The following is a 57671-nucleotide window of genomic DNA, read 5'->3' as shown; positions in this document are numbered from 1 at the left end:
GGCGGCCTTGGCGGCGGCGGGGCTGAGCACGCTCTGCACTCCGTAGGAGTCGGGCGAGCCCGGCACCTGGTAGGCGGGGAAGGACTTCAGCTCGCCCGGGACCGGCTTGTTCTGCTCGGCGGCGCGGTCGGCGGCCTTCGGGTCGGTGATCAGCTTGATGCCGACGGCGCCGTTCCTGTCGACCTGGGGCTTGTGGAAGCTGACGAGCTTTCCGTCGGCGAGGGCCTTGGTGGCGCCCGGGTCGTCGATGCCGAGGACCTTCAGGAGCGGGGCGTCGGCGATGAGGAGACCGCCGTCGACGTAGATGCCGTTGCCGCCGTCCGAGAGGCAGCGCCAGTCCTTGGCGAGCGCGCGCCGCTGCTCCTTGCTGTACTTCTCCGCGGGGTCGGAGCCGTCGGGGGTGCTGACCCACAGCGGGCACTCGTTGGCCGGCGGGGTGACGACCTCGAAGCGGCCACAGCCCTCGCCCTCGTCGTACGGGGCGCAGCCGGGCTTGCCGACGGCGATCCGGAACACGTCGGCGCGGACGTCGACGGGCAGCGTCCGCTGCACGGCGTCGCGGACCTCGGGGACGTCCCGGCCGCCCTCCTCGGTGACGAGCGCGGCGACGGCCCCGTACGGCAGGCCGGCCTGGTACTCGGCCTGACTCTGGGCGTCGCTGCTCGCGGCGTACGTCGAGACGGCGACGGTGCCCGCGACGGCGGCCAGGACGGCGGCGACAGCGGGTGCCGTACGGCCCCGGTTGCGGACGGCGTCCCGCAGGGCGAGGCGCGGCGAGAGCGGCAGCCAGCGGCCGGCCCTGCCGAACAGGCCGACCAGGGCGGGCGTCAGGGCGACCACACCCAGCTCGGCGATGGCCGAGCCACCCGCGACCAGGACGAACTGGTCGGAGACGACCGAGCCGTACAGGGCGATGACCGCGCCGAGCAGGACGGCGCCGAGGCCGATCAACGGCAGCACGCGGCTGCTGCGGCGCACACCGCGACGGCCGGTGAGGGAGGCCAGGACGGTCTGCCGGGAGGCGGTGACGGCCGGGACGATCGCGGCGAGCAGGCCTGTGAGGACGGCGAGCGCGGCGATGGCGAGCAGTTCCAGCGGTCTGACGGTGAAGCCGCCGAACCGCTGTCCCATGTAGTCCTCGAGGAGCGGCCGGAGGGCGAAGGTCAGGATCAGGGCGAGGACCATGCCGACCAGGGCCGCCACGACGCCGATGACGAGGCCGCCGCTCAGCACGATGGCCCGGATGTGGCTGCGGGCACCGCCGTTGGCGCCGACCAGGCCCAGCTGGCGGCGGGAACGGCGGGCGCCGACGGCGAAGGCGGGACCGGCGAGCAGGCAGATCTCCAGCATCGCCAGGCCGACGACCGTGCCCACGGCGGCGAGCGCGGCGGCGTCGGTGCCCCCGCTCTCGTAGTTGGCCCAGCCTTCCTTCTGGAAGAGCGGCACCTCGGAGTCGGCGGGCGGGTCGAGGGCCACGGCGCGCGAGGTGACCAGGACGCCCTTGGCGTTGATCGCCTGGACCGTGTTCCACGTGAAACCACCGGACTTCTTCACCAGGTAGGTGGTGGAGTCCTCGGGCTTCGGCAGTCCGGCCTTCTCGACCGCCTCGGCGTACGGCGCGAGGAAGGCCCCCGGCAGGGCGTTGACCTGCTGTGCCTTGAGGTCGCTGGGCAGCTCGTACGAGCCGCTGATCACATAGGTGCGGTCGAAGCCGCGGGCGGTGAGGGTGGAGCCGACGGACAGCCCGCTGCTCTCCAGGAACCGGGTGGTGGCGGCGATCTCGTCGTTCTTCTCGGGGAAGCGGCCCTCCTGCAGCCGCATGATGCCCCGGGCGACGGGATCGGCGGCGGCCAGCTCACGGACCTCGGCCTGGAGCAGACCGTGCCTGGTGGTCAGCTTGGCGCTGCCCCTGCTGTCGGTCAGTACCGTCGAACCGGCCGGGATGGCCTTGGTGACATCGGTCGGTCCGTCGGGCCAGGACGTGCCCGGCGAGTCGTAGTCCCCGGCCGGGGTGTGCTGCTCGCCCTCAGGGTCCTGCAGGATGGCCACGCCGGCCGTTCCGGCGTCGGAGAAGCGAGCGTCGGCGGCACCCAGGGTGCGCTCCATCCGCTGCGCGGGGGTGAGTTCGGCGCTGCGCAGGGTCAGGTCCAGGGCGCTCACGCCCAGGATCGGCAGCGCGATCATGGCGAGGACGAGGAAGCTGCGGCCCTTGGAGCGCCAGGCGTCACGGCGGGCGATGCGGACCGCGGCCCGCCAGGAGTGGAACCAGGTCGTCACCGCTGGGCCGCCCGGCCGGTCAGGAGCGAGTCGGCGTCGCTGCGTACGGTCTGGTCGACGACGGCGCCGTCCCGCAGGAAGACGACCCGGTCGGCCCAGGCGGCGAACCGTGGCTCGTGGGTGACCATGATGCCGGCGGCTCCGGCGTCGCAGCGGGAGCGCAGCAGGGCCAGCACGGACTCGCCGGTCTCGGAGTCGAGGGCGCCGGTGGGCTCGTCGGCGAGGACGAGCCGGCGGTCGCCGACGAGGGCGCGGGCGATGGCCACGCGCTGCTGCTGGCCGCCGGACATCTCGTCGGGGAACCGGTCGGCGACATGGCCGAGGTCCATCTCGGCGAGGGCGGCGAGGGCCTCGGTGCGGGCCTTGCGGGCCGATATGCCGTCCAGTTCGCGGGGCAGGGCCACGTTCTCGGCGGCGGTGAGGGCCGGGATGAGGTTGTAGTCCTGGAAGACGTAGCCGATGCTGCGGCGGCGCAGGGCGGCGAGCCCCTTGACGCCGAGGGCGGTGATGTCGGTGCCCTCGACGAAGACCTGCCCGGAGGTGGGGTTGTCGAGGCCGCCGGCGATGGTGAGCAGGGTGGACTTGCCGGAGCCCGACGGGCCCATGACGGCGACGAGTTCACCGGGGTGGACGTCGAGGTCGATGCCGCGCAGGGCGTGCACCTCGGTGGCGCCGGAGCCGTGGACTCGGGTCAGGTTCTGCAGACGCAGCACGGGCTGCTGTTGTGTGGACATGGTTCCCCCTCGGGCGTACGTCGGCGAACGGCCGGACGTCGGTGCGACGGACGGTCGTTGGCAGCGCCGTGCGTACGGTATGGGTCTGGTCGGGTGGTTCGGAGTCTTCGGGTGGGTCGGGTGGACCCGGTGGGGCGGATGGACCCGGTGGGGCGGGTGGTCGGGTGGGGCGGGTGGTCGGGTGGACCCGGTGGACTCGGTCGGCCCTGTGGATCCGGTCGGCCCTGTGGACCCGGTCGTTGGGGTGGACCCGGTCGTTCGGGTGGTCAGGGCCGGTCGTGAAGGGTGGACGTCACGGGCGGTGGTGTGCGGCCTCCTCTGCCTCGGCCCCCGCCCGCGCTCCCATCCCCGCCGCTCCCGCTGCCGCCGCCGCTCCCGGCGAGGCCGGCTCCGGCCCCGCCGCCGGGGCGGTCGACGAGAGACGGATCAGCCGGGACTCGCAGTGGTCGAGCCAGCGCGCCTCGGCCTCGGTCTGGAAGATCAGCTGCTCCAGGACGAGGAGCCAGGCGATGTCGTCCCGCTCCCGGGCCCCGTTCCTCTCCACGGTGGTGAGGGCCTGCGCCTTCAGCCGGGTGTAGTCCTGCATGGCCTTCACGGTGTGCCGGCGCTGGGACTGGATGACGTCACGGATGTCGACCCCGGGCGCCCCGACGGCCATGGCCAGCTTGATGGCCAGCTCGTCACGGGCCGGGCTGGTGCGGTCGACGGGGTTCTCGAACCAGCTGCGCAGTTCGACGCGACCGCTGTCGGTGATCGCGTAGAGCGAGTGGCCGGCCTCGTCCTCGCCGTCCTGTACGACCATGCCGTCGCGTTCGAGCCGGCTGAGCGTCGTGTAGACCTGACCCACGTTGAGCGGCCAGGTGGAGCCGGTGCGGGACTCGAACTCCGTACGGAGCTGTGAACCGTAGCGCGGGCCGCGTTCGAGGAGGGCGAGAAGCCCGTGGCGGATGGACATACTGAGTATGTATACCGAGTAAGTCCGGGTGGACAAGCGTCCTGAGGTGGACCCCGGAGGTCCGACTCAAGGGGGACCCGGGCCGTCGCGAGCCGCTCGGCGGCCGCGCGTCCGCACCCCGGGGAAGCCGATGCCGAGGCCCACCGGAGCCGGTCCCACGCCCAGTGCGAGCAAGGGAATCCGCCGGTCGGCGAGGTCGAGGAGGGTCCCGGTGCCGATCCGGTGAGTGGCCGCCGGCAGCTGCGCGGGCCGGCTCTCGGCGGCCGGGGCGTCCGCCTCGGGTACCACCTCGACCCCCTCGTCCGACTCCTCGGCGGGCTCCGCCTCTGTTGCCGTTTTAGTACGAGCGGGCTCCACGGGGCTCCACCGGGCTCCTGGAGGACGGCGAGCCGAAGGGGTCGGCCGGACCGCTCCCGGCCTTCCCCCTCCGACCGCCCCGCGAGGGAGGCGGAGTCGCTGGGCGCGGGCGCGTCGGGCGGCCCCGTTGGCTCGGAACCGCCGGACGGGCGGGTCCGGCGGATCCGGCGGATCCGCAGGAGGGCGACACCGACGGGGCGGACGGGCGATCGGCAGGCGGGCGATCGGCAGGCGGGTGGGTGCTACGGCCGTGGCCGCGGAACCGTTCGGAACAGGGCGTGAACGGGCGGTGCGGCGGAGGTCGTCGCCGTGGCCGGGCACGAGGGGGCCGGCGGGCGCGGGACGGACGGGATGGTGGGTGGCCCGGAGGGTCTCCGGAAAGGGAGTTCTCCTACACGGCCGACGACGTCGCCAGCGGCCTTCTCTCGTTCGTCGGCAAGGGCCAAGGGGTCCTCAACCCGCAGCAGGACGCTTGATGCGGGCCACTGCATCCATGAAGGCGCCATGTGTGCAGCCGCGACGGCCCCACGCGGCTGCCGTTCGAGGCGGAGCCACTCCCGGTCGCTGTGGGCCAGCCGGAAGCCCTGCTCTCTCCCCCCATCCCTGCTTCGTGCCCATAGCATGCCCTTCAGAGCCGACAACCACGGTCAACAACGGTGCAACCAGCCCCTCACACCTGCCCCCTGACAACGAATTTCCCAGATCAGAGGCCCTACCTCTACGCAGGCGCCATCGCTTCCCAAGCTGAGAGCGCGAGTTCGAGGATCGGGCGCGTAGAGGGCACGGCTCCTGGACGGTAGCCGTGCGCGCAACGCATCCAGTCTCGGAAGACCGGCTTGAGCTGCGGATTCGTGGGGCGGTCCGATACTTCTCCGCGTCAGGTGACCTCAGCCTGCTGTCCTCCGCAGGTCTGAACCTCGTGTGTGCACAGCGGCGGTGACGCCGACCGAAGTCCCGGGTCGGCCAACCGGTTCAGCAAGGTCATCCGTCTTCAACCGGTGCTAGTATCCGCCCGCTTGTTCGGGGGGATGGGGCCCTCCGTCGGGGAGGGGAAGCAAGTGACTCGTCGTTCCTTCGTGCGTGGCTGCCTGGTCACGGTCATCGGGTTGGCGCTCTCTGTGTCCGCCGTGCCACTGGTGGCGCCCGCGCACGCGGATACCGCGACGGAGATCATCGTTCCGGCCACCATGCGCGCGACTCCGCGCACGGCGTATCTGCAGAGCGCGGGGGCCACCGGCTTCCTTGAGTACCGTTCCACCGCCGAGGGTTACGGCCTCTGGTGGACCGGCTACGACGGCAGCCGAAAGCCGGTCGCAGGTGGCGAGCGACTCGAACCGCGCACCGCGGGGTCATACGGCACCGCTTCGGACGTCGTCGCCCTGCGCCCGTCCCAGACCAGTGGTGGGAACGTCCTGCTCCGGGACATGGGAACCGGTACGACGGAGACGGTGACCATCCCGGCGGGCCAGAGGTACATGCAGACGTACGGACGCACTGTCCTGACCAGCACGTCGACAGGTGGGGAACGGACCGGGCTGTTCCTGCTGCGCGACGAGAACGGCAGCACGGTGCAGAGACCTGTGACCGGACTCCCGGACGGAGCGGTCTTCCCCTTCTTCACCAGGGGTTCGGCCTCCGGCATCCTCGTCAACTACTACGGGTACGACGGCCCGGACCGGGTCCTCCGGTACGCCTGGGTGGATGCGGAGACCGGTGTCGCCACGATACTGCCGCCGCTGCTGGCGAACACGGGCACCGTGGTGGGATCCGACTACCTGGCCGGCTGGTTCGGCACGTCCAAGGTGCGGGTGTACGCCCAGGGTGCCTGGGATGCGCCCACGCACGAGGTCGCGTTCCCCCGCACTTCGGGGAACGTGGTCCTCGGTGTCGTCGGTGACGCACTCGTCGTCGCGCGGCGCGACGGTTCATCGGTCTGGAGCGTTTCGGCGCTGCCCTTCGACGGCTCCGCGGAGCTGCCCCTGCTCAAGCGCGCCGATCCCACCGCCGTCGTGAGCCCCGACGGCGGCCTGGTCCTCGCCGGTGGCGAGTCCTCATCGGACTACGGCGTCGCCAAGGTCGAGGCGGGGGCCGACGGTCTGCCCCGGGCCCGCCGGATCGTGGACCTCCCCCCTGTGCCCTTGGGGATCGAGTCGCTGGATCTGAGCGGCGGTGAGCTGATGACGTACGAGTCCGGCGACCAGGCGACGCGCCTGTACAGCCGCTCGCTGAGCACGGCGGACGCCCTGACGGCGGGCACCCGCACGGACCGGGGAGCGGCCCCGATGTGCGGGATCATGGCCGGGGACCATGGGGACTGTCCCGACCTGATGGGTACGGGCGACGGCCGGGCGGTCATCCGGAACAGGGCCGGGGAGGTTTCCGTCCTGGATCGGGGTCAGTCCCTCCCCGGCACCGTGATGGCCTCGGGCCTCCAGGACAACCATGGCCTCGTGGACGTCGCGGGCCGGTATGCGGCCTGGCGCGGGCCCACGCCCTCGGGAGACGGCCTGACGGTGGCGGATCTCGACACACGCAAGGTCGTGCTCACCCGCACGGGCGCGGCCGGTGCGGCCCCCTCCGCCCTGTGGGGGGAAGCGCTGTGGACGTTGAACAGGGACGACGGCACGGTCACGGCCAGGGAGATGCGTTCGGGCGACACGATCACGTCGTTCCGGCTGGTCGGCAGCGGCTGCCGTTTGGGCGACCTCCAGGTGGTGGGACGCTGGGTGTACTGGTCCGGCTCGTGCTCCTCTCCCCAGGGCAGCGTGCCGAAGGCCACCGTGTACGACATCCGCAAGAAGACGCTCATCGCCGTGCCCACCGGTGGAGAGACGCGCCTGGGCGACGGCTTCCTGGTCACGCGTGACTCCACGTCCGGAGCGCTGACCCTCACGGACGTCACGAGCGGCTCCGCGGTGAGCCGGACCCTGGCGGCCAAGTCCGGTAAGTGGGACGTCGATCCGTACAACGGCCTGGTCGGCTACGTGAACCCGGCCTCGCAGGACGTCCACGTTCTGCGCAGTGGTGTCCCCGCCACGGACATCGCGGTCCTGGGAGCGAGGACAGAACCTTCGGTCGACCTGGTGGCATCGTCGTCCTCGTGGGACGGCACATGGTGGCTGTCGAAGCCGGCCGCGTCGTGGACGCTGGCGCTCAGGAACAAGGCGACCGGGGCCACCGTGCGCACGCTGTCCGGTGGAGCCGCGCACGACGCGGTCCGTACGTCCTGGAACGGCAGGACGTCTACGGGCGCGTTCGTGCCCAACGGCACGTACAGCTGGACGCTGACGGTGGCCCCGGCCGACAAGCACGGTGCGTCGGCGACGGCGTCCGGCACGCTGAAGCTGACCGGTGGCGCCGCGGTGCGACGCGACCATGTCGGGTCCGACGGCATCGGTGACCTCCTCACGCTCACCTCGAAGGGCGCGCTCTCCCTGCATCGCGGTGACGGCGCCGGGAAGTTCTCGACGAAGACCTCGGCCTCGGACTGGCCGGCCTCGATCACGATGGTGCCGTTCGGAGACCTGAACGGTGACCGCTGCAACGACGTGCTCGTACGGTTCGCCGGCGGTGCGCTGCGGGCGTACCGCCCCGGGTGCGGCAAAGCCCTGACGACCTCCACGCCGTACACCACGCTGGGAGCGTCGGGCTGGAACCAGTACGACGTGCTGACCTCACCGGGCGACATCACCGGGGACGGCCGGGCGGATCTGATCGCCCGCCGCGCGTCCACCGGTGACGTCTACCTGTACAAGGCCACCACCGGCGGAAAGCTCTCGGCCCGGGTGAAGCTCTTCTCCAAGTGGTCCGGCTACAAGAAGATCGTCGGTGTCGGCGATCTCAACGGTGACGGGTACGGAGACCTGCTGGCACAGGACAGGTCGAACAAGCTGTGGCGGTACGCGGGCACGGCGACCGGTGGCTTCAGGGCGCGGGTCAAGGTGGCCGACAACTGGGGTGCCTCCTACAACGTCGTGGTGGGCGCCGGCGACATCACCGGGGACGGGGAGGCGGACCTCGTCTCCCGCGACACCTCCGGCAAGCTGTGGCGCAACAACGGCGACGGCAGGGGATCCTTCGGCTCTCGCACCGGGATCGGTGGTGGGTGGCAGGGTTACAAGGCCCTGTACTGACCGCTCGTGACAGGTCGCGTCCGAGGGAGTGCCAAGCCCCTGACCACAGCGTCCGCGAGCTCACCGAGTTCGGTGCTCGTCACCCGTAGGCGACGGCCGTTCAAGTCGGCCTCGCCGTAGAGGACTTGGCACTGGGGATCGCGTCCTGGCGGTCGGCGGTCGGGTCGGAACCCGCAGTGCCATCCACCGCCCAGCTCCGGTCATGGACATGCTGTTAGGCTCCCCCTCACGCGCGTGGGGGGGGAGCGGCCGGGGGGCCGGGGAAAATGTCAGGGCGTTGCCGTACGCCCCCGCCATGCCTTCTTGCCTTTCAGGAGGAACGGTGGCCCGATTCGGCCGACGCCGACGCCGACACAGACACAGACCGGCTCTTGGCTCACGCCCACCACGCCTCGGCCCGCCGGTGGCACGTAGAGCGGCCGTCCTCGCGACGGCGCTGGCTCTGAGCCTTCCGCTCGCCGCACTGCCGTCGTCGGCGGAAGCCCTCCCGCAGCCTCCTGCTGCGGGAGAGGTCGTGCTGCCCGCCGCCCCGCGTGCCGTCCCCAGGGCCACGCAGATCCTCAACGCGGGGACCAGCGGCTTCCTTTGGGCCCAGGAGGGCGACGACCGGCTCCTGTGGACGGATTACACCACCGGCACCACGACTTCGCTTCAACAGTTGCTGAACGTCCCGGTGCAGTACGACATCGACAGCGGCGGCTTCCGTGAGGCCGCGTCCTTCCAGCCCGGCTACTACGGGGACGGTTCTGACACCGTCGCCCTCTACTCGAAGGAGGAAGCGCAGGTCACCCTCGTCCAGGCCACGGGCGCATCGGGCGGTTCCACGGTGGTGCCGGTGCCCGAGTACCACGCCTACCAGGGGACCTTCGGCAGCACCGTCCTCACCAGCACCAGCGGCGTCAACGGAGGCCTGGGCGCCTACCAGCTGTGGCGCGTCGAGGACGGGGGCGGGACCGGGCAGACGCCCGTGACCGGGTTGCCGGACCGTGCGGGCAACTTCGTCGTCGAGGACGGTGACGCCCGGTCCGTCCTCCTCAGCTACGACACCGCCGAGGACGACTGGAGCCACTGGGGCATCGTCGACCTCGCCACCGGCGTTTTCACCACCTTGCCCGACCGCATCGACCCGGAGAACGGCTGGGAGGTGACCGGCTTCCAGCTGGGCACCGACTCGGTGCTGCGGCTGCGCAGCGGGCGCGGCAAGGCAGACCTGTACGACCGCGACGACCTGTCCACGGCGCCCCGTACCTTCGACACGGGCGCCCTGAGTCACCAGGCCGCGTACGGGATCGTCGGCGACGAACTGCTCGGCCTCGAACCGGTGTCCCCCGGTGACAACAAGTACCGGGGCCAGCCGCTGTGGGCCCTCACGTCCGACGGCACGGAGACCGACCTGACCAAGGTCATGGACCCGGCCGGCCACGGGATCGTCCAGGCGCCGGACGGCTCCGTCCTGGTGGCGGGCGCCGGGCAGTACGTCGAGCGGGGCGACCTCGACTGGGGCGTGTACCGGATCGCCCGGGCCGCCGACGGTTCGGTCGCCCGCAGCCGTCTGACCACCGTGCAGCCGATGCCCGCGCAGATCCACGGCCTCTCGCTCGGCAGCGGCATTCTCAGCAGAGCCGACAACAGCACGTCGTACGAGCCGAACACGATCCTCGGTGCCTACCGCAGCACCTGGTTCAGTACGAGCGGCACCCCGACCGTCACCAAGGCCACCGTGGACGGTCTGATCAACGGGTCGGACGGCGACTGCTCCGCCGACACCCCGCACTGCATACGGATGTTCGCCGACGGCACCGGCCGCCACGGTCGCCGCAACGCCACCGAGTCCGGCCTGACCATGCTGCGCTCCAACGGCGCCACTGCCTGGGGCCCGACCCTCGACACGGGTGACGACGCTCCGCGGCTCAACAACCTCTCCGGGCGGTACGCGGTCGTCAACAGCGCATCCTCCGGCTACCAGTACATCGGCGAGTTCGCGGACGGTTCGGCCGGCAGGGTACTGCTCAAGCGCGACCGGGTCGCCGCGGCCGTCTGGGGCAACACCCTGTGGAGCGGCGCGGCTACCGGCGGCAAGGTCACGGCCACCCGGCTCCCGTCCGGCACCGCCGTGGAGTCCTTCACCACACGCGACGGCTGCACGCCGACCAGCCTCCAGGCCGTAGGCCGCTGGGTGTACTGGACCTGCGAGGAAAGTCTGGGAGACAGCCAGGGCGCGGGTGTCTACGACCGTATAGCCAAGCGCACCACCACCGCCCCGGCGGGCAGGGTCCTCCTCGGTGACGGCTACCTCGTCGAGCGCGTCGCCGGCACATGGTCGGGCAGTGGGCTGACGCTCATCGACCTGCATGACGGGCTGCCGTCCAGCGGCAGTCACACGGACCTGCCGAGCCGCAAGCTCGCCGACTGGACCGACATCGGCCGCGACAACCTCAACGCGGGCACGTCCTGGACCGTGGACCGCTTCGGCGGGGGCGCCGCCTACGCCGACCGGGAGCAGCGCGTCCACCTGGTGCCCACCGGCGTTCCGGCATCCGCGCTCTCGGCCATCGACTCCACGGTCACCCCCAGGGCCGCGAGTTGGTCCGGCACCTGGTGGCTGTCGAAGCCCGCCACATCCTGGAAGGTGGTCGTCCGCCACAAGGCGTCCGGCACCACTGTGCGTACCGTGTCCGGCTCCGCCGCCCGCGGTCTGCTGACGGCCGCCTGGGACGGGAAGGACTCCGCCGGCCGCCTCGTCACCAACGGCACCTACACCTGGACGCTGACCGCCCAGCCCGCCGACGGCCAGGGCACCGCCCTCGCCCTCTCCGGCACCATCGGCGTGACCGCCGGAGCGGCGGCCCCGCACGACTACGCGGGCAACGACGGCATCGGCGACATCCTCACCCTCAATTCCTCGGGCACCCTCACCGTCCAGCGCGGCACCGGCACGGGCTCACTGGGCAGCAAGGTCTCTGGTAGCGGCTGGCCGACCACAGCGAGGTTCGTGCCGCTCGGCAACCTCGGCGGCGACCGCTGCAACGACGTCCTGGTCCGGCTGAGCAGCGGCGCCCTGCGCGCCTACCGCCCGGCCTGTGGCAAGGCGCTGACGCCCTCGACGCCGTACACGACACTCGCCACCTCCGGCTGGAACCAGTACGACCTGCTGACCTCGCCGGGTGACGTGAGCCGTGACGGGCGCCCGGACCTGATCGCCCGCAACGCCTCGACCGGCGCCGTCTACCTGTACAAGGGCACCAGCACGGGCAAGCTGTCGGCGCGCGTGAAGCTGTACGGCAACTGGAAGGCGTACAAGAAGGTCGTCGGGGCCGGTGATCTGAACGGCGACGGCGTCGGCGACCTGCTTGTGCAGGACAAGTCGAACAACCTGTACCGGTACGACGGCACCGGCGGCGGTACTTTCAAGGCCCGCGTGAAGCTGTTCTCGAACTGGGGCGCTTCCTACAACACGGTCGTCGCAGCCGGTGACATCACCGGCGACGGCAGGACGGACCTCGTCTCGCGCGACACCAGCGGCAACCTGTTCCGCCACGGTGGTGACAGCAAGGGATCGTTCGGCGGCCGTGTGAAGATCGCGACGGGCTGGCAGGGGTACAAGGCCGTCGTATAAGGAGCATTGCCCCCGTGGCGTGCGCTGACAGGCACAGGACCGGGCCTGTCGGCGCACGGCCCGGCAGTTCGCCGCTCGGTGAACCGCCGGGCCTCGGCCTGCAGGGCGGGTCGCAGGCTGAGAGCGCGAGTTCGATTCTCGTCACCCCTCGCAATCTGGTCGCGCTTCTTCCGACTGATGCCAGGCCGGGTGGGACACCTTCAAGGGCACCCCGTGCACGTGTTCGTACGACAGGACGAGGAACGCGCTCACTCACTCCGCCGGGCCGGCGGGCGGGGCGGCGTCACGCAGGGGCGCCGAGTGGCGGGTGGTCGAGCACGCGGGGCTTGTACTCGACCAGTTGGATGCGGCCGTCGAAGGTGCGGTGCTCGGTCATCTCCAGGGCGACGTCCGGATAGCCGTCGTAGATGCGTTCCGCGCCCGTGGCTCCGGTGATCACCGGGAACATCACGACCCGGAAGCGGTCGACGAGTCCGGCTCGTAGCAGGGAGCGGCTCAGGCTGAGGCTGCCGATCGTACTGAGGAGCCCCGAGCCGCTCGACTTCATGGCACGGACCGCCTCGACGGCGTCGTCGCGGACGAGCGTGGAGTTGGCCCACTTCAGCGGCTCCTCCAGTGAGGAGGAGAACACCACCTTGGACGCTCGAGTGAGCCCGTCGACGGACGCCTCTTCCTCGGGCCGGAACTCGTCCTGGCCACTCGGGACCTCGCCTGCGGCGAAGCCCGACATCAGGCGGTAGGTGTTCGCTCCCATCAGATAGGTGACCTCGGGCTGCTCACCGAGCCACGCGAGGTACTCCGGGCCTTCGAGGCCCCAGAAGCCGGGCCATCCCTCGCCCGATGCGCAGCCGTCGAGGGAGGTGATGAAGTCGACGAGAAGCTCCGACATGGCAGTGTCCTTTCCTGGGGTGTCATGAGCTTGGACCGGCCGGGAGCCGCAAACTCATCGGCCACGCTGTGGAGTGACGAGAAACGCCGTGGCGCCGCAGCCGATCAGGTCGCGGCGGCGCCGCCGTGCCGGCGCGCACCGCGACGCGCATTGGCCGTCGCCCCGTTCAGCGCCCGCATCCTGCTCGATGACATCCGCGCGGCCCAGGGGCCCATCCCGTCCAACCCTTGGATCGACCCGCGCCACCCCGGGGCGGGCACGTGCTTCCGCAATGCCACATCCAAGAACGCCTTCACGCCGGGCGCCGCGAGCACATGCGGAGCCGCACGGGCGCGGCTCCGCTTCCTTCCCCCACTCCGTGTCCTCTGTGTGCCCTCCACGTGCCCTCAAGAGCGGAGAACCACGGTCATCAGCGATCAGGAGCGCCTCACCCCGGTGCACGCCTTCCGCGGCGCTCGTCACGGTGGCTGCACGCGCTGTGCCAATCTGCGGCCCCAGGTCTGACTCGGCCCTTCGATGTAACGGTAGGTCAACAGGCACACGGGCAGCAGCACGGCGAAGAAGGCCATTTCGAGTGCGAGACTGTCCTGCCGCCGTCGGCCGATCGTGCTGTCGATCACTGCCAGCAGAACGGGATGCACCATATAGACCGAGTAGCTGATCGCGCCCAGTCCGGTCAGCGCGCACGGCAGGCGTCGGCGACGCGACGCCAGTCCGGCGCCGAAGGTGAGTACGGCCAACAGGAACGCGACGATCCAGCCGCGGCGCGTGAAATGGTCACCGTCGCCGTACCGGTACGCGCTCCCCACGGCACAGGTGACCACCACGACGGCAGTGGCCGCCGCATACCGCCAGGTGCTCTGCCCGTTCTCGGCACGGTAGACAGCGGTGCCGAGGAACATCACGGCGAGGATCACCATGCCCTCCCACAGTGGGACGGTTCCGTTGAGCAGAACCAGGACGAGTGCCTGCACGCCGCCCAGCACACCCCCGATGCCCCGGAGTACGGATGACCTGGCGCTCGCACAGCAGATGGCGACTCCCATGGCGATGGAGGCGAACGCGATCAGCGGGCCGGTGCCTACCAGGCCGGACAGGGCAGAGGGCGGCAGTGCCACCCCTGCTGTCACGCTCGCGGCGGCGAGCATGGCCAGGACGACAGCGATCGCCGCGGACCGCTGGTGGAGGCGGACCGTGAAAAGAGCGACGACCAGCAGGTAGAAGGACATCTCGTAGGAGAGCGTCCACAGGATGAGCAGGAGATTGGGTGTCCCCAGCAGCTCCTGGAGCATGGTGGCGTGGGCGACAGCGACGGCAGCGGCACTCTGCTGACCGAAGCCCGGCATCTCCGCGATGCCGGAGAGGTTGACGGCAAGGAGCGCGGTGACGACAGCCGCCCACAACGGGTACACACGGAAGATCCGACCGATCCAGAACGTGCGGACGCAGCCCCGGCGCTCCAGCGACGCGGGGATGATGTAGCCGCTCACCAGGAAGAACACCATGATGCCGTAGCGGCTGGTGTTGAACTGCGGCATCAACTCCCTCCGGAAATCCGCCATGAAGGTGTACGACGAGTGGTCGAACACCACGACGAGTGCGGCGATGCCACGCAACGCGTCCAGCCAACCCAACCGTGACGAACCGGCCATCGCGACGACTTTACGTAATCGTGATTTTACGGAGAGTGAGCGTGTCGGTGATGGCGCGGGGAGGGAGGGTGGGAAGTGCATGCGCAGACAGAGTCCTCTTCGGTGAGGTGTTGGTCGGGCGTGCCGTGGGGCGGTGCCGACGTGGCTCGCATCGGGTGAGGGGAACGGGAACGCCGAGTCTTCGATCCTGCTGGCGCGCTCGCAGGTCGCCTACCGCCGACGGCCCGCACCCGCAGAGCGGTCCCCCGCACCGCTCACATCAACGAGTTCAGCGGCTGGAGCATTGTTCGGAAGTACCGTTCTGGCGACCGAACAATGGCGGGTGAGCTGTTCGGGGGTCATGGAGGTGCATGGATCGGCTGTCCGCTCCGATGCGGGGGCAGCCGGAGGGGGAGGGTATGGCAGGCCGTCGTGAGGTGCCGGTTGATCCGGCGTCGGGTCCGGTGCAGCGGTTTGCGTCCGAGTTGCGCAAGCTGCGGGCGGAAGCCGGCGGGATCACTTACCGGGCTCTGGCCCGGCGGGCGGGCTACTCGGTGACCACGCTGTCGCAGGCGGCGGCCGGCGAGCAACTGCCGACGCTGGCCGTGGCCCTGGCCTATGTGGGGGCGTGCGGCGGAGACCTGGCGAAATGGGAGGCCCGGTGGAAGGAGGCGGTGGAGGAGTCCGCCGGTGACGGCCCTCGGGGCGACGACGGATCACCCACGCCGTACCGGGGTCTGGCACGGTTCGAAAGCGGTGACAGCGGCCTGTTCTTCGGCCGGGAACAGCTCACCGCCGACCTGATCGACCTGCTACGCCGCCGACGATTCGCGGCGGTCTTCGGCCCCTCCGGCAGCGGCAAGTCCTCGCTGCTGCGGGCCGGCCTCATACCCGTCCTCCGGCAGACTCAGGAGAGGGGCCTGCGTCCGGCCACGATCCGGATCCTGACCCCGGGCGAACGCCCCGCCCGCACCCACGCCCCCCTCCTCACACCGGCGGCTCCCGGCGATGGCAGCGCCGGAGCGGACACGCTCGTGATCGTCGACCAGTTCGAGGAGGTCTTCGCCCTCTGCCACGATGCCGCCGAGCGGGCCTCCTTCATCGACCTGCTGCTGGCCGCCCGGCAGCCCGAGAACCGCTTACGAGTGCTGCTGGCGGTGCGCGGCGACTTCTACGGCCGCTGCGCCGAACACCGCGACCTGTCCGACGCACTGCGCGACGCCAGCCTGCTGGCCGGGGCGATGAGTCCGGCGGAACTGCGCGACGCCGTCGTCAAACCGGCCACGGCCGCCGGACTTACGGTGGAACGCGCCCTTACGGCCCGGCTGGTCAAGGAGGTCGCCGACGCGCCGGGCGGACTGCCCCTGCTGTCCCACGCGTTGCTGGAGACCTGGCGCCGCCGCCGCGGCAAGACACTGACCATGGCGGGCTACGAGGCGGCCGGATGCCTGGACAGCGCGATCGCCAACACCGCCGAGAAGGTCTACGGCCGGTTCTCCGAAGATCAGGCGGGTGCCGCCCGCCGTGTGTTCCTGCGCCTGATCGCCCCCGGTGACGGCGCCTCCGACACCCGCCGTCCCGTCGAACGCGCGGAACTGAGCGGCACCGGCAGGGAGAAGACTGCCCGGGTGCTGGAGGCACTCGTCCGGGCGCGGCTGCTCACCCTGGACGGCGACACGGTCGAGATGGCTCACGAGGCCCTGATCACGGGCTGGCCCAGGCTGCGCGGGTGGATCGAGGAGGACCGCGAACGGCTGCGGGTGCACCGGAACCTGACTGAGGCGGCCCATGCCTGGCAGGAACTGAACCGTGAGGAGGGCGCCTTGTACCGGGGAAGCCGGCTCGCCGCCGCCCGGGAACACTTCGGCGACACACCGCGTGAGGACCTGACCGACCTGGAGCACGCCTTCCTCGACGCCAGCCACGGTCACGAACAGAAGGGCCGGCGCCGGTACCGGCTGGTACTCACCGCGGTCACCGCTGCCCTGTGCCTCGCACTCGTCGCCGCCGGCCTCGCCGTGGGGCTGTGGCAGAGCGCGGTCACCGCCCAGCACCTGGCCCAGTCCCGGCAGTTGGCCGCCCAGTCCAGCGCACTGCTGGATGCCGAACCGGACCTCGCCGCGCTGCTGGCCGTCCACGCCTACCGCACCAGCCCGACCCGCGAAGCCACCGCGGCCCTGTATGCCGCTGCGGCGCTTCCGCTGCGCAAGCGCCTGATCAGCGGCACCAAACCCGTGCAGTCCATCGCCCTCAGTCCGGACGGACGCACCCTCGCCGCTCAGAGCGGGGACGGCAAGGTACGGATCTGGGACCTGCCGGAAGGCCGACTCCGACACACAGTCACCGGCCACGACATCAGCGAGGCCGTCGCGTTCAGCCCCGACGGACGCATCCTCGCTGTCACCACCGCTGGTGGGACCGGCGGGACCGTGGCCCTGTGGGATCCGGTCACCGGAAGGAAACTCAGAACCTTCATCGTGCCCGACGGCGCGGTACGCGGGCTGGACTTCAGCCCGGACGGTCGTACCGTTGCTGTCTCCTCACCGGCGGCTGTACGGGTGTGGGATGTCGCCACCGGCCTCAAGCGGCACAGCGTCACCGGCCTCGTCGACCCTCAGGCGGTCGCCTTCGGCCCTGACGGACGCACCGTCGCCGCTGTTGTGAACCGCAGCGGAACTCTGCGGGTGTGGGACGTGGTCACCGGCCGCATCCGGAACGCCCACGGCAGCCAGATCAGGGGCGATACGGTGGTTTTCAGCCCTGACGGCCGGATGTACGCCGTTGTCGCCGCCGACGGTTCGGTGCGACTACGGGAAGTGGCCACCGGCACCGTCCGGCACACCATCAGGCAGGATGCCGACAGTTTGAATGGGATGGGCTTCGCTCCTGATGGGCGGACCCTCGCCATCCCGGGCCCTGGGGACACGGTGCGGCTGTGGGACACCGCCTCCGGCACAACGCGGGCCACCGTGACCGCCGGTCATCATGGACGCGGGGCCATGGACGTGGCCCTCAGCGCGGACGGCCGCACCCTGGTCACCAGCAGCAGCTCTGATCCCGCCGTCCGCGTCCACCGCCCGACTGTTGATCATCCGCGGACCACTCTGTCAGGCCACGCCGGCACCTACGTCGCCGACATCGGTTTCAGTCCTGACGGACGTACGGTGGCCACGGTCCGCCAAGGGGCACCCGGGCATGGGTCGGTACAGCTTTGGGATGCCAGGACCGGCGATCGCGAAGCCGCCCTGGCACTGGACAGCGATCGGGCACTCCGGGGCCGGCAGTCACCCGTCTCTGTTCACCGCCTCGGGGCCGTGGGGTTCAGCCCGACCGGGCGCGCCCTGGTTGCCCGTGTCGGCAGGAACAGGGTGGTTGAGGTCCGGGATGTCGCCTCGGGCCGCCTTCGCCAGAGCCGTGCCCTGGGCGTCATCGACACAGCGGTCTTCAGCCCTGACGGGACGCGACTCGCCACCGTCGGCAGACGGGGGTCGGTGCGGATCTGGCACCTTACGACCGGCGCGTTGCGCACCGCCCGTACCGGCCACGGCCGACCCGTAAGAGCGGCAGCGTTCGCCCCGGACGGCCGCACCCTTGCCGTCGTTCACATCGAGGCCGGTGGCGAACAGGTCACGCTGCTCGACGCCGCGACCGGCCGCACACAGCGCACCATCAAGCCGCGGACCGGGAGCCTTCTGTCCCTCGCGTTCAGCCCGGACGGGCACACCCTGGCCACAGCAAGCGGCAGTAACGGCTTGGTGAGGACCTGGGATGTGCGCACCGGTCAGCTCCAGGACAGCTTCAGTGCCGGCGGTGAGGTGGCGTCGCTGGCCTTCAGCTCCGATGGACGCACGCTGACCGCAGGCAGCACAAGAGGAGTCCAGCTGTGGGACCTCGCCACCAGCCAGCTCAGAATCACCTTGCGAACCAGGTCGCCCGCAGCAGCGGTGTTCAGCCCGGACGGACGTACTCTGGCCATCAGCACAGGCGCCTCCGTCGGGCTGTGGAACGTCGACCTGCCCGACCCGTCCCGAGCGATCCGGAACATCTGCCAGGCCGTCGACACGACACTCACCGACCTGGAACGGTCCCGTTATCTGCACGGCCGGTCCGCCGAAACCGGCTGCCGGCCAGCCGTGCGATAGGACCTCAAATGCATCACATCCCAACGCATCCGGTGTGTGCACGCGCGACGAGACTGCCGAGCTGACAGCCCAGCGAGCCCTCCCGAGGCATCGGCTTTCGCGCTCACGCAATATCCCGCCGATACGCGGTGTCGTGGAGGAGGTGCATGCGCAGGTCAGAGGCGTAGAGCCCGCAGAGGCGCCGTCGCTTCCCGAGCGCCACGCCGACCTGGTCCGACCCGCCGCCTCATGGCCGCCGCCGTCGCTATCCCATGACCGCGCGAGCCGTGTCGAGGAACGTCAGCCGGTTGCCTTCCAGGTAGTCGCGGACGCTCTCGCCGTCGGGCAGGCCTTCCCACACGGTCCGGTTGAGGTCGAGGAAGTAGGCGCGGGCCGAGTCGTGTACGGGCAGGGGGAACTGGACGCGGATGAGTCGTTCCGCGACCCACAGTCTGTTCATCACGTCCTGGGTCGTCAGGTACCAGTCGTGGGTGTCGTCCCACTCGTCGGGGCGGCTGAACGCGGCGCGTTCGGCTTCGGCGCCCACCTCGATGAACCGCTCCAGCAACGCCAGCCGTTCCGCGCGCCTGGCCTCCGACAAGGTGATCCGCTGTCGTTGCTGTTCTGCGCGTTCCGCCGAGAGCTGGGTTCTGTGCTGGACGAGGTAGGACAACAGTCCGCCGAGGACGACACCGCCCATGGATATCAGTGACACCCAGACCTGACCTGACATGGCGGTCATCGTTTCATGCCCGTCCTCGGCGGTCTGAAGATCGCGATCGCGGTGGACGCCGCCCTCGTGCTTCTCGGCACCCTCACCAGCGCGCTGTTCCCGCGCGCCCGGTCGAGTGCGCGGTGACGGCGGGCGGTACGAGCCGCCGGACGGGCCTGCCACGGATCTCGCAGCACGATGAGAGTGACCACGCCGGCCGGCCGACCGCCCGGGGCTCAGCGGACGTGCCGCGCCGGCTTGGTGGCGTGGTTGAGCAGATGCTCCAGCGGTCCGCGGCGGAAGAAGCGGGACCAGGCCGCCGCGAGAACGGTGGCTCCGGCGATGAAGCAGAGCAGCAGCGCGGTGGAGGCGGACTGCGGCGGGGTGGCCGCTTCTCCGGGGAGGGCGAGGATCACCAGGATGTGGCCCACGTAGAGGGTCAGGGACATGGTGCCGACGGCGATGACCGGAGCCGCCACGCGGCGCAGCCACCACAGCCGGTCCAGGGCCACCGTCAGACCCACGAGCACGGTGATCGCGATCCCCAGGCTGCCGATGAGGTCGAACGTGGAGCCGGTGTGCGGCTCGGCCGCCAGCAGCCCCCACGCGTCGGGACCCCACAGCCCCCCGCCGACCGCCGCGTCGAAGGAGCCCGTTGCCGTACCGGGGTCCTTCATGGCCTCGGGGTCCTTCACGGCGGGCATCCCGGCCATGATCTTCTGCGCACCGCCGGTCAGCCGGAGCAGCAGCCACGAGACGCCGTATCCGAACGCGATCAGCGCGCAACCGACCGCGGCCAGTCGCCGCCGTACCGCGCCGGAAGCGAGGTCCAGCCGGCCCAGCGTCATGCCGGTGACCACGAACGTCATCCAGGTGATCGCCGGGTAGAGGCCGGTGAGCAGGAGATCGAGCACACCGACGCCGGAGAGGCGCGCGAGGGGGTCGTACGTGTCGACGGTGCGCACGATCGACTCGGTGAGCAGCGCCCGGATCACATACGTCACCTGCGGCGTGACGACCGCGAGCGTCACCGCGACGATCGCGAGCGTCCTGGCCCGCAGCCGCAGCAGGGGCAGGGCCAGCAGGAAGTACAGGGCGTAGAAGTTGAGGATTCCGGCGCCGCCGAAGTTGGTCGTCGCCAACGCGCTGCCCAGCAGCAGCAGGATCACGGCCCGGATCACGATCCGGGCCCTCGCCTGCCTGCCGGCCAGTCCGGTCTTCGGCTCCGGACGGCCCGCGATCAGCATCAGCGAGAACCCGGCGAGGGTGGCGAACAGCGCCGACGCCCGGCCGCTCGACAGTTCCAGGAACCAGTCACCGACGCCGCCCCCGGGCGTGGGCGCGGGACCGACGTGCACGGCGAACATTCCGAACACCGCCAGTGCACGGGCGAGGTCCACCCCGACCAGCCGCGCCATCGGCGCGGGGCGTTCCGTCGCGGTGGCGGGCCCGGGTAAGGGGGGTGAGGGCCGGCGAGGGGTCTTCTTGGCGCTTTCGATCTCGGTCACCGGGACAACCCTGCCGAGGCGGGGGACGGCCGGCCATCCGCCGGGCTTCGGGTGATGCCCCGCCGGTCGGCCGACCGGCCCCCGCCGATCGGAGGGGCCGGTTCCGGCCGTACACGGGCGTCCGTGTGTGGCCACACGGACGCCCGTGGTCGCCACGGTCGACGGCGGTGCGGCCGGTGTCGGCTCAGTAGGAGCCGTTGGCCTGCCAGAACGTCCATGCCTCGCAGGGGCTGCCGTAACGGTCGTTCATGTAGTTCAGGCCCCACTTGATCTGGGTGGCCGGATTGGTCTGCCAGTCCGCTCCGGCGGACGACATCTTGGAGCCCGGGTAGGCCTGTACGAGACCGTAGGCCCCGGACGAGGGGTTGACCGCCTTGTGGTTCCAGCCGGACTCGTGGTCCACGATGTTGCTGAAGCACTGGAACTGGTCGCCAGGCACCATCTGCCGGGCGATGGCCTGGATCTGGGCGACGGTGTACGAGGACTGCTGCGTGCCGGCGGACGAGTCCGTCGACGAGCCGTCGTCCTGCTGCTCCTGGCCCCGGCGGTCCCCGGCGTCCTGCCGTGCCTTCTGTTCGGCCTCCTGCTGCCGGGCCTTCTCCCGTTCGGCCTCCTTCTGTTCGGCCTCCTTCCGCTTGGCGATCGCGTCCTTGGCGGCCTGTACGCGGGCCGCCTCCGCCGCTGTCTGCCTCGCGCCGGCGTCCGCGGCGAGGGACTGCGCGTCGGCCTGCTGGGTCAGGGCGACCGTCTGTGTCCGGGCCTGTCCGCCCGTGGGTATGTCCGCCAGGAGGGTCGAGCCGCTCGCCGTCGTCCCGGCGTCGGCCACCGCCTGGCCGGTGCCGCTCTGTCCGACTCCCGCGACGGCACCGACCGTGGTGACCGCCGTGGCGGAGGCCACCGCGAATCCCCGGACCAAGTTCCCGCTCACACGTTGTCCTTCCTCTACGTCACATCCAGAAGTTGCGCTTCGCAGAATCAAGACGGTTGATCGGCCGCGCTGGTGGCAACGATCCGCGCACTGGGCCGAAATGAGGGGGATCACGGTCGAGGCGGCGCCGCCGAAGGGTGCCCGCCGTCGTAGGTGGTGGTCCTGGGCACCCAGCCGGAAGGGGTGTCGTACCTGTAGTGCGGCAGCCCGTTGATGGTGGTGGTGCGGAACGGGCGGCCGTGGTCGTCGATGCGGACCGTGCCGCTCCGGCCCTCGGAGGACCAGTCGAGTTCGAGATACCACTCGCAGGTGCAGGACTCGGTGCCCGCCGCGAGCAGCAGGACCTCCGGCTCCCGCAGGGACACGCGGTAGGGGAAGTCGACGGCGTAGCTCGGTGAGTCCGGCCGGCCGGCCGGTACGGCGCGGGGCCGGGGGCGGTGCGCGTCGAGGTCCACGGAGAAGTATCGGGGCTGGAGGGTGGCGCCGCAGCCGTCGCCCGTGGAGTAGGCGACGGCACGGCCGGCGGCGGGAGTGGTGGTGCGGTTGACCACGCGGACATGCAGCGCCTCCAGGACGACGGCCGCGTCGCCGCGTCCCTGCACCGTCATCCGCACATTCGTGTTGCGTCCGTGCACCGCCCCCAGGGACGCGGCCCACACCTCGGCGTCCTGCGGGGCCGGCGGCGGCGGGACCTGCTGCGGGGGCTTGGCGATCACGTAGTCGTGATCGCATTCGAGGTCCGCCCAGACATGGGAGTTGGCCGTCCAGGTGAGCGGGGTCGGCGGTGGGGCGGCCGTGCCGGTCTCTGTCCGGTTCGCGCGCGGTCCGCCGTCGTCGGACACGGTCGGCGCCGAGGCCGACGGCGACCCGGCTCCGGCGGAGGAGGCGGCAGCGGAGGAGGCGGCGGCAGCGGAGGGGGCGGCGGATCGCGGGCCGGTGTCGCCGAACGTCGGCGACACCGAGGGTTTCGGGCTGCCGCCGACGGAGGCCGACGACCCACGGCCGCCGGAGAGGGGTCCGGCGGCGGACGCGGTGAGGCCGGCGAGCGCGACGGCGAGCGAGGCCGCCAGCAGTGTCGACCGCACGGCCCTTCGGCGGGTGCGCCCGGTGCGGGATTGCGGGGCGGTCGGTGAGGCCGGCCCGGGGCGCGCGTCGGACGGTGGGGTCGGCTCGGGCGCCTCTTCCGCCGGGCTGCCGGAGTCCGCGGAGGCCCGCGACGGGTCGGTGCCCGTGGTGGCGTGGGGTGCCGGTGACCGCCGGGCATCGGATGAACGTGATCGTTGCCGGGCCGCGACCGCCAGGATCCAACGGCGGTGGAGTTCCACGCGTTCCCCGGGGGAGGCCCCGCAGAGTGCCGCGAACCGCTCGATCCCGCTGAAGTCCAGGGGGACCGCCTCTCCGGCGCAGTAGCGGTGCAGCGTGGAGGCGTGCGTGCCCAGACGGCGGGCCAGCGCCGCGTAGCTGCGGTCCGTGCGCTCCTTCAGACGCGTCAGCAGTAACGCGAACTCCGCCACGTCGTCGTGGATTGCAGCCATGTGGTCCGTACTCGCATCCGTCCGTCGGCCCGTGCGGTCATGTCCCGATCCGGGCAGTGCCCCAGGCCCTTCCCCTACCTGTACGCGGAGGCGGCCGACGTGGTTCCGCCAAGAGCGTCCACAGGGGTCCCCCATCCCGGACGGGCATTCCAGGCTTCCTCGTTTCCGCAGGTCGCCGGGGGTGGGACGGTTCCGACATCGCAGGGCGGTGGCGGCTGTTGTCCCAGGCCCGCGCGGCGTCCGAGGCTCTGGCTGTCGCACCGGCCGGAGCGACCCGATCAGAGAAGGAATACGCATATGAACGTGAAGTCCCTTGTGAAGCACCGCCGTCAGGTGGCCGTGGCCACGGGTCTCGTCCTGGCTCTCGGATGGGGGGCGTCGGCGCAGGCATCCGCCACCGGGCCGTGGACGGCCGCCGACAAGGCCCGTGACACGGCGTCGCACCGCTCGGGCGGCAGTGGTGGCGCCGTGGCCGCCTGCTCGCAGAAGGTCCTCGGGGTGTCCTCCTCGAAGGAGCCCGCGGACAGCGTGGACGCCAGGCACCTCCTCCTCACCGTCCAGAACACCGGCACCAAGAAGTGCGACCTCTACCGCTACCCTCTCGTGCGGCTCGGTGACGGTCGGAACACGGCCCGTGTGATCAAGGAGAGCGACCCGCACCCGGGGGTGCCCGTCACCCTCGGCCCGGGCGAGGAGGCGTATGCCGCTCTGCTCGTCAACGGCCCCATGGACGAGTACGAGGCGAAGAGCATCACCCTCAGCCTCCAGGGCCGTGAGCCCGGCAGCGCCGCGGGCAGGCCGATCGATGTCCCCATGCCCGTCGAGACGTTGTACGCCAACGACTTCCAGCGGGTCACCTACTGGACGACCGCTCCCGGTTTCGCCCTGGACTTCATCATGTCGAAGTGACGGGCGGCCTCGGCCGAGACGTCGAGACCGCTGCCCAGCGGCCCAGGCCCTCACCCGGCCTTCCTCGCGTCAGGGGCGCTCGTAGAACTGCAGGAGGCCGGCGGCGGAGAAGCACGAAGCGCCGGTCAGGGTCGCCCAGTTGGCGATGTCCTCGTTGATCAGGCTGCTGGTGGAGGGCCGGGTGAAGGCGGCGAGCGCCGAGAGCATGAAGAGGACGGAGCCGAACTGGTTCACGGCGACGATCCACCAGCCGAGACTGCGTCGGCGGAAGCAGAGCCGGCCGTGGCAGATCTCGGCGAACGCGAGGTGGCCGGAGATCAGGAAGAGCAGACAGCCGATCACGTCCGGGGCCCAGATCAGGCGGTTGATCTGCTGGACGCTCAGGCCCTGGAGGAAGGAGTCCATCAGGTCCACGGCGAACACCAGGGTGCCGGCGAAGAGCACGAACGCGCTCAGCCAGTCCAGTCGCCCGGGCTCGTAACTCCACCAGCGCCAGCCCTGGGTGACGAGCCGGCCTTCGCCGCCCGGCACATGGCGGGGGGCGTTGACGACCTGGAGCAGGGAGACGTAGCCGCCGGTGTTGAAGAAGAGGCCGCCGGCGAAGTAGACGGAGGCGCAGGTGGTCGCGTCACCGGAGCCGAGCTGGGCGAGGCCGGCGCCCACCGCGAAGAGGGCTCCGCCGATGACGAAGGCGCTCGCGGCGGCGGTGTTGAGCCGGCGCAGCCGGTGGAGCGCGACATCGTCGGCCCTGGTGTGACGGGTGGTGGGTGAGCCGGGCGGGCGGACGGCGATGATCCCGCGCCGGCGGGCCGGCCGTGACTCCCATACGGCCGTTCCTCCGTCCGGGAGCGGCCAGCTGAGTCTGGTGGTGAACGGCCCCGAACCCTCGGCGCGCTGCTCGGTCTGTCCCACGGGCTGAGAGTAGAGGGCCCGCCCCGGCACCGTCCGGGCGCAACGCCGACTTCGCCCGAGGCCGAGGTCGAGGCCAAGGCCAAGGCTGCGGCTGCTACGGCTATTGCGGCGGCGGAAGGGCCCCCGCGAGTCATGTCCTCGCGGGGGCCCTTCCGTCCTTCCGCCTGCGGGTGAAGGTTGAGAAGACGATCACGAGCAGGGCGTCTGTGCGGGCGCCGTCACGGTCGCGGCGTCACACGTCATGCGTCATGCGTCATCACGTTCAGGGCGCGAGCAGCAGGCTGTCGCCGCGCTCCTTGGCGGCGGCGTAACGGCGGGCCACGTCCTGCCAGTTGACGACGGCCCACATGGCGTCGATGAAGTCGACCTTCTGGTTCTTGTACTGCAGGTAGAAGGCGTGCTCCCAGGCGTCGAAGACCAGGATCGGGGTGGAGCCCTGGCCGACGTTGCCCTGGTGGTCGTAGACCTGCTCGACGATCAGCCGCCCGCTCAGCGGCTCGTACGCCAGCACGCCCCAGCCCGAACCCTGGGTCGTCGCGGACGCCTTGGTCAGCTGGGCCTTGAAGCCCGCGAAGGAGCCGAAGGACTCGGTGATCGCGTCCGCCAGGTCGCCCACACCGTCCGCGGCCAGCGGCTCGCCGCCGCCGTCACCGGTCATGTTGTGCCAGTAGATCGAGTGCAGGATGTGGCCGGAGAGGTGGAAGGCCAGGTTCTTCTCCAGGCCGTTGATGGAACCCCACGCCTCCTTGTCCCGCGCCTCGGCCAACTGCTCCAGCGTGTCGTTCGCGCCCTTGACGTACGCCGCGTGGTGCTTGTCGTGGTGCAGCTCGACGATCTGCGGGTTGATGACCGGTTCGAGCGCCGCGTAGTCGTAGGGAAGCTCCGGGAGCGTGTAAACCGCCATGTCCAACATCCTCCGACACTATTGCCACCGATGTGCAGTTGCACGCTAACAGCACTTGCGGTCGGACGACGATCAGGCATAGGTCCTAGGACCGCCGCTCGTCCTTCGGGTGCTCCTCGGGCGAAGCCGGACCGTCCGGGGACCGGTCGCGGATCACGTACCGGTGCGGGGCCCTGACGAACCGGCGGCCACGCAGGCCGGCGACGACGAGCCGATGGATCTCCGTGGGGGTGAGGTTCCTGCCGCCCAGGTCCAGGTACGCGACGATGCTCGCCCCGGAGGGATCGGCCCCGGGCTCCAGAGCCACCTCGATGGCGTGCGGGGAAAGGCACTCGGCCATGGCCTGCCGCACCTCGGCGAGGTCCACCCAGCATGGGTCGACGTACTCCAGGCCGCCCCGCACGGGAGCGCCGGGGAGGCGGCGGACCGACCGGATCAGTTCAGCCGCGCCCAGCTCGCTGTCGTCGGCGCCCCGCACCAGGATTTCCTCCAGCGAGGCAAGGACGTCCGCAAGGGCATCCGAGGGGAAGAGTTCGGTGTCCCCCCACAGGGAGACCACCAGCTTTTCCGCGACGTTCCACACGTCGAGGTAGAACTTCCCCGGCTCCCATATCTCGTTCCCGCCCCTCCTCCATGTCCTGGTGGCCTCCCGCACCCCCGGACCGACGCCGCACGCCGCCTCCAGGGCGGCCGGTGAGGTGAGGTTGTGCAGATTCACGAAGCATTCAAGGTCGGGTTTCACGCCGCGTTCCCGGACCACCGCCTCCGCGAGCGCGTCGAGCCGGACCGGGTCGCCGGGGCCGAGGAGATAGGCGCCCATCGTCTTTTTCCAGGCGGTCCTGACCACTTCACGGAACGGCAGGTCGCCCACCTCGACGCTCACCGGCACCACTTGGTAGAAGCTGCCCAGCGACGACTGGGTGGCCTTGTCGAGGCGGTTCGCGCAGAAGATGCGGAAGGTGGCCCGGTCGCTACGGCTCAGTGCACTCAGCAGGACCGATATCGCCCCCACGACCACGGTGTGGGGGGTCACCTGAACGTCTTCGGCGAGGCGTGCGACGGCCACGGCGGAGGCGCTGGACTCCATCATGATCTCGGGGAAGCGCGGCGACTCCGGCGCCCGGCGGGGCAGCGGGAATCTCTGGTTGGGGAAGTGCTTCAGCTGCCCGGCGGAGAAGATCTCCGCGCGACGCGTCGCCGAGTCGCCGTGGGTCCGCTCCCAGGCCGCCTGCTCCCGCGGCTGCCGCACCGGCTTCTCCAGGAGGGCCTTCCTCGCCCCGGCGTCCCGCGAGAGAAGACCGGTCAACTCGCCGTGCAGCACGCCCATGCCCCAGCCGTCCGTCGCGATGTGCGAGACGCACACCGCGATCTTCACGACTTCCCCCGCGGAGACGAGAACGGACACACGCAAGGGCCATTCCACGGAAGTGAAGGGGAGCGACTTGATTTCCGCGAGTTCCGCTTCCGCTTCCGCTTCATCGTCGGTGAGGCACTCCCGGACATCGACGGGAAGGCGTCCGCCGGAATGCACGACCTGGCGATACGTGCCCGTGGGGTCCAGATGTACGCGTGTCCGCAGGGCTTCATGGCGCTCGACGACGACTCGCAGGGCCGCTATGACGTCGTCGACCGATATTCCCCCGCCGACCTCGATCAGTCCGGCCAGGTTCATGTTCGCTATGTGCGGGGCCGCTTGCTCCATCCATGAGCAGACCTGTTTCTGGCTCCAGGTCAGGTCGTAGGTTCCGGAGCCCGCTCCGGAGAAATCCATGAACTGACGCGTCCGCCGGTCCGTGCTCATTTCCCACCCCTGATCCGGAATGTCACCGCGCCCTCCCCGGGTCGGCCCGCCTGACCGAGATCCTGGGGGCCGTCGGCCCCGCGACGGCCAGCGCCGCCCGGTGGCCGTCCGGCACCGGCAGATCGAGTACCGACCAGGCGCCCCGCAATTGCCCGGACGGATCGCGGACGACACCGTCCGCGCCGCACACCGCCAGGCCCAGGCCCTGGACGAGGCGTCCGCCGGCGGCCTTGACCACGGCTTCCTTGCGGGTCCACAGCCGCAGGAACCGTCCGGCGCGTTCCGTGGGCCCGGCGGCCTCGGCCACGAAGCGGGCCTCGGACGCGGGGAAGAAGCGCTCGGCGAGCGGCTCGACCGGCAGGCCCGGCCGCAGCCGATCCACATCGACCCCGACCTCGTCGTACCGGGTCACCGCCACCAGAGCGAGATCACCGGAGTGGGACAGGTTGAACCGCAGATCGGAGCCGCCCGCGAGCCGTGGTTTGCCATGCCGTCCGCGCCGCAGACGCACCTCCTCCGGAGGGACGTCGAGACGGTCCGCCAGGATCAGCCGCAGTGCCGCGTGCGCGACGACGAAGCGTCTGCGGTCGGCCGCGAAACGGCAGCGACCGCCGCGCTCGGCCTCACACGGCGACAGCAGACCGGCCAGCGCCGCCACCGTGGCCGGCGACCCGTCCAGCGGCACCGTCCAGACGTCCACCTCGGGCTCGGGCTCGGGCTTTGGCTCTGGCTTCGGCTCGGGCTCGGGCTCGTCCGGTCGAGGGCGGTCCGACGCGGCGCCGCTCATAGGGGCGCCACCCGGTCCGCGTCCGGGTGGCGGGCCACCACCACGAGGCCGGTGTCGGTCACGGCGGAGTCAGTCACGGTGGAGACCGCCCTGGACCAGGCCGCTGAACAGGTTGAGCTTCTGGATGTTGCCGGTGCCCTCCATGAACTCCACGCCCCGGGCGTCCCGCGCGAGCTTGTCCAGCAGGGGGTGGTCCAGCCGGGCTCCGGGGCCGAAGAAGCCGAGCGCCGCGAGTGTCGCCTCCTCGGCGAGACGCGACGCGCGGGCCTTCGCCGCCGACGCCAGGTAACCGGCCGACGGGTCCTTGTCGTCCACGGCGATCGCCGACCTCCAGACGAGCTGCCGGAGCGCCGTCAGACGCAGACCGAGACGGTCGAGTCGGCCGCGCTCGACCGCGCTCGGGGTGCGCCGGTTCTCCAGGACGTACTCGTACGCGGCCCGCGCGATGCCCAGGCCGACCGCGGCGACGCCGGGGCGGAGGCGGTTGAGCCCCTGCACCGCGCTCCACATGCCCCGCTGGGTGGGCCGCAGATGTCTGCCGAGCACCTGGTCGGCGGGCACCCGCACGTCGTCGAGGGTGACGGCGGCGAGGCGCAGACCGCGCAGCCCGATGGTCTCCAGGGTGTCGGCGGCGAACCCGGCGGCCGAGGTCTCGACGAGGACCGCGGTCACACCGAGCGGCCCCGGCCGGGTGCGGGCGAAGACGACGCCCAGGTCGGCGCGGGCCGCGTTGCCGATGTGGTGCTTGGCCCCCCGGAGCACGAAGTGCCGGTCGCCGTCCGGGGTGAGCGTGGTGTCCATGGCCCCCGCGTCCGAGCCGCGGTCCGGCTCGGTCAGCGCGAAGAAGGTCCACGTGGGCTTCTCCATGATCCGGCGGTAGAACCACGCCCTCTGCCGCTCGTCGCCCAGGACGTCGACCAGCACGCCCGCCATCAGCGGTCCCGGCGACGCCAGCAGCATGCCGGTGTCGCCGACCGCCGCCTCCTCGGCGACGACGACCCGCTCCAGGGTCCCGGTCCCGTAGAAGCGATGCCCGTCGACGACCACCGGGTCGGGATTGAACTCGGGCGGTACCGTCATCCTCGACAGGTACGACACGAGCGCCGCGTCCAGATGGCGGTGGACGGCGTCCGGGTCCCGGTCGAGTTCCAGCGCGAAAGGCCTGAGTTCCCCCGCCCACGCGCGGGCCCGGCGCTGAATCGCGCGGGTCCTGTCGTCCAGCTCGATCATGCCGCTCCCCCGTGCTCCCCGGCGTGGGCCGGACCGAAGTAGACGTCGGCGATCAGCTCCGACACCCGGGCGGCCTGGCCGGGCCCGTCCGTCAGGAAGCTCATGGCACCGAGCAGCCGCAGCAGCATCCGGTCGGTCTCGGTGATCTGGGCGTTCAGGCCGGCGAGGACGCCGTCGTCGAGGTCGCCCGGCGTGGCGCCGGACAGCATGGTCTCGATCTCCAACTGCTCCATCACCGCCTCCGCGACACCGCCCTTGACCAACTGCTGGTGGAGCAGCTTCGCGCCGCCGGCGGTCCGGCCCCCGAGATGGGCGAGCACTGCGTCGAGCAGCCGCTCCGAGAGACCGAGCCGCAGACAGGTCAGGCCCAACACCCATGCCTCAGAAGGGGACTTGGGCTCACCCGGTGGTTCGGCCCGGCTCCGCCACGCGACGACGGTGCCGCCCTCCACCCTCAGGGTCGTCACGGCACCCCCGGACCCGGTACCCCCGGACCCGGCACCGCCGGCTTCGGCACCGGTGACACCGGCGGGCGCCACCACGTGCCCGCCCGGGCCACGGGGCGGCGCGCCGTCGCAGACGGTCTCGCACAGCAGGGTCAGCGCCGGGACGAGGCCGTCGTGGCGGGCGGTCCGCCGGTACCCGGGCCATGCGTTGCCGTCGGCGGCCGTACGGCCCGTCATGTGCCCTCCTCGACGTCCAGGGTGCTGACGCACAGGTAACGCAGCGTGCTGTCGTAGTCGGCGACGACCAGACGGCGCGGCCCGGACTCCGCGAACTCGGGGAGTACGTCGGCCAGGGCCGACCAGGGGCCGGTGCAGGGGCGGCCCGGCGGCGCGGGACGCACGTCGAAGCCCGGCCCGAACGGTTCGGCGCCGAGGCCCTCGCCGGTGACGAGGGTGACGGGCCGGCCGGGAGCGCCGCCGGCCGGCTCGTTCAGCAGCGCGTCGAGCGTCACGCGGACCTCGTCCGGTGCGACGCCCGCGAGTTGCCGTGTCACCGGCTCGCCCGCGCGGCCCTCCAGACCGAGGAGCAGCGCCACCGCGCAGTCCTCCCGCGGCACGTCACGGGCCCCCGTGGTGTCGTACGGGAAGGTCCGCTGATCGAGCAGGACCACCAGGGCGTGCCGGAAGGCGTCGGCGTCGGCGTACTCCGAGACCAGCCGCAGGGCCGTGAACGCGGCGGCGGTCCCCTGGTCCGAGAGGGTGAAGGCCAGCGGGTCGCCGGGCAGCACATCGGCCAGACGGCAGGACAGGGAGCGGCGCGGATCGGCGTCCGGGGCGGTGTGGGCCACGAGCACCAGGTCCAGGGGGGCCTTGGGCGGGGGAAGGTCGGCGAGCAGTTCCTCGGCCATCTCGACGAAGGTGTTGCGCGTGCCCCGCTCCAGGACCTCCGGGCGGAACTCCACCGGGTACGGGCGTACGAGGTCGGCCTGCATCCGGGCCAGGCTCGGCCCCACCGGATCGGGCAGGAAGGGCCGGCCGGCGGAGAAGGTCCTGCTGACCAGCCGCGACAGGCGCAGCGGTGCCCGCCGGGCGGGCGCGGGCGCGCCTGTCGCGCCGACAGTGCCGACAGCGCCGACCGCACCGGGAGACGTGGTGAGATACATCGGCGGTCAGGCCCCTCCCTGCTCGGCCACCCGCTCGGCCGCCTGTTCGTCGGCCTGTTCCCGGACGAACGCGGCCAGCGTCCCCACGGTCTCGAAGTGGTGCTGTTCGAGGAGGTCGGTGTCGAACTCCATCCCGATCTCCTCCTCGATCGTCATCAACAGCGCGAGCACGGTCGTGGAATCCAGGCCGAGTTCGTCGAACAGCCGGCTGTTCTCACCGATCGTGGCGGCGTCGACCCGCATCGACTCGGCGAGCGAGCCGGTGATCGTGGCGACGGCCCGGCCGTACAGGTCGGTGGTGCGGACGTCCGGTGTGCGGTGTTCCATCGTCGGCCTCTCGCATTCCTGGGGTTCAGTGGGAAACATCGGTCTCGTGGTCCGCGGCCGGGTCGAAGAGCCGCTGCCGTCGCAGGAGGTCGTCGGGGTGGTCCCGTTCCCGGACCAGGTGGCACCGCCCCTCGTGGACCAGCACCTCGGCCGGGTGGCCGTGGCCGAGGAACAGGCCCGGCGAGGCGGTCGGGCCGTAGGCGCCGGAGCGGTGCACGCCGATCAGGTCGCCGGGCCGGACCGGGGGCAGCGGGACCTTCCGGCCGATCGTGTCGCCCGGGGTGCACAGCGGCCCGGTGACGTTCCACTCCTCGGCCGGCGGCTCGTCGAGCCGGTTGAGCACGGCCATCGGGAAGTTGCGCTTGACGAACGAGCCGATGCCCACGGCCGCCATGTGGTGGTGGGTGCCGCCGTCGGCGACCGCGAAACGCTCCCCCATCGAGGTCTTGGTGTAGCGGACGCCCATCACATAGGTGCCGGCCTCGGCGGTGAGATAGCGGCCCAGCTCCATGATCAGCCGGGTGTCGGGGTGCCGGGCCGTGAAGGCGTCGATGACGGGGTTGAGCCTGTCGGTCAGCGCCTCGGCGTCAAGGTCGCTCTCGCCGTCGAAGTAGGCGACGCCCAGACCGCCGCCCACGTCGACCATCCGCGGGTCGACGTCGAACGCGGCCGACAGCCGCTCGGCCAGATCGAGGATGCGCGCGGTGTTCTCGACGATGACGTCCTCATGGAGGATCCGTGTGCCCATGTACACCTGCACCCCCATCAGATCGACACCGGGGAACCGTTTCGCCAGGTCGGTCCGGGCGGCCAGGTCGAACAGCTCCTCCTCGTCGATGCCGAACTGGCGCGGCTTGCCGCCCATCGCCAGCGCGGCGCGTCTGACCGAGAAGCGCGGGTTGACGCGCAGCGCGACCGGCGCCCGCACACCCCGGTCCCGGGCCAGCTCGTCCACCAGGGCCACCTCGGGAAGGGACTCGCAGACGACGGCGTGGATCCCGCTGTCCAGGCAGGCGGCCAGCTCCTCGCGGCTCTTGCCCGGGCCGAGGAAGATCACCTGTTCCGGCGGCACACCGGCCCGCAGCGCGGTCGTCAGTTCCACCAGGGACGAGACCTCGGCCCCCGCGCCGAACGAGTGCAGCAGCGCGCAGACCGAGATGTTCGGGTTGGCCTTGAGCGAGTAGAAGATCTCCATGGCCGGGTGCAGCCGGTCACGCAGCCCGTGGAACCGGTCCCGCAGCACGGCCCCGTCGTAGACGAAGAGCGGGGTGCCGTACCGGCGGGCCAGCTCCGACACCCGTACGCCCTGCACCTGGAACTCAGCGGTCATCCTCGGTCCTCTCTCCTGGTGCTCCCGGCGAGGGCGGCCAGTCCGCGGCCGACCTCGTCGTCCAGGGCCGCCGTGCGGTCCGCCGAGTCGGCGACGACGATCCCGTGCAGACGCCCGTCGAACTCCGTCCCCGGGGCCCGCTCTCCGGGCGGCGCGGCGGCGTTGACGGTGGCGTAGTTGTTGATCAGCAGGCCGGTGCCCCGGGCGGGGTCGAACAGCAGGTCCGCCAGGGCGCGGCGGAGCGCCCCGAACGGCAGCGGCGCGCCGAGCCGCACCGGGTACCGGCGCACCAGCGCCGAGCGTCCGGAGCCGATGAAGGCCTCCTGGACCGCCGCCTGGTAGGTGGACATGTTGTGGCGCGCGTTGATCTCCACGACCGGGTAGAGGCCTCCGTCGGGATCGATCATCGCGTCGACGCCGACGACCCCGAAGTAGCCGTCACCGGCCAGCCGTACGCCCAACCGCCGTGACACCTCGGCCAGTTCGGCGGTCTGCCGCCCGGTGAGCCGTGCCGGCATCCGGTGGCCCAGATGCACCCCGCCCTCGGTCAGGGCCTCCTTGACGAAGTCGACGTGCACACCGCCGTCCCGGGCCAGGGTGAACTGGTAGTTGAGGTCGGCGCGCTTGGCCACCCACTCCTCCAGCACCAGGCCGACCCGGTCGTCCCCGGCCTTCCGCGCCCGGCCGCGGATCATGCGGTGCAGCCGGTCCAGGCGGCGTTCGTCCGCGACCACCTCGATGCCCTTGCCCGAGACCCCGAAGGCGTCCTTGAGGACGACCCGGCGGCCGTCGGCGAGCAGCGGCCGGGCGGCCTCGACCGCCGCGTCCAGTTCGGCCAGGCTCGCGCAGGTCCAGCCGCGGGTCTGCCGGATGCCCAGCTCGTCCGCCAGCCGCCGGCTGTAGATCTTGCTGTTGACCGCCTTGCAGACCGCGGCGGACGGGGCGGCCAGCGCGATCCCGGCCCGTTCGGCGAGCCGCTCCTCCAGTTCGCCGACCCCGTGCGCGGCGAGGACATCGCCCCGCGCGCCGAGCCTGCCCAGCTCGCGCAGCACCGCCGGGTCCTCCAGCGCGTCCTGGGTGACGGTGCGGCCCGGGTCCTGGCGCTCCACCACGAGCATCCCCGGCAGGTCGAAGCCGAGTTCCTCCAGATGGCTCAGATGGCCGGCGTCGGGTTCGCCCTTCAGCACGACGTGGTCGCCCTTGCCCGCGAGCAGCAGCGCGAACTCGTCCATCCGGTTGACGATGACGTTGCCCGGGCCGAACGACAGCCTCGGCAGCCCCACTTCGCCGCGGGCCCACTGGTCCTCGACCTCGAAGTTGCCGAGGAACACCAGCCGCGCGTCGGAGGTCCCGGTCAGGGCCGCCTTCAGCCGGCCGGTGAAACTCCCGGTCACCACGTCACCACGCCCAAGTCCCCTTCATCCACGCACCTTTCACCCGTGCACCTGTCACCCGTGCTCCGTTCATCCGTGCTCCGTTCATCCGTGCTCCGTTCATCCGTGCTCCTTCAGTGCTCGAAGAGCATCGCCGAGAAGGTCGAGCCGAGGCCGACCGTGGCGAGCAGATAGCGGTCCCCACGGCGCAGCCGGCCGCGATCGAGGGCGGTCCGGTAGTTGATGAAGGGATCCGCGCAGAAGCAGTGCCCGGTGACCGGCACGTTGTCCAGGAAGACGCGCTCCAGCGGGAGTTCGAGACGCCGGGCGAGCCGCGTCCACGACAGCCGGTTGACGTTGTGCGGGAAGACCATGGCGATGTCGTCCGTCCCGAGGCCGGCCTTCGCCACGGCCGCCAGCATGACCTCGGCCAGGGCCTCGGTGTAGATCTGCTGGAACTCGCCCGCCAGTTCGTCGTCCAGCGACTGGCACTCGTAGTAACGGCCGTGCGTGCGGGCGGCGTAGCTCAGCATCCGGTCCCGGTCGTCGCGGATCCCGACGAGGACAGCGGCTGCGGCCTCGCCGGTGGCGGCCGTACCCGGCACCGCCTGTGCGGCCAGGGTGAAGGTCTTCTCACCGGTGAGGACCAGCGCCAGCGCGTCCGGATCACCGTCGCTGGCCAGCAGTTTGCCGACCAGGTCCACCGCCAGCAGCCCCGAGGCGCAGGCGTGGTGGGTCACCGCGAACGCCGTGGCGTGCCCGAGCCCGAGCGCGTCGCGCACCTCGTGCACGGGGTTGACCGGATGGGGGACGACCACCGGCATGGTCCGCGCCTGGACGACGTACCGCACCCGTTCCTCCGCACCGCGGAGCCCGTCGAGCCGGCCCGCGGCGGCCAGCAGCAGATCGGTGAGCGTGCCGCCGGGCTCACGGCGGACCTCGGCCAGGCCGTAGTAGCGCCGGTACACCTTCATCTCCACGGCGCTGATGCCCAGTTCGCCGCCCAGCTCCTCGATGGGTATCCGTTCCGACGGCAGGTGGGCCGCCACCTCCTCCAGCGAGGTCATCGGCTCTCCCCCGACGGGGGCGCCTGGGCGAGGATCTCCTCCAGGTGCCGCGCCAGCGCGTCGATCGTCGGGTGGTCCCAGGCCACGGTCGGCTCCAGGACCAGCCCGAGGTGGTCCTCGATGTCGCCGCACAGGACCAGCGCGTAGACCGAGTCGAGGCCGTACGCCGTCAGCGAGGCGGTGGTGGTGATGTCGGCGACGTCGCGTTGCGCGTAGTGGGCGACCCGGGCGCGCAGCCAGCTCCGCAGCTCGGTGTCCGACGCGGCCGACGGGGCGGGTTCGGGGGTGTTCATGCCGTGCTCCTTGTCCTCAATGGCGGCGCCCTCCGGGCAGGCTCCGGTTCGACAGGCTGAAGCCACGGCGGTCGCGGTGCCGGGAGAGGACCTCCGCCGACAGCCGTTCGGTGAGGTGCCGGGGACGCTGCCCGGGGTCGCGGCCCACCCGTTCGGCGATCCGTCCCAGTGCCGCGACCGCCCAGCGGGGGTCGCCGAGGAACGCTTCGTGCCGCTCCCGGTTGTGGAGCCAGACGTTCACACAGGCGGTCGCCGCGAGCACCGCCGCGTACCGCGCCGCCAGCCGCAGCGCCTCGGGCCGGGCGGCGACGGTGAGATCCCCGGGGGCCAGTTCGGCGCACGCGCGTCGTACGGCGGTCTGCTCGTCCGCCATGACGCGCACCGAGCGGCGCAGCTCGCCGTCCAGGTCGCGGGAGGCGAGGGCCGCGGTGAGCGAGGCGCTGAGGCGGTCGCGCCCGCCCGAGCCGATCGACAGCCGCTCGAAGGGCAGCGGCGGCAGGTCCGCGCCGAGGCGGAACACCCCGGCGGGCGGCTGGGTGTCGTCCAGCCATCCCTTGCGGGCCAGCCGGGGCAGTTGCGGGAGCACCGTGCTGAGGCAGGCCACGCGCGCGGTGTGGCCGAAGCCCGCCGGCGCCAGGTCGCGCAGCTGCTTCTGGAAGATCCCGTAGCCGCCGTCCCGGATGTAGAACTGGGCGCCCAGCACCCGCGACAGCGCGTCCATGGCGTCCCTGAGGAGGGTGGCGACGAAGTACTTGGCGGCCGAGGCGTACAGACTGCTCTCGCCGGGGAGCAGATGCACCGAGCGGGCGGTCACGGTGGCCAGGCAGTCGCAGATCAGCAGGTCGGTGAAGGCGTCGGCGAGGATCGAGCCGATGTACGGCATCCCGGCCAGCGGCCGCCCGTACAGGACGCGTTCGTCCGCGAAGCGGGCGGTGACGTCGAGGCCGGTCTCCAGGATGCCCGCGCTCATCGCCGGCAGCGCGACGCGGGTGACCTGGAAGGAGCGCAGCGCCGTCTCCATGCCGAGGCCGGGCGCCCCGAGCACCGCGTCCGCCGGGATCGGGCAGTCCCGGAACTCCAGCCCGCCGAGCCGGACCCCGCGCATCCCCGCGCTGGGGAAGCGCGGCAGCTGGACCGGCGCGCCCTCGGGGAGGTCCGCCTGCTCGACGAACAGCTGCGAGTGACTCCGGCTGCCCGGAGCGGTCGAGGTGCGCGCGAAGAGCACCATGGCCTCGGCGCGCCCGGCGTTGGCGATCACTTCCTTGCGCCCGTCGAGCCGCAGCCGGCCGTCGTCGCCGGGCAGCGCCGTGAACGCGGCCCGCGCGAAGTCGTTGCCGTGCGCCAGCTCGTGGTAGCCGGAGACGGCCCGGCCGCCCGCCAGCAGCACCTCGGCCATCCGCCGGCGCTGCCGGGCGTCGCCCGCGGTCCAGACGTTGACGGCGGGGATCAGACTGGCGGCTCCGTACCCCAGTCCCAGGCAGGGGTCGCGGCGGAAGACCGCCCGCAGCACCTCGACGAGGTGGTCGAGCCGGGTCAGCCGCCCACCCAGTTCGGGCGGGACGAACTCGGCGTTCAGCCCGTAGCCGTCCAGCAGCCGCTCGCCCGCGGTGAGCATCTCGCCCGCCTCGTCGGCCGCCAGCACCGCGGCGTGGCCGGTCGGATTGCCCGGATCCCAGGGGTCGCCGAACCGGCGTTCGAGGTCGGCGAGGGCAGCCGCCGCGGAGTGGTCGTCGATGGCGGCATCGCGGGCGTCACGGGTGTCGCGGGCGTCGTTCGCCCCGGTCCTGTCGGTCACGGTATGGCCGCCGAGGTCGGAGGGGCGGCGGGGCGGCCGGCCGCGCGGGCGTCGAGGAGCCGGTCGAACACCTCGTCGTCGGCGTCGGCCGGCCGGCCCGGCGGACGCACCGACCGCAGTACGTGGGTGAGGACCGCCTCCAGCCACAACGGGTCCCCGCCGGACGCGCGGTTGTGCAGCCACACCCGCAGGGCGGCGGCACCCGCGAAGCAGTGCTCGTAGCGGCGCGCCAGCGCGAAGGCCTCCGGCGGTACGTCCTGGGAGGCGGGCGGGAGCAGCGCCAGCTCGCGGTGGAGCCGGTCGCAGCCGTCGGCCAGTTCCTCGGCGAGTTCGGCCACGCGTGCGGGCACCTGGCCCGTGGACGCCAGCGCACGTACGTCACCGCTCGCGGCACGCAGGCTCTGGGTGAAGCCGCAGCCGCCGCGCGCCAGCAGGCTCAGCCGGTCGAGCCGGGCCGGGGGCGGCGGGACCGACAGATCGGCGGTACGGCGGACGGCCTCCTCGTCGGCGGTGCCCTCCCGGTGGCCTCGGGCCAGCAACGGGAAGTGGTTGATCAGGACGTGCTGGTTGACGAAGGTGCTCCCGTCGAAGACACCGACCACCCGGTGGTCGCGCTCCAGCTTCTGGAACGCGCCGTGCTCGTGGACCCCGGCGAGGAACGCGCGGGCCCCCAGCAACTCCCCGCAGGCGGCGATCAGTTCGTCGACGCGCGTGGGGACGTACGACTTGGCCACCGCGGAGATGACGGCCATCTCCTGCGGCAGGGTATGCACGCTGCGCGCCGCGAGCACGCTGACGATCTCGGCGGCGTGGAGCGCCGCGTACGCCTCCCCGAGCACCCGGCGTACGTGCGGCAGTTCGATCAGCCGGCGGCCGTACAGCTCGCGCCGCGCGGCGAACTCCTCGGCCAGCCGCACCGCCTGGTCGGCGGCGCCCAGCGACAGGGCCGTCACGGCGGTCCGGGTGAGCTGCAGCGCCTTGAGGACGATCTCCAGCCCGGCGCCCTCCTCGCCGATCAGCGCGTCGGCCGGGAACGGGCAGTCGTCCAGCGCGATCCCGCTGATGTCGGCGCCCCGGATGCCGTGGGTGGGCACCTTGGGCAGGGTCCGCCAGCGGTCCGCCGGGAGCCGCCGTTTGTCGGCCAGCAGCAGGCTGAAGCCGCGCGGCCCGCCCTCGGGCCGGGTGCGCACGAGCAGGCAGAGCAGTGGGGCGCGGGTGGCGTTGTTGACCGGCCACTTCTCGCCGTGCACCCGGAAGCCGACGGGGGCGGTGGACCCGCCGGGGGCGGTGGTCCCGCCGGGGGCGGTGGTCCCGCCGGGGGCGGCGACGTGGGTCGGGGCGGCGGGGTCGGCCGGGGCAGCGGGGTCGCCAAGGGCAGCGGACACGCCGACGACGGCGACGTCGGCCGGATCAGCCGGGGCGGCAAAGTCGGCCGGGGCAGCGGGGTCGGCCGGGGCAGCGAGGTCGCCAAGGGCAGTGGACACGCCGACGACGGCGACGTCGGTCGGGGCGGCGGGGTCGCCGGGGGCGCGGGGCGCGCCGGGCTCCGGTGTCGCGGTCATCTCGCCGGCGAGCAGGTCGCTGCCGTGGCCGGGCTCGGTCAGGCCCCACGCGACCGGCGTCCCGGCGACGATGTCGGCGCCGAGGTCGCGCGCCTGCTCCGGGCTGCCCGCCAGCCAGACGCAGACACCTCCGAGGAACGTCTTGCCGTGCGCGATGGCGACCGTCAGGTCGCGGCGCGCCACCGCCCGCAGCGCCGCGACGAGTTCGTCGTAGCGGGTCAGCGCCCCGCCGAACTCGGCCGGCACATACAGGCGCGGCAGCCCCGTCCGGTCGAGCTCCCGGCAGCCGTCTTCGGGGAACCGCTCGGCGCGGTCCAGTTCGGCGCCGCGGGCGAAGGAGAGGGGCGCCGCAGGGTCGGCGGGGTCACCGAGCGCCCGGTCGAAGCCGTCGAGGTCGACCCGGCCGGTGTCGATCAGCGGGCCGGGCGCCGTCACGAGGCGTCACCGCCCTCCGCACCGCTCTTCGGGCCGCCACCCTCCGTATCGCCGCCCTCCGTGCCGTCGCCCAGCCGGGCGCGCACCGCCCGCGACAGTTCCGCGTACAGGATCGGAAGCTCGCCGCCGAGGAGCCGGTGGCGCAGCAGCCGGCGCTGGATCTTGCCGCTGGTGGTGCGTGCCACCGTGCCGGGCGGCACGAGCACGACGTTGTGGGCGGGCACCCCGACCTCCCGGGTGAGCCGGTCGCGGACGCTCGCGGCGACGCGGGGCAGCTCGTCCGGCGCGAGGCGGTCGGCCCGGCACTCGCGGACGATCACGACCTCCTCCTCGGGCACCGGGACCGAGAAGGCCGCCCCGACGCCGCGTTCCAGCGCCGGGTGGGCCGCCCGCGTCGCCGCCTCCAGGTCCTGCGGGTAGAGGTTGCGGCCCCGGATGATGATCAACTCCTTGGTGCGGCCCGTGACATACAGCTCGCCCTCGTGCAGGACCCCGAGGTCCCCGGTGCGCAGGAAGCCGCTCTCCCCGTCGGGCGTGACGGCGCCGAAGACGCGCCGGGTCTCCGCCGGGCGCCCCCAGTAGCCCCGGGCGACGTTCGGGCCGCGTACCCAGATCTCGCCGACCCGGCCGTCCGGCAGGGTCCGGCCCACGTCGGCGTCGACGATGCGGACGTCGAGGTGCTCGGCCGGGCCGCTGCTGACGACGCGGTGCGCGGGGGCGCCGGGGGCCGGGGGCAGCAGCTCGCCGCGTTCGAACGCGGCGGGGTCCACCTCGGTGATCACGGCACGGCGGGCGGGCCGGTCACCGGAGACGACCAGGGTCGTCTCGGCCATGCCGTAGCCGGGGAGCATCGCCTCCGGCCGCAGCCCGGCGGCGGCGAACCGCCGGGTGAACGCCTCGACGGTGGCGGCCTGGACGGGCTCCGCGCCGTTCACCGCGCACCGCCAGCGCGAGAGGTCCAGCCGGGCCAGCTCCTCGTCGGTGATCCGCTGGAGGCACAGGTCGTAGGCGAAGTTCGGGGCGGGGGAGAAGTCGATGCCGTGCCGGTCGATCAGGGTCAGCCAGGTGTGCGGGCGCTTGAGGAAGGCCGTCGGCGGCATCAGCACACTGCGACCGCCGAGGACGAGTGGCGTGAGCAGCAGCCCGATCAGCCCGAAGTCGTGGTAGAGCGGCAGCCAGCCGCCCACCGGTCCTTCGGCGCTCAGGCCCGCGATCTTCGCCAGGATCTCGGCGTTGGCCAGCAGGTTGGCGTGGTCGACCATGACGCCCTTGGGGTCGGCGGTCGACCCCGAGGTGTACTGGAGGAAGGCCAGGGCGTGCGGGTCGGCCGGCGGCGACGGCCACGGGTTCGCCGCGGGCGACCCGTCCACGAGGCCTTCGCCGTTCGCGCCGTCCACAACGCTTTGGGCGGAGTGCGGGGCGAGCACGGTCATGTCCCGCAGGCCCTGCTCCCCGGCCCAGGACCTGAGCGCCTCCAGGTCCGTCACGTCGGTCAGGGCGCCGGCCGCTCCCGCGTCCCGGGCGATCGCGGCGAGCCGGTCGGCCTGCCGCCGCTGACGGCCGTCGGGCGGCGGCGCGGGCACCGGGACCATGCCCGCGTACATGCACCCCAGCAGGGACTGCGCGAACCCCGGCCCGGAGGGATGCAGCACCAGCAGCCGGTCGCCGACGGAGAACCGGTCCCGCAACAGCGCGGCGACCCGGCGGGCGGCCCGGTCGAGTTCCCCGTACGTCATGGTCTCGTCGGCCTCGGCGCGGAGCGGGTCCCCGCTGAAGACCAGGGCGGTCCGGTCACCGTGCTCGGCCGCCCTCACACACATCAGTTCGACGAAACTCCTGTGCCTGCGCATGCGGTGTCGGCCTCCATCGACGGGACGGTCTCCCTCGGCGGGACGGTCTCCCTGGGCGGGACGGTCTCCCTGGGCGGGACTGTCGGGTGACCGAGCGTCACCCGGGGAGCGACCGAATCCGTAAGCCACCGACGGGCGCACGGTCCGCGCCGGCATCCGGCCCGGACGGGCCCGGATGAATCGGGCACTCCCGCACCGACCTGCGAGACCGGTCCTGATGGCGCGGGGGACGAAGGAGGCGGGCCATTGCCCCACCCTAGATCGCACTCCTGTGCCCCAGGGCGAGTAATTGGCAAGATTTGTAGGTGAGTTGACCCTCAGCCACGACGTCGTGACACGGAGGCAGAACCCGGTCGGGCGAGGCGGCTCGGCCACCACGCGGCGGGACCCAGGTCCAGGGCGAGCGCGGGGACCAGGAGGGAGCGGACGACCAGGGTGTCGAGCAGGACGCCGAAGGCGACGATGAAGGCGACCTGGAGGAGGAAGGCGAGGGGGATGACGCCGAGGGCCGCGAAGGTGGCGGCGAGGACGACTCCGGCGGAGGTGATGACCCCTCCGGTGGCGGTCAGCCCGCGCAGTACGCCCTGGCGTGGGCCGTGCCGCAGCGTCTCCTCCCGTACGCGGTCCATGAGGAAGATGTTGTAGTCGACTCCCAGGGCGACGAGGAACACGAAGCCGTACAGGGGCACCGACGGGTCCGTGCCGCTGAAGCCGAACACATGCGTGAAGACCAGCGACGAGATGCCCAGCGTCGCGAGGAGGTTGAGCGCCACGGTCGCCACCAGCAGCACGGGCAGGAGCAACGACCGCAGCAGTGCGGTGAGGATCAGCAGGATGACGACCAGGATCACCGGGACGATGAGGGTGCGGTCCCGTTCGGCGGCCCGCAGCGTGTCGTACTGCTGGGCGGTGGTGCCCCCGACGAGGGCGTCGGCGTCCGGTACCGCGTGCAGGGCGGTGCGCAGCCTGGCGACGGTGTCCCTGGCCGCGTCGCTGTCGGCGGCGGCGCGCAGGGTGACGTCGATACGGACCCGGCCGTCGACGGCCGGCGGGGCACCGTCGGGGCGTGGGGACCCGCTCAGCGGCGTGGCCGAGGCGACGCCGTCGGTCGCACGGGCCGTGGTGACGACCCGGTCCAGACGGTCGGCGTTCGCGATGACCACGGTGGGGTCGCCGGAGCCGCCGGGGAAGTGCTCGGCGAGGGTGTTCTGCGCGGTCACCGAGGGCGCGCCGCCCACGAAGATCTCGTCGAGCGGGACGCCCTTGGAGGTGAGGGTCGGGGCGAAGGCGGCGCAGGCCAGCAGACCGGCCAGCGAGACCGCCCAGACCTTGCGCGGCGCCCGGTCTACGAGGGCGGCGACCCGGTGCCATACGCCGCCGCCGCCCGAACGGCCCCCGGGGGCGGGGGGCTTGGCGGGCCAATAGGCGGCCGGGCCGAGCAGCACCAGGGCGGCGGGCAGGAAGGTGAGCGAGCCGGCCACGGCCGCGGCGATGCCGATGGCGCCCACCGGTCCGAGGGCCCGGTTGTTCGTCAGGTCGCTGAGCAGCAGGGCGAGCAGGCCCAGGGCGACGGTCGCCCCGCTGGCCACGATGGCGCCCCACGACTGCCGCAGCGCGGCCCGTACGGCGGCGAACCGGTCCTCGTGCCGGGGCAGTTCCTCCCGGAAGCGGGCGCTGAGCAGCAGCGCGTAGTCGGTGGCCGCCCCGACCACCAGGATCAGCAGGATGCCCTGCACCTGGCCGTCGACGCGGACCACGCCGGCGTCGGCGAGCGCGTAGACGACGGCGCAGGCCAGGCCCAGGGAGAGGACCGAGCCGAGGATGATCAGGAAGGGCAGCAGCACACTGCGGTAGACGAGCAGCAGGATCACCAGGACGGTCACCAGGGCCACGACCAGGAGCAGTCCGTCGATGCCGGCGAAGGCGTCGGCCAGGTCGGCCCGGTTGGCGGCGGGGCCGGCCAACTGGACCGTGGTGCCGGGGACGCCCTCGGCGGCCGTACGGACCCGGTCCAGCGCGCCGGGCAGGGCGTCGTCGAGGTCCGGCCGCAGGGGGACGACGCCCCGCAGGGCCTCGCCGTCCTCGGAGACGAGGACCGGCGGTATCCGGCCGGCGACGCCGGCGTCGTCCGCGAGCAAGGCCAGCGCCGACGAGGCCGCGTCCTGCCGGTCCGTCACCGCCGCGCCGTCCCCGGCGGTCCAGACGACGACCGCGGGCAGCGCCTCCTCCTGCCGGAACGCCCGCTGCGCCTCGATGACCTCGGTGGACTCGGCACTGCGGGGCAGGAAGGCGGCCCGGTCGTCGGTGGCGACCTCGCCGAGCCGGCCGGCGAAGGGGCCGAGGGCTCCGCCGATGCCGAGCCAGACGACCAGCAGAAGGAGGGGGACGAGCCGGCGGGCGCGCCGTGCGGTGAGGGACATGGTTCTCCGGTGGTCGAGCGGCAACTACCTCGACGATAAAGTATCTCAATGATTGAGTTAACTCGATCCCGATCATGAGGAACCGGGGCCTCGGCCGCCCGGAGCCTCGGCGGCTCAGGGCCTCGTCCGCTCAGGGCCTGAGCCGGGACATCTCCTCGTTCATCGCGGCCAGGAAGCTCAGCACGGTCGCGAGTTCGTCGTCGGTGAAGCGGGCGCGGGCCGCCTGGGTCGCCCGGGCCAGCGGACGGAAGTACGTACCGGCCGCCGATCTGGCCTCGGCCGCGAAGTACAGGTGCACCACCCTGCGGTCGGCGCTCTCCCGCACGCGGCGGATGTGTCCGGCGCGCTCCAGCCGGTCGACGCAGGCGCTCACCGCGCCGGAGGTGAGCCCGAGGTGCTGCCGCAGCCGGCTCGGCGTCATGGGCTCCTCGGCGTCCAGGATCGCCGCGAGCGCCTGGACGTCGGTGGCGTGCAGACCGTGGTCGTCGGCGAAGCCGTGCACGAGGCGGTTGATCTCGCCGTTCATCCGGCGCATCTGCACGGCGAGGGCCTGGAGGTCGCCGCCCGCGGTGCCGCCCGCCCCCTGCTCCCGCTCTTCTGTTCCTGCCACGCGAGCAGCCTATCCGCGACGCGGGACGGGCCGGTCCGCCGGAAGCGAGGCCTCCGGCGGACCGGCCCGTCACCACGTACGGGAACCTGTCATGCCGCACGGGCATCCGTCACCGCGTACGGGAACCCGTCATGCCGTACGGGCATCCGTCACCGCGTACGGATACGGGCGCTCCGCTAGGGCGCGTCCCGGACCGTGCCGGTGAACTGCGGGCCCTCGACCGGCGCCCCCTCGGGGTCGTAGGTCCACAGCTGCCACCGGAGCGACTCCGGGGCCTCGTCCAGCCCGTCCGCGACGGTCGGCACGGACACGTCGACGCTCAGGTCGCCCGCGGGGACCTCGGACATCAGCAGTGCGCCGTCCGGCAGCGCGGACAGGGGGAGTTCGGGGTCCGGCGAGGCACCGAAGTGCTCGTCCAGCCAGGCCGCGGGGACGTCCTTGGTGGACAGTTCGGCGCCCTCGGAGACGGGCAGCAGCTGCACGTCCGTCCACAGGGCGACGTCGGCCGCCGCGGAGAGGCCGATCCGCCAGACCAGCGGCTGTCCCTCGGTCACCCGGTCGGCGACCGGTGTCACGGTCACCGTGGGCTGGGGGTCGTCGTTCTCCGCGATGACGCCGCCCAGGTAGGAGCCGACCACCGCGCCGCGTACGGCCTTGACGGCCACCCGGTGCGTCTCGTCGGCGCCGTAGCGGGTGTTGCCCTCGACCGTCACCGGGACGTCGACGCGGGTGCCCGCGCGGACGGTCACCGTGCGCGCGACCGGACGGTCGGCGCCCGGCTCGTCCACGAACAGCCGGACCTGGCCGCTGCCCGACCCGGACACCCGGACCGGCACCTGGTAGGTGCGCGATCCGGAGTCGCCCTCCTTGACGGTCAGCCGGCCGACGTCCACGCGGGCCGGACGCGCGGGCTCGACGGCGGGGGTGCCGGGGCGCCAGCCGTACGCGTCCATCAGCCAGGCCGTGCCGGACCCGGTGCGCGGGGTCAGGGACAGGGTCTTGACGTGTCCGAGGTCGAGGCGTTCGCGGGTCTCTGCGGACAGCGGCACCCGGACCTCGCGCGCCCAGTAGGAGGAGGTGCGGGAGGTGCCGGGCAGGCCGTCGACACGGACCCGGCCGAGGTCGGCCCGCTCGCCGGAGGTGTCGGTGAGGGCGACGTCCAGTTCGGTGCCGGTGGTGTTCGGCGGCACGATCACACGCAGGCTCAGCTCCTTCGCGCCGGACAGGGAGACCGGGCGGGCGGGGGTGAGCGTGGTGGCGGTGCCGCTCCCGTTCATGGCCAGGGCGTAGCGGTCCGGCTCCTTGCCGGGCAGCACCCTGCGCCACTGGGTGAAGTGCGGTGAGGCGGTGGTGAGTCCGGGGTCCAGGCAGGAGACGTCCGGGTCCGGGTCCACCTGGGCGCACAGCCGGCCGCCGGAGACCTTGGCGGAGGAGTCGGGGAGGAAGGCCCCCGAGCGGGCGGCGCCGACGGCGTGGGTGGCGACGCGGGCGGGCCCGGCGGAGGCGGCGCGCGCGTCGGACCCGTCGAGCAGCGGCCGGGCGCGGTCGTCACCGGCGACGAACAGCCGGGCCGCGGCGGCTATGTAGGTCGAGCCCGCCTTCTGCTGCTGCTCGGCGGTGAGCCGGGTGGCGGTGCCGGGCGAGCACAGCGGGTCGTGCTCGTCGCCGCCGTACAGGAAGTCGTCCTCGGCCGGTGCCGTGGCCTGGCCGGGGGTCCACTCGCTGTTGAAGAAGTTGTGGTTCGCTCCGGTCATGTAGACCGCGCTGTGCAGGGCCTTGCCGCGGCTGACGCCCCGGGTGCCGTCGACGTAGTACTCGCCCTGGAGGTCGATGACGTCTCCGTCGCAGCCCGGCAGGAGCGTCATGGACGGCACGTCGGGCGCGGGGTTCTGGCCGAAGATCGTGGGGCCTATGAGGACGGTCCCGCGTATCGTCCAGCGCGTCCTGCCCCCGTAGCCGTCCTGGTCGGCGGGCGGCGGGGTGAGGCTGTCCAGCGCGGCGCGGTCGGCGCCCTCGCCGCCCCGGGAGTGACCCACCAGCAGCACCCGGCCGAGGTCGGCGCGGGGCGCGTTCCGTACGACGTCGGGGGCGGTGGACGGGTCGGCGGCCCAGTCGGCCCAGTGGGCCAGGTGCAGCCGTATCAGCGAGGAGCGGGCCTGGGCGCCGGCGTCGGGGGCCTGCCAGTCCTGGGCGTTGATCGAGTTGGCGGAGACCGAGACCGTCACATAGCCCTGGGAGGCGAGGAGTCGCTGGTCGTGCAGGTAGCCGCGGTAGCTGGGCACCGGCTCGTAGCCGGACGGGCACGGCCATTCGAGGGTGACGTCGTCGCCCTGGAAGCAGGTGCCGTGGCGCCCGTGGAGGAACAGCGCCAGCGGGCGGTCGCCGGTGGCGCCCTCCGGGGCGACCACGACGGCCTTCATCTCCACGCCGGTGTCGTAGCCGGGGAGTTGGACCGCCGGCAGGGAGTACTCACCGCTGGTCGTGCGGTACGGGCCGGGCACGCCGGGGTCGACCCCGTTCAGGTCCGCCGTGCGGGGCAGCCGGGACGGGCCCGAGGGGTCGTCGAGGGCGCGGCGCTCACGGGCGTCGGCCTTCGCCCCGGCCACGTCCAGACGGCGGCCGGCGGCCTCGGCCCGCAGGTCGTCCGTCCTGTCGAGGCGCACCCCGTCGAGGGGCAGCCGGAAGGTACGGCCGTCCGCGGCGGGCCTCGGGACGCCCAACAGGCGGTCCCCGCTGCGGAACTCGACCTGGGCGTCGCCCACCGGCACCTTCTCCGGCGCACGCCACACCAGCTCCGCCGACTCCCCTGAGCCGGTGGTCCGCCAGCCCTGGGGAAGCCCGTCGGACAGGGCGGCGGTCGACGATCTCCCGGGCGCCGGTTCGGGCGCCGCCTGCGCCGCCCCCGGCGACGCGAGCGCCAGCGCGAGGGCCGCTGTCACAGCGGCCGTCACGCGCGAGACACGGATCACTTCTGTTCCTCCTGATGGTCAGTGCCCCGGGGCCCCACGGGCCCCGGGCTCCCCCGACACACCAAATGCATCACATTCGATCACCAAGTCGCCTTCGCGCACAGCATTCGCACAACTTCCGCCCCGACCGATCAACAAGACACGTGCAACCAGGGGGAGTTGGGCCACGGGTTCCGGCCAACTCCCCTGTGGACGGCGCCACCCCGCCGGGAGGGAGCGTGCGAGGATGGCGAGCGTGAGTGGATCGACGTCGTCACCCGGTCCCGAGGACAGGCCCCGGGGACGCGGCCCGGGTCCGCAGACCGCCGCGGCACTGGTGTTCGGGTCCTCGGCCGCGGTGCTGGTGGTCGAGATCGTCGCCCTGCGGCTGCTGGCCCCCTATCTCGGGCTCACCCTGGAGACCAGCACCCTGGTCATCGGAATCGCGCTCACCGCGATCGCCGTCGGCTCCTGGCTCGGCGGGATCGTCGCCGACCAGCTCGACCCCCGACGGCTCCTGGGCCCCTCGCTCGGGGTGTCGGGGGCGGTGGTGGCGCTCACCCCCGCCGTGCTGCGCACCACCGCGGAGTGGGCACCGGCGCTGCTGCTGCTGATCGCGTCGCTGACCATCCTCGTGCCGGGCGCGCTGCTCTCCGCGGTGACACCGATCGTGACGAAGCTGCGGCTCACCAGCCTCGCCGAGACCGGGACGGTCGTCGGCCGGCTGTCCGGTGTCGGCACCGCGGGCGCCATCGTCGGCACCGTCCTCACCGGCTTCGTCCTGGTGTCGCGGCTGCCGGTCAGCGGCATCCTGATCGGCCTCGGCTGCCTGCTGGTGGCCGGCGCGGCGCTGGTCGAGTGGCGCACCCGGGGCTGGCGCGGCACCCCCGCCCTGACCCTGGTGGTCGTCGCCGGCGGCCTCGGCACCGCGGTCGCGCCCGGCGGCTGCGACGCGGAGACCCGGTACCACTGCGCCCGTGTCGTCGCGGACCCCGACCGCGAGAGCGGTCGCACGCTCGTCCTGGACGGACTGCGGCACTCCTACGTCGACCTCGACGACCCGACCCACCTGGAGTTCGCGTACGTACGCGCCATCGCCTCGGTGGTCGACACCGCCTTCCCCGCCGGTGAAGCCCTCGACGCCCACCATCTGGGCGGCGGCGGACTCACCCTCCCCCGCTACCTCGCCGCCACCCGGCCCGGGACCCGCAGCCTCGTCTCCGAGATCGACGGCGGCGTCGTACGCATCGACCGCGAGCGGCTCGGGCTGACCCCGGACACCGGGATCGACGTACGCACCGAGGACGGCAGGCTCGGCCTGCGGCGGCTGGACGACGGCAGCCGGGACCTCGTCGTCGGCGACGCGTTCGGGGGTGTCAGCGTGCCGTGGCACCTGACCACCGTGGAGGCGATGAGGGACGTACGGCGGGTGCTCGACGAGGACGGTCTGTACGTCGCCAACCTCATCGACCACGGGGGGCTGGACTTCGCCCGTGCCGAAGCGGCCACCCTCGCCGAGACGTTCGAGCACGTCGCCGTCCTCGGCGCCCCCGTCGACCTCGGCCTCGGCCCCGACCCGGACGCCGCCCCCGAAGGCGGCAACCTGGTGGTGCTCGCCTCCGGCCGGCCCGTCGACCCGCGCGCGGCGCAGCAGGCGCTGGACGCCCGGCGGACCGGCTGGCGGATCGCCACCGGCGACGACCTCACCGCGTGGATCGGCGACGCCCGGCCGCTCACCGACGACTACGCGCCCGTCGACCAGCTCCTCCAGCCGTCCGCCACGCGGCGGTGACCGCGCGCGCCCCTCGGAGGCGCGGGGCCCGGTAGCCCGTCGCGGTCAGGACGAACCGGGCGGAGGAGTCGGCGTTCATCAGGCGCGCCACGCGGTACGGCGCGCCACGGGGGACGGCGCACCACGGGGGGCGTGCGCCCCCGCTCACTGCGATGGCACTTCCCATACAGGTGATTTATGTCAAGTAAGTCACTTCATGGGACCTACCATCCCCTCTCGTGACAGACAGCCAGACCCGCAGAACGGCCGATGTGGTCGTCCTCGGTGCCGGACCGGCCGGGCTCGTCCTCGGCAATCTTCTTCAGGACAGTGGGATCGATTGTGTGGTGCTGGAGCGCGCCGAGCGGACGTACGTTCAGACGCGGGCGCGCGCCGGGTTCCTGGCGGCCAACACCGTGCGGATCCTGGAGCGGCACGGGCTGGCCGAGGGGCTGCGGCGGCGGGGCCGGCCGCACAGCGTGTGCGAGTTCCGCAGTGCCGAGGGCCGGTTCCGCCTCGACTACAGCGCGCTGGGACGGGGCGAGCGGCACACCGTCTATCCCCAACAGCTCCTGGTCACCGACCTGTTGACGCGCTTCCTCGACGCCGGCGGACGGATCGAGTTCGGCACCGAGGCGGTGGCCGTCCTCGACGCCGACACGGACCGCCCTCGCGTGGACGTGCGTGAGGCGGACGGCCGGCCCGCCCGCTGGGACGCGCGGTACGTCGCCGGGTGCGACGGGCGGCACGGCGCGGCCCGCCGGTCGCTGCCGGCCGGTGCGGTACGGCGGCACCACTGCGACCACGGGGTGACCTGGCTCGGTCTGCTCGCCGAGGCGCCGCCCAGCCTGGACGCGGTCGGCTACGCGGTGCACGAGCGGGGGTTCGCCGGGCACATGGCGCGTTCGAGCGACATCACCCGCTACTACGTGCAGTGCGCGCGCGGCACCGCCGCCGACGCCTGGTCCGAGGAACGCGTCTGGGACGAGCTGGAGTTGCGGATGCGGGCAGCGGAGTACGGCCCGCTGCGCCGCGGCCGTGTCGTACGGCGGGCCGTCGTCGACCTGGAGTCCGACGTGCTCGAACCGCTGCGGCACGGTGCGCTGTTCCTGGCCGGTGACGCGGCCGGGCTCGTCAGTCCCTCCGCCGCGAAGGGGGCCAATCTCGCGGTCCTGGAGGCGGAGATCCTCGCCGGAGCCCTCGTCGACGCCCTCGTCCGCGGCGACCGCGCGGGGCTCGACACGTACTCCGCGCGGTGTCTGGCGTACATCTGGCGGGCGCAGGAGTTCTCGCACTGGATGATCCGGCTGCTGCACGGCGGGCCCGGCCCGTCCGGCGGCCCGTCCGGCGGCCCGCCCGACCCCGCCTCCCTCTTCCATGACTCCCTGCGGCGCTCCCGCATCGACTCGCTGCGGACGTCGCGCAGCCACCAGGACTGGTTCGCCGAGCACTACGTCGGCGTCTGACGCCCTGTTCTTCCGCCTCGTACTTACTTACTTGTATCGATTGAGGGTTCCCTTGATGATCACGACGTTGTCCGATGACACGTCCCGCCTGCTCGCGACGGTCGACTTCGTCAGGGAGCAGGACACCGCCACCCTGCTTCCGCTGCTGTTCCCCGGACTCGACGGTCCGGAGCTGCGGACCCTCGTGGAGCACTGCCGCTTCTCGCATGCCGCGCTGCTCGTCTTCCCGTCCGGCGAGGCGGAGTTGCGCGCCCTGCTCGGCGGCTGCGGGCTGGAGGCGGTCGCGCCGCCGCGGCCCAGTGTCGTCGTCCGTGAGCGGCTGGCCGTACGGCACCGGCGGCCGGCGGCCGAACTGGACGTCGGCATCCTGCGCCCCGCCGTGGTCGGCGCGGACGGGGAGCACCGTACGGTCGAGGTGTTCGCGCTGACGGTGGCACCCGGATCGGGGCTGGACCCGATCGCCGCGGACGAGCGGAAACAGGGGCACGAGACCCATGTCGCCTTCGATGTCGTGGCCCCCGACCCACTGCTGCTGCGGGGCCTGTGCGCGACCTTCGCGCGCTACGGGGCCACCCCGGACGGCGGCGGCTACAACCCGCACGAGAACGGCACGGTCTTCTACTTCGGCATCGCCGCCGAGGCCAAGGCGGCCGGCTACCGGCGCGTGGAGCTGTACGTGCCCGGCGACCACCGGGACGTACTCGCCGCCCACCTCGACGAGCATCGCGCCCGACAGCCTGCTGAAACGCTCCTGCGCCTGCTGACCGGGGCCTGGACGACCCAGGCACTGGCCGTGTTCGCCCAGCTCGGGATCGCCGACGCCATGGACGGCGAACGCCCGGCCGAGGTGGCGGAACTGGCGCGGGAGGCCGGCGCGGAGCCCCGGAACCTGGCGACGCTGCTGCGCTATCTGGCGATGCTGGGCGCGGTGACGGAGAGCCGCGACGGCTTCCGGCTGACCGAGCTGGGCACCCTGCTGCGGGCCGGTGCCCCGGGGTCGATGCGGGCGCTGGCGCTGATGTACGGCGGGCCGTTCTACGAGTCCTTCGGCGGACTCGGGCACACCGTGCGGACGGGGGAGGTCGCGTTCGAGCATGTCTTCGGCGAGAACCACTTCGACCATTTCGCCCGCGACCCCCGCCTCGCCGAACTCTTCGACCGGTCCATGGCCGCCGGGGCCGCCATGTTCGACCCGGTGCCCACGCATCCGGTGCTCACCGCCGCCGCCGAGACTCCCGGCGGGGCCACGGTGGTCGATGTCGCGGGAGGCAACGGCGAACTGCTCGGCCGTGTCCTCGCCGCGAACCCGCGCCTGAACGGAGTGCTGCTGGAACGTCCGCACGCCGTCGAGGCGGCCCGCCTGCGACTCGGGGAGGCCGGTCTCGGCGCACGCTGCGCCTTCCTGACCGGCGACTTCGCGGACGTACCCGGGGGCGGTGACGTCTACGTCCTCTCCCGCGTCCTGCACGACTGGGACGACGAACGCTGCCGCGAGATCCTGCGCCACTGCGCCCGCGCGATGCCCGACCACGCCGATCTGCTCGTCGTCGAACGCGTCCTGCCGTCCGACGGCTCGGCCTCACTGGCGACCGCCTGGGACCTCCACATGATGTGCAACGTCGGCGGCCGCGAGCGGCGGATCGGCCACTACACCGAGTTGTTCGCCGACGCCGGCCTCACCCTGGTGGACCGGTCGCCACTGCCGCTGGACGGGCATGTGCTGCATGTCAGGAAGGCGGGGTCGGGGGTCGTGGGGTGAGGCGGGGTGGTGGGGCGGGGTGAGGTCGAGTGCCAGGCCTTTCTTGGAGCGCATCAGCTCAGCTGCCGTCATGTCCGAGAAGGCCTCCGCCAGGGCCCGCCGGGCGAGATCCGCATCCGCATCTCCGACGACCGCGAGAGAGCCGGACTCGGCGTCAAGCGCCAGGAAAGGGACTGCCGCGCTCTCATAGCCCAACTCGGCTGGACCGTCGTCGAGGTGTACAACGACAACGACATGTCGGCGACGGACCGCCGGAAGAAGCGCAAGGGCTACCACCGGATGCTGGCCGACATGCAGAGCGGCCACATCGACGCTGTGGTGGCTTGGCACACCGCGTGGTCCGGCCCCAGGTCGGGCCGGACCACGCGGGTCCGTCTCCGGTGGCTGAGACACCGGAGACAGACCCGCGTCAGACCAAACGCTGAACGAGATCGTTAACGATGGGAGCTGCCGTCCTGACGAGATCACACACAGGTTCAGTGATCTCGCCGACTACGCCCTGAACGATCCCGCCCAGGATTGCAACCTTCATATAGCTCGGCTCATTGCCGCCGGTGAGACGCGGTGGTTCCGCGTCTCGACGACGTCGTTCCCGCCAACGCCGACAGCGCTCTCGGATATTCACGGTCGTATGGGCCCTCTCGCCTGAACAGGCGGATGAGCGCAGGCGCGCCTAAAGCGCTCCCGATAGACGCACGCATGCGCCTGTGCTCACCCCTGGTACCAACCGAGACGAAGCGCTCAGCACCGCGCAGGGAGCACCTTTCCAGGCGCGAGAGAATCGCTCACGTACGCGCAGGAGCTCCGAGATCGGACTGACCTGAGCAGCGACGGAAGCGCGAGCGTAAAAATCAGCCCCAACAGGGCGCCACTCAAGCGGCGCCCGAACCAGGGCAGAGAGACCAATCCGTATTCAAGGTCGAACCGCTCGATAGCTCTGTACGCAAAAGACAGCGCGGCTAGATCGGCTGGGGCTGACCTTCTCGCGAATCCAAACCAGGACAAGGGAAGGAAGGTGAGTCCACGGCCACGCGGCCTGATCCCCCATCGCATCTCCCGAGCCTGTCCCATGCGGCAAATTGTTCCAGACCGCTACTGACCCTCACAAACTGTGAGGTCAGCGCTCCGAAACCAACCGGGCACACTACGGCCCAGGGACGGCCCGAACCACAAAGAACGTCCTCTCACCAACGGATACTCGCTGGTGAGAGGACGTTTAGGCCACAATTGAAGCTGGTTCTCCTGGAAGTGACGTAGCGTCCAATCCTGATGTTCCAGGAGCGCTATTCTCGCTTCACTCGCCCCAGAGCCTGTCCAGCAACTGGTGGAGGGCATCGACGGGGCCCTCCACAGAGAGCACGCGCAGGGCGGCCCGCTGATCGTCGGAGAGGGTCCTGATCAGGTACTCGTACGCCTCCTCCTGGTCGTCCAAGAGGCTCGACGGCTCAGCATCGGGTTCGCACCCGGGGTCAGGAGTGGGGGTGAGGGTGGACTCCACCTTGGAATGCCTCAGATCGGGGAAGTAGGGGCCGTACGGGGCTCCGACGTCGGCCTGAGCCCCGTATGCGGCCTCCATACCCATATCAATGTGCTGCTGGTACTCGATCGATGCGCGGGCCATGGCCGCCTCCTGCTCGGCGTAACTCATCCGCTACTCCTCTGCCCTGGCGGAGCGTCAGTGTCTGAGGAGTCGGATGATCACCTCAAGTCCGGACGTCCGCGTTCGTCATCACAGAGCGGGTCAAGTCCGTCTTCACCCGGCGGAGCATCCGGGTCTGAGCCACGGTGAGCGGCGGAGCCGTGGCCTTCTGCCACTGGACCCACAGCTCCTCGCGGTACTCCTTCAGTGCTTTCCGGCCCTTCGGGCTCTGGATCCGCATGATGGCGGCCCAGGTGGCGTGAGACGTCTTGACGGGCCTGCCGTCCTGCAGGAGGGCGGCCACCACACGAACTCCGGCTCGCAGGGGACGTACGAGGACTGTCCCAGGTGGTTGGTCCCGGGGACGTGGCACAGCGGCTCCCGTCGCGGTGGGACCACCCGGGAGGAGGGCCCCGCGCGGGAACCCAGGTCGTCGGCTGCGCCTGGACGGCTGGCTCACCGCACTCGGAATGCACGGCGCTCGCACCTGGGCCTCCACCTTCAGCCAGCGGTCCGGGTGCTCCTCGGCCTCCCGGGCCGTCAGGGCGTCCGCGTGGGTCCGGGTCATGTCGGTGATGCTGTGGACACCGCCCCCGCTCGGCAGCACTCCGGCCTGTTGCTGAACGTGGGGACCGCGTGGAGCTGTCGCTCACGGGTAACTCCCCTGCCACTCCCGGCGGGAGCCGTACTGCGGACCCTCGCGTCCCTCGGCCTGCTCACGGGCGGTCGAGAAACCTCCTGGGCCTACTCCGGGTCGAAGCTGATCAACCGCATCGAGCTGCGGATCGGCGTACGCCCCTGCCACGGGAGGAGGGCTGACCCATCGGGCTCAGGCCAAGGGAAGCTCCGCAAGCATGACGGCGTACACCGGGGAGTCCGGGAAGGGCTGACGTTGTCCGACCTTCCGGAAGCCCCAGGACTCGTACATGGCCTGCACACGGGGGTGTTCGGTGTCGACGAGCAGGACCACGAGGTCCTCGTCCCGCTGGTCGAGAAGGGCTCGAGTCGCCAGCTCGGCGGTCCCCGTCTTGCGCCACTTCGTGCGGACGGCCAGCTCGGAGTAGGAGAACGTCCGGCTCTTCTCCGGCGCCGGGTCGAGGTGCTCGCGCCACCACTCGCGGTAGGCCGTGGACGGGGCACCGTAGGCGAAGGCCACCGCCTCCTCTCCGTCGAAGGCGATCACGCAATCGAAGTCCGGATTGCCGCCCCAGTGGTCGACGAACCAGGGGAAGCGCTGGTTGAACTCGTCGTCCATGGCATCCGCATAGGCGTCCGCGTGCACGTCGATCAGGGCCTGACGGATCTGCGCCAGGTCCTTGTTGCTGAAGCGGCGGACGTCCAGCTCTGCGGCGTTCAACCTCGGCTCCATTCGGCTCGGTAGCGGTCTCCCCACTCTCGGGCGACTCCGGCGCCCGGCGCAAGCGTGATCAAGTCACGGTAGAAATCGCCGAGCAGGGAGCGCATCCGGCCCGGAATGGGGGTGTCCGTCATCAGCTCGAAGGCGTTCGAGGCTGTGGAGCACGCCTGGTCGATGTCCCGCTGGTGGAGCTGGGCCAGAGCGAGCCGTGTGGTGGCCAGGGCCCGGTTCCTGCGGAACTGCTCGGGGATCGTGCCCAGGGCCTTGTGGGAGGCCGCCTCGGCCTCGGCGGAGTCCCCGATCCGGTCCCGGACGATGGCCGTCATGGCGGTCAGCTCGGCCGGGCCGTAGAAGGCCGTCCAGCTCGGGCGGGGCTGGTCCTTGTCCGCCTTGCCCAGGGCTTCCCCGGCGTGCCCCAGGGACCGCAGGGCGGCTTGTCGGTCGCCGAAGTTCGAGTGGCCGATGGCCGTTCGAGCGTGGGCCAGAGAGGCGAAGAGCGGGTCCCGCTTCGTGATAGAGGTGGCCTGAGCGGCCAGGCCGGAGTCGATGGCCTCCGTGTGCTCCCCGCGCTGATGAGCCAGCATCGCGTAGGAGTTCCAGACCCTCATCTCCGCCACGGGGTCCTGGGCCATGCCCGCGAGGTACAGAGCCCGTCCAAGGAGAGTCTGGGCCCGGTCGGCCTGCCGGCCGTCGATCGCGCTCCAGGCGGCTGTGGCGGTGTAGTCGGCGGCGATCGAGAAGAGGCGGAGCCGAATGCGCTGGGTGGCACCCTTCTTGACCTTGTCGAGCGCCTCGGCGGCCCCGGCGAGGGCGGACCGCTCAAGGCTCTCGTGGCCTCCCCTGGTGTCGTCCAGCTCCATCAGGGCGTCCAGGCCCGAGCGGAGCCGGAGGACATCGGAGGTACCGACCTGCGAGGGCGCACCGACGAACGGCACCGCACCGGCAGCGGTTCCGGTGGTGGCGGTGAGGAAGTTCCTACGGTCCACGGAGGACTCCGGTTCAGGGGTGGGGCGTCGTTTTCGGGCCGAAGGACTGAACCCCAGCTCTTCGGCCGTGCATCCGAATACTGCTTCTAAGGCCTCGCGCTGCCTGGGGTGTGGCCACCGGGTATTTCCGGTCAGCCAGTTGCGGATCGTCCGGTCGCTGACCGTTCCCTCGTGTCCGGCACAGAGCAACCGGGTGTTCACCGCGTCGGCCAACTCCACCTGGGTCAAGCCGCGCTCCTGCATCGCGCTGTTGAGGCTCCCGTTCCTCTCCACGTACCCACCGTAGGAGGTGATCCCTCGTCAGTGAGGGTCCGGCCCAGAGATTTCCGGTCGGACCGGACGTACACCGGGCCGATCTTTCCTGCCGCATGAGGACCGGGAGACGTTCACTCGGGTAAGGCCACTCACACCGCACCCCCGAGGTCCTGATGACTGTGACCGCAACGCCACGCCCCACGGGGCACCCCGGATACTCACAGACCGTTGATCGCGTGCCGGAGAGCGCGGGTGTGGCGCGCAGGCTGGTCCGTACGGCGCTCGCCGCCTGGCACCAGGACGACTTGATCGACAACGCCGAGAACGTCATCACCGAGCTGGTCTCCAACGCCATCGACCATGCCCGGCTCCCCTCGATCCGGATCCTCGTCACACGCCCCTCCGAGGGCTGGATCCGCCTCGGGGTGGTCGACCGCTCCCGGGAGATGCCGGAGCTGCGGACCGACTCCAACGGGGACCGGATCCGGGGACGTGGCCTCGTCCTGGTCGACGCCCTCTCGGACCGCTGGGGCACGGACATCCACCGCTGGGGCAAGACCGTCTGGGCCGAGATGATGTGCGAGGTCGAACGGTGAAGGGCGGCAAGGCGTGGGTGGGTGACGAGGTCCGCGACGAGGACGCGGGCCGGGCCGGGCCGGGATGGTCACGGACGTCCGCGGCGGGATCTACTTCGTGCGCCCCCTCACGGGCGGGGGTGCCGCGTGGCCCCAGCACGACCCCGACCGGCTGACGGTCATCGTGCCCCGGGATGACGGCCGGCTCAGGTGACCAAGCCTCCCCAGCCAGTCCCCACCGACCGCACGGGCGCCCTCCTGGCGGCCTGCCAGTACGAGTTGGGCTCCTGCTTCCGCCCCGCGAC

Annotated in this window: 42 protein-coding genes (2 of these 42 cut by a window edge); 10 read left to right on the top strand and 32 right to left on the bottom strand. The window is 71.9% G+C overall.

Annotation, left to right across the window (positions count from 1 at the left end; translation table 11 throughout):
* The 4 genes from J8M51_RS34920 to J8M51_RS34905 all read right to left on the bottom strand — a co-directional run.
* On the bottom strand, window positions 1-2277 hold the 5' portion of the coding sequence (locus J8M51_RS34920; RefSeq protein ID WP_086761822.1) for an ABC transporter permease family protein. The gene continues 588 nt to the left of window position 1, outside the view; the window shows 2277 of its 2865 coding nt (coding positions 1-2277); its start codon is at window positions 2275-2277; its stop codon lies off the left edge, out of view.
* A complete protein-coding gene (locus J8M51_RS34915) occupies window positions 2274-3011 on the bottom strand; it encodes an ABC transporter ATP-binding protein (RefSeq protein WP_216588119.1) in 738 nt (245 codons plus the stop codon). Before J8M51_RS34915 ends, J8M51_RS34920 begins: the two co-directional genes overlap by 4 nt.
* Window positions 3012-3303: 292 nt before the next feature.
* The gene (locus J8M51_RS34910) at window positions 3304-3966 is read right to left on the bottom strand and encodes a PadR family transcriptional regulator (protein ID WP_086753789.1); all 663 of its coding nucleotides are present in this window, start codon (window positions 3964-3966) and stop codon (window positions 3304-3306) included.
* Window positions 3967-4032: 66 nt separating this feature from the next.
* Window positions 4033-4254 (bottom strand): hypothetical protein, encoded by a 222-nt coding sequence (locus J8M51_RS34905; RefSeq protein ID WP_086753799.1) that lies wholly within the window; start codon window positions 4252-4254, stop codon window positions 4033-4035.
* 1127 nt (window positions 4255-5381) lie between these two features.
* Here J8M51_RS34905 and J8M51_RS34900 point away from each other — a divergent pair.
* Window positions 5382-8456, top strand: coding sequence for an FG-GAP repeat domain-containing protein (locus J8M51_RS34900; RefSeq protein ID WP_143673100.1), 3075 nt, complete (start codon window positions 5382-5384; stop codon window positions 8454-8456).
* 403 nt (window positions 8457-8859) lie between these two features.
* Window positions 8860-12072 carry an FG-GAP-like repeat-containing protein gene (locus tag J8M51_RS34895; protein ID WP_256964133.1) on the top strand — a complete coding sequence of 1071 codons (3213 nt, stop codon included), beginning with the start codon at window positions 8860-8862 and terminating at the stop codon, window positions 12070-12072.
* 283 nt (window positions 12073-12355) lie between these two features.
* Here J8M51_RS34895 and J8M51_RS34890 read toward each other — a convergent pair whose 3' ends face one another.
* Together J8M51_RS34890 and J8M51_RS34885 are read right to left on the bottom strand one after the other, a co-directional pair.
* On the bottom strand, window positions 12356-12961 hold the full coding sequence (locus J8M51_RS34890) for a dihydrofolate reductase family protein (protein ID WP_086753793.1): 606 nt from the start codon (window positions 12959-12961) through the stop codon (window positions 12356-12358).
* A 458-nt stretch (window positions 12962-13419) separates the two neighbouring features.
* The gene (locus J8M51_RS34885; protein ID WP_256964134.1) at window positions 13420-14613 is read right to left on the bottom strand and encodes an acyltransferase family protein; all 1194 of its coding nucleotides are present in this window, start codon (window positions 14611-14613) and stop codon (window positions 13420-13422) included.
* Between the two features lie 398 nt (window positions 14614-15011).
* On the opposite strand from J8M51_RS34885, the gene J8M51_RS34880 reads away from it, so the two are divergent.
* Window positions 15012-18734: an nSTAND1 domain-containing NTPase gene (locus J8M51_RS34880; protein ID WP_086762390.1), complete on the top strand. Its 3723-nt coding sequence runs from the start codon at window positions 15012-15014 to the stop codon at window positions 18732-18734.
* A gap of 244 nt (window positions 18735-18978) precedes the next feature.
* On the opposite strand, the gene J8M51_RS34875 is transcribed toward J8M51_RS34880, so the two are convergent.
* The 4 genes from J8M51_RS34875 to J8M51_RS34860 form a co-directional block, all read right to left on the bottom strand.
* Window positions 18979-19455, bottom strand: a complete 477-nt coding sequence (locus tag J8M51_RS34875; RefSeq protein ID WP_086762392.1) for a hypothetical protein — start codon at window positions 19453-19455, stop codon at window positions 18979-18981.
* 206 nt (window positions 19456-19661) lie between these two features.
* Window positions 19662-20933: a DUF418 domain-containing protein gene (locus J8M51_RS34870; RefSeq protein WP_086762394.1), complete on the bottom strand. Its 1272-nt coding sequence runs from the start codon at window positions 20931-20933 to the stop codon at window positions 19662-19664.
* A 184-nt stretch (window positions 20934-21117) separates the two neighbouring features.
* Window positions 21118-21861 carry an aggregation-promoting factor C-terminal-like domain-containing protein gene (locus tag J8M51_RS34865; protein ID WP_086762397.1) on the bottom strand — a complete coding sequence of 248 codons (744 nt, stop codon included), beginning with the start codon at window positions 21859-21861 and terminating at the stop codon, window positions 21118-21120.
* 110 nt (window positions 21862-21971) lie between these two features.
* On the bottom strand, window positions 21972-23396 hold the full coding sequence (locus J8M51_RS34860) for a helix-turn-helix domain-containing protein (protein ID WP_267299756.1): 1425 nt from the start codon (window positions 23394-23396) through the stop codon (window positions 21972-21974).
* A 297-nt stretch (window positions 23397-23693) separates the two neighbouring features.
* On the opposite strand from J8M51_RS34860, the gene J8M51_RS34855 reads away from it, so the two are divergent.
* A complete protein-coding gene (locus J8M51_RS34855; RefSeq protein ID WP_086755357.1) occupies window positions 23694-24305 on the top strand; it encodes a DUF4232 domain-containing protein in 612 nt (203 codons plus the stop codon).
* 69 nt (window positions 24306-24374) lie between these two features.
* Here J8M51_RS34855 and J8M51_RS34850 read toward each other — a convergent pair whose 3' ends face one another.
* The 18 genes from J8M51_RS34850 to J8M51_RS34765 form a co-directional block, all read right to left on the bottom strand.
* Window positions 24375-25217: a hypothetical protein gene (locus J8M51_RS34850; protein ID WP_086755358.1), complete on the bottom strand. Its 843-nt coding sequence runs from the start codon at window positions 25215-25217 to the stop codon at window positions 24375-24377.
* A gap of 262 nt (window positions 25218-25479) precedes the next feature.
* Window positions 25480-26121: a superoxide dismutase gene (locus J8M51_RS34845; protein WP_086755359.1), complete on the bottom strand. Its 642-nt coding sequence runs from the start codon at window positions 26119-26121 to the stop codon at window positions 25480-25482.
* 85 nt (window positions 26122-26206) lie between these two features.
* Window positions 26207-27922 carry a condensation domain-containing protein gene (locus J8M51_RS34840; RefSeq protein ID WP_086755360.1) on the bottom strand — a complete coding sequence of 572 codons (1716 nt, stop codon included), beginning with the start codon at window positions 27920-27922 and terminating at the stop codon, window positions 26207-26209.
* A gap of 22 nt (window positions 27923-27944) precedes the next feature.
* Window positions 27945-28709, bottom strand: coding sequence for a 4'-phosphopantetheinyl transferase family protein (locus J8M51_RS34835; protein WP_086755361.1), 765 nt, complete (start codon window positions 28707-28709; stop codon window positions 27945-27947).
* A 69-nt stretch (window positions 28710-28778) separates the two neighbouring features.
* On the bottom strand, window positions 28779-29939 hold the full coding sequence (locus J8M51_RS34830; RefSeq protein ID WP_086755362.1) for an acyl-CoA dehydrogenase family protein: 1161 nt from the start codon (window positions 29937-29939) through the stop codon (window positions 28779-28781).
* On the bottom strand, window positions 29936-30622 hold the full coding sequence (locus J8M51_RS34825; RefSeq protein ID WP_086755363.1) for a hypothetical protein: 687 nt from the start codon (window positions 30620-30622) through the stop codon (window positions 29936-29938). The genes J8M51_RS34830 and J8M51_RS34825 overlap by 4 nt, the downstream gene beginning before the upstream one ends.
* Window positions 30619-31548 (bottom strand): beta-ketoacyl-[acyl-carrier-protein] synthase family protein, encoded by a 930-nt coding sequence (locus tag J8M51_RS34820; protein ID WP_086755364.1) that lies wholly within the window; start codon window positions 31546-31548, stop codon window positions 30619-30621. The genes J8M51_RS34825 and J8M51_RS34820 overlap by 4 nt, the downstream gene beginning before the upstream one ends.
* Before the next feature lie 6 nt (window positions 31549-31554).
* Window positions 31555-31875 (bottom strand): acyl carrier protein, encoded by a 321-nt coding sequence (locus J8M51_RS34815; protein ID WP_086755365.1) that lies wholly within the window; start codon window positions 31873-31875, stop codon window positions 31555-31557.
* Window positions 31876-31900: 25 nt separating this feature from the next.
* A complete protein-coding gene (locus tag J8M51_RS34810) occupies window positions 31901-33205 on the bottom strand; it encodes a type III PLP-dependent enzyme (RefSeq protein ID WP_086755366.1) in 1305 nt (434 codons plus the stop codon).
* Window positions 33202-34599, bottom strand: a complete 1398-nt coding sequence (locus J8M51_RS34805) for a preATP grasp domain-containing protein (protein ID WP_086755369.1) — start codon at window positions 34597-34599, stop codon at window positions 33202-33204. Before J8M51_RS34805 ends, J8M51_RS34810 begins: the two co-directional genes overlap by 4 nt.
* Before the next feature lie 113 nt (window positions 34600-34712).
* Window positions 34713-35645 carry a 3-oxoacyl-[acyl-carrier-protein] synthase III C-terminal domain-containing protein gene (locus J8M51_RS34800; RefSeq protein WP_086755367.1) on the bottom strand — a complete coding sequence of 311 codons (933 nt, stop codon included), beginning with the start codon at window positions 35643-35645 and terminating at the stop codon, window positions 34713-34715.
* Window positions 35642-35938 carry an acyl carrier protein gene (locus tag J8M51_RS34795; protein WP_086755368.1) on the bottom strand — a complete coding sequence of 99 codons (297 nt, stop codon included), beginning with the start codon at window positions 35936-35938 and terminating at the stop codon, window positions 35642-35644. Before J8M51_RS34795 ends, J8M51_RS34800 begins: the two co-directional genes overlap by 4 nt.
* 16 nt (window positions 35939-35954) lie before the next feature.
* Window positions 35955-37733: an acyl-CoA dehydrogenase gene (locus J8M51_RS34790; RefSeq protein WP_256964463.1), complete on the bottom strand. Its 1779-nt coding sequence runs from the start codon at window positions 37731-37733 to the stop codon at window positions 35955-35957.
* Window positions 37730-39730, bottom strand: a complete 2001-nt coding sequence (locus tag J8M51_RS34785) for an acyl-CoA dehydrogenase family protein (protein ID WP_267299755.1) — start codon at window positions 39728-39730, stop codon at window positions 37730-37732. The genes J8M51_RS34790 and J8M51_RS34785 overlap by 4 nt, the downstream gene beginning before the upstream one ends.
* Window positions 39727-41580: a fatty acyl-AMP ligase gene (locus J8M51_RS34780; RefSeq protein ID WP_267299754.1), complete on the bottom strand. Its 1854-nt coding sequence runs from the start codon at window positions 41578-41580 to the stop codon at window positions 39727-39729. Before J8M51_RS34780 ends, J8M51_RS34785 begins: the two co-directional genes overlap by 4 nt.
* A 317-nt stretch (window positions 41581-41897) precedes the next feature.
* Complete coding sequence (locus J8M51_RS34775; protein WP_086759147.1) at window positions 41898-44000, bottom strand: MMPL family transporter; 2103 nt, start codon at window positions 43998-44000, stop codon at window positions 41898-41900.
* A 130-nt stretch (window positions 44001-44130) separates the two neighbouring features.
* Window positions 44131-44610 (bottom strand): MarR family winged helix-turn-helix transcriptional regulator, encoded by a 480-nt coding sequence (locus J8M51_RS34770; protein WP_256965566.1) that lies wholly within the window; start codon window positions 44608-44610, stop codon window positions 44131-44133.
* A gap of 176 nt (window positions 44611-44786) precedes the next feature.
* Entirely contained in the window at window positions 44787-47579 is a 2793-nt protein-coding gene (locus tag J8M51_RS34765) for an alpha/beta hydrolase (RefSeq protein ID WP_086759148.1), read from the bottom strand.
* Window positions 47580-47805: 226 nt separating this feature from the next.
* Here J8M51_RS34765 and J8M51_RS34760 point away from each other — a divergent pair, with 226 nt between their 5' ends.
* The 4 genes from J8M51_RS34760 to J8M51_RS34745 all read left to right on the top strand — a co-directional run bounded on the left by J8M51_RS34760 (window position 47806) and on the right by J8M51_RS34745 (window position 52992).
* Entirely contained in the window at window positions 47806-49350 is a 1545-nt protein-coding gene (locus J8M51_RS34760) for a fused MFS/spermidine synthase (RefSeq protein WP_179203267.1), read from the top strand.
* Between the two features lie 218 nt (window positions 49351-49568).
* On the top strand, window positions 49569-50795 hold the full coding sequence (locus J8M51_RS34755; RefSeq protein WP_256965569.1) for a 4-hydroxybenzoate 3-monooxygenase: 1227 nt from the start codon (window positions 49569-49571) through the stop codon (window positions 50793-50795).
* Window positions 50796-50850: 55 nt separating this feature from the next.
* Window positions 50851-52554 (top strand): methyltransferase, encoded by a 1704-nt coding sequence (locus tag J8M51_RS34750; protein ID WP_086759151.1) that lies wholly within the window; start codon window positions 50851-50853, stop codon window positions 52552-52554.
* A gap of 6 nt (window positions 52555-52560) precedes the next feature.
* Window positions 52561-52992 carry a recombinase family protein gene (locus J8M51_RS34745; protein WP_317852998.1) on the top strand — a complete coding sequence of 144 codons (432 nt, stop codon included), beginning with the start codon at window positions 52561-52563 and terminating at the stop codon, window positions 52990-52992.
* Between the two features lie 856 nt (window positions 52993-53848).
* Here the strand turns inward: J8M51_RS34745 and J8M51_RS34740 are convergent.
* The 4 genes from J8M51_RS34740 to J8M51_RS34725 all read right to left on the bottom strand — a co-directional run bounded on the left by J8M51_RS34740 (window position 53849) and on the right by J8M51_RS34725 (window position 56536).
* A complete protein-coding gene (locus tag J8M51_RS34740; RefSeq protein ID WP_086759414.1) occupies window positions 53849-54202 on the bottom strand; it encodes a hypothetical protein in 354 nt (117 codons plus the stop codon).
* Window positions 54203-54257: 55 nt separating this feature from the next.
* Window positions 54258-54497, bottom strand: coding sequence for a hypothetical protein (locus tag J8M51_RS34735; RefSeq protein ID WP_218781467.1), 240 nt, complete (start codon window positions 54495-54497; stop codon window positions 54258-54260).
* A gap of 525 nt (window positions 54498-55022) precedes the next feature.
* Window positions 55023-55562: a GNAT family N-acetyltransferase gene (locus J8M51_RS34730; protein WP_086759417.1), complete on the bottom strand. Its 540-nt coding sequence runs from the start codon at window positions 55560-55562 to the stop codon at window positions 55023-55025.
* A complete protein-coding gene (locus tag J8M51_RS34725) occupies window positions 55547-56536 on the bottom strand; it encodes a hypothetical protein (protein ID WP_317852997.1) in 990 nt (329 codons plus the stop codon). Before J8M51_RS34725 ends, J8M51_RS34730 begins: the two co-directional genes overlap by 16 nt.
* A 491-nt stretch (window positions 56537-57027) precedes the next feature.
* On the opposite strand from J8M51_RS34725, the gene J8M51_RS34720 reads away from it, so the two are divergent.
* Complete coding sequence (locus J8M51_RS34720) at window positions 57028-57387, top strand: ATP-binding protein (protein WP_317852996.1); 360 nt, start codon at window positions 57028-57030, stop codon at window positions 57385-57387.
* A 189-nt stretch (window positions 57388-57576) separates the two neighbouring features.
* On the top strand, window positions 57577-57671 hold the 5' end (the start) of the coding sequence (locus J8M51_RS34715) for a hypothetical protein (protein WP_086759421.1). The gene runs 115 nt beyond the window's last position; only the first 95 of its 210 coding nucleotides appear in the window; it begins with the start codon at window positions 57577-57579; the stop codon falls past the right edge of the window.

The organism is Streptomyces griseiscabiei (genome assembly GCF_020010925.1).
In the GTDB taxonomy this organism is placed as follows: Bacteria; Actinomycetota; Actinomycetes; order Streptomycetales; family Streptomycetaceae; genus Streptomyces; species Streptomyces griseiscabiei.
The sequence above is the reverse complement of the archived record's forward strand: the minus strand, read 5'-3'. Positions and strand labels throughout refer to the sequence as shown.

What these genes read in the sequence shown, in the direction of transcription:
- J8M51_RS34910 (WP_086753789.1), bottom strand. Translation starts at nt 3,966, where the DNA reads ATGTCCATCCGCCACGGGCTTCTCGCCCTCCTCGAACGCGGCCCGCGC.
- J8M51_RS34740 (WP_086759414.1), bottom strand. Translation starts at nt 54,202, where the DNA reads ATGAGTTACGCCGAGCAGGAGGCGGCCATGGCCCGCGCATCGATCGAG.
- J8M51_RS34880 (WP_086762390.1), top strand. Translation starts at nt 15,012, where the DNA reads ATGGCAGGCCGTCGTGAGGTGCCGGTTGATCCGGCGTCGGGTCCGGTG.
- J8M51_RS34830 (WP_086755362.1), bottom strand. Translation starts at nt 29,939, where the DNA reads ATGATCGAGCTGGACGACAGGACCCGCGCGATTCAGCGCCGGGCCCGC.
- J8M51_RS34815 (WP_086755365.1), bottom strand. Translation starts at nt 31,875, where the DNA reads ATGGAACACCGCACACCGGACGTCCGCACCACCGACCTGTACGGCCGG.
- J8M51_RS34875 (WP_086762392.1), bottom strand. Translation starts at nt 19,455, where the DNA reads ATGACCGCCATGTCAGGTCAGGTCTGGGTGTCACTGATATCCATGGGC.
- J8M51_RS34820 (WP_086755364.1), bottom strand. Translation starts at nt 31,548, where the DNA reads ATGTATCTCACCACGTCTCCCGGTGCGGTCGGCGCTGTCGGCACTGTC.
- J8M51_RS34780 (WP_267299754.1), bottom strand. Translation starts at nt 41,580, where the DNA reads ATGCGCAGGCACAGGAGTTTCGTCGAACTGATGTGTGTGAGGGCGGCC.
- J8M51_RS34840 (WP_086755360.1), bottom strand. Translation starts at nt 27,922, where the DNA reads ATGAGCACGGACCGGCGGACGCGTCAGTTCATGGATTTCTCCGGAGCG.
- J8M51_RS34730 (WP_086759417.1), bottom strand. Translation starts at nt 55,562, where the DNA reads ATGGAGCCGAGGTTGAACGCCGCAGAGCTGGACGTCCGCCGCTTCAGC.
- J8M51_RS34835 (WP_086755361.1), bottom strand. Translation starts at nt 28,709, where the DNA reads ATGAGCGGCGCCGCGTCGGACCGCCCTCGACCGGACGAGCCCGAGCCC.
- J8M51_RS34795 (WP_086755368.1), bottom strand. Translation starts at nt 35,938, where the DNA reads ATGAACACCCCCGAACCCGCCCCGTCGGCCGCGTCGGACACCGAGCTG.
- J8M51_RS34855 (WP_086755357.1), top strand. Translation starts at nt 23,694, where the DNA reads ATGAACGTGAAGTCCCTTGTGAAGCACCGCCGTCAGGTGGCCGTGGCC.
- J8M51_RS34775 (WP_086759147.1), bottom strand. Translation starts at nt 44,000, where the DNA reads ATGTCCCTCACCGCACGGCGCGCCCGCCGGCTCGTCCCCCTCCTTCTG.
- J8M51_RS34810 (WP_086755366.1), bottom strand. Translation starts at nt 33,205, where the DNA reads ATGACCGCTGAGTTCCAGGTGCAGGGCGTACGGGTGTCGGAGCTGGCC.
- J8M51_RS34750 (WP_086759151.1), top strand. Translation starts at nt 50,851, where the DNA reads ATGATCACGACGTTGTCCGATGACACGTCCCGCCTGCTCGCGACGGTC.
- J8M51_RS34845 (WP_086755359.1), bottom strand. Translation starts at nt 26,121, where the DNA reads ATGGCGGTTTACACGCTCCCGGAGCTTCCCTACGACTACGCGGCGCTC.
- J8M51_RS34890 (WP_086753793.1), bottom strand. Translation starts at nt 12,961, where the DNA reads ATGTCGGAGCTTCTCGTCGACTTCATCACCTCCCTCGACGGCTGCGCA.
- J8M51_RS34915 (WP_216588119.1), bottom strand. Translation starts at nt 3,011, where the DNA reads ATGTCCACACAACAGCAGCCCGTGCTGCGTCTGCAGAACCTGACCCGA.
- J8M51_RS34760 (WP_179203267.1), top strand. Translation starts at nt 47,806, where the DNA reads ATGGCGAGCGTGAGTGGATCGACGTCGTCACCCGGTCCCGAGGACAGG.
- J8M51_RS34860 (WP_267299756.1), bottom strand. Translation starts at nt 23,396, where the DNA reads ATGGCTGCAATCCACGACGACGTGGCGGAGTTCGCGTTACTGCTGACG.
- J8M51_RS34885 (WP_256964134.1), bottom strand. Translation starts at nt 14,613, where the DNA reads ATGGCCGGTTCGTCACGGTTGGGTTGGCTGGACGCGTTGCGTGGCATC.
- J8M51_RS34800 (WP_086755367.1), bottom strand. Translation starts at nt 35,645, where the DNA reads ATGACCTCGCTGGAGGAGGTGGCGGCCCACCTGCCGTCGGAACGGATA.
- J8M51_RS34825 (WP_086755363.1), bottom strand. Translation starts at nt 30,622, where the DNA reads ATGACGGGCCGTACGGCCGCCGACGGCAACGCATGGCCCGGGTACCGG.